We start from the raw sequence: 50,444 nt of genomic DNA on the forward strand, positions 1-50,444 counted from the left end.
GGCAGCGTATTCGTGCCGCGATTGATAACTTCCGCTCACCCGATACCGATATTTTTGCCCAGGCAACCCCTTACGTGTACCAGTTCTACCGTATGTATTTTGATATGGCGGATGAGTATGGCTGGGAACAATACTTGCCGGATATTCCCGAATCTCAGGTGTGGACTCTTGTGGATCCTATCTGGGATCGGTGCACGGTTGCCTGGGATAATAACAATGTGCTGATTGTGGTGGAAGCCGAGACTGAGTGGGATGTTGAGCACGGTATGATGATGGTGCTCCAAAACGGCACGAAACTGGTGAAAGTGGGTATGGCGGTTGAGTCTTACACCAACCCTAACGGCAGTATTTTCTTGCGCGAAGAATAGGATTAGCGGAGGAGCGTAAGAGGGCGCTCATACACGATGTCAAAAGCCTAGGAAATATACCGCGGAAGCTTCCGGAAGGGCTATAAAAAGCTCACTTAAACCCGGCGCTTGCATCTGCTGTACGGGTGTGGTAGACAAACGCGCGAGCATAGTGTATCGTTAATATTTACGCTTTCCCTGACCTTTGTGCCTTCATATAGCGGTGGGCACGGGCTGAAGGTGACGTTAAACCGTTCGACATCTACTAGCTTTGCACACCGTTTTCGGGGTCTTCATCATGATGTCTTACGGCTCTGTCGCCGGGAGGCAGATTGCTAACAGACATGTCTGTGGAAGGATCCCCATTTTGGTCGCTTCGAGCACCTCTAACCATGACGCCGCTAACGGTGCGGAAAACAATTCCGACCGTCGTATCTCATTCGCAAAAATTAGTGAACCGCTCAAGGTTCCCAACCTGCTGGCTATCCAGACCGACAGCTTCGACCGCCTCGTGGGTAACGAGCGCTGGGCAAAGCGTCTGGAAAATGCTCAGGCAACAGGTGACACCTCCGTACCTGAGAAATCCGGTCTTGCCGAAATCTTCGAGGAGATTTCCCCGATTCGTGATTTCCAGGAAACCATGCAGCTGTCCTTCTCGGATCCGGAATTCTCCGATCCCAAGTACACCATGGAAGAGTGCAAGGACCGTGACGCAACCTATGCGGCACCCCTGTACGTTAAAGCTGAATTCATGAACCTGACCACCGGTGAGGTTAAGCAGCAGACCCTCTTCATGGGCGACTTCCCGCTCATGACCGAATCCGGTACCTTCGTCATTAACGGTACCGAGCGTGTGGTCGTTTCCCAGCTGGTGCGTTCACCCGGTGCATACTTCGAGAAGGCACCCGACCGCACCTCCGATAAGGACATCTACTCAGCACGCGTTATTCCTTCGCGCGGTGCATGGTTTGAGCTTGAAATAGACAAGCGCGATCAGGTTGGTGTGCGCCTGGACCGCAAGCGTAAGCAGTCTGTGACCGTGCTGTTGAAGGCTCTGGGATGGACCGAGGCAAAGATTCTTGCCGAGTTCGGGAACTATGATTCTATTCGTGCAACCCTAGAGAAGGACTCCGTCTCAACCCGCGACGAGGCTCTGCTCGATATCTACCGTAAGCTCCGCCCGGGCGAGCCCCCAACGGTAGAGGCTGCACAGGCGTTGCTCGACAACATGTACTTCACCCCGCGCCGCTATGATCTGGCGAAGGTTGGCCGTTACAAGGTGAACCGTAAGCTCGGTGTAGATGTTCCTCTTGATTCCCCCGAGGCATCGGTGCTCAGCCAGGACGACATCGCTCAGATGATTCACTACCTTTGCGCCCTGCATGCTCAGGAGAGCAGCATCCCCGGTAAGCGTGACGGCAAGGAAATTTCCGTTAAGATCGATATCGACGATATTGACCACTTCGGTAACCGCCGCATCCGCACTGTGGGCGAGTTGATTGAGAACCAGATTCGCACCGGTCTTTCCCGCATGGAGCGTGTGGTGCGTGAGCGTATGACCACTCAGGACGTTGATTCCATCACCCCGCAGTCCTTGGTGAACATCCGTCCCGTGGTTGCAGCGATTAAAGAGTTCTTCGGTACTTCGCAGCTTTCGCAGTTCATGGATCAGAACAACCCGCTGGCTGGGCTAACCCACAAGCGTCGTCTTTCGGCGCTGGGCCCCGGCGGTCTTTCCCGCGACCGCGCGGGCATGGAAGTGCGCGACGTGCACCCCTCGCACTACGGTCGTATGTGCCCCATCGAAACCCCTGAAGGTCCGAACATTGGTCTGATCGGTTCGTTGGCAACCTACGGGCGTATCAACTCTTACGGCTTTATCGAGACCCCCTACCGCGTGGTTGAAGATGGTAAGGTCACCGACAAGGTGCGTTACCTGACTGCCGACGACGAGAAGAGCGTTATTATTGCGCAGGCAAACGCCCCGCTGACTAACGAGCGTACCTTTGCTGAAGACGAGGTTCTCTGCCGTGCAGGCGATGGTTCTGGCGAGGCCGTGCTGGTTGCCCCTGGCGCTGTGCAGTACATGGACGTTTCCCCGCGTCAGATGGTGTCTGTGGCAACCGCTCTAATTCCCTACCTTGAGCACGATGACGCAAACCGTGCGTTGATGGGCGCTAACATGCAGCGCCAGGCTGTGCCGCTGTTGGAGTCCGAGGCTCCTGTCGTTGGTACCGGTATGGAGAAGTACGCTGCGCTTGACTCCGGCGATTCCGTGCTGGCGAAGAAAGCTGGTGTGGTGTCAGAGGTATCGGCCGATCTGGTGTTGGTCCGCAACGATGACGGCACCACCAGCTCGTACCCGATCATGAAGTTCTCCCGCTCGAACCCGGGCAACTGCTACAACCAGCGTGTTGTGGTGAAGGCCGGTCAGCGTGTGGAGGAGCGTGACGTTATCGCGGACGGCCCTTCGACCGACGGCGGCGAGCTCGCTCTGGGTAAGAACCTGCTCGTGGCATACATGCCCTGGGAAGGTCTGAACTATGAGGATGCTATTATCCTCTCCCAGCGCATGGTTTCCGAAGACGTGCTGACTTCGATTCACATCGAAGAGCACGAAATCGACGCTCGTGACACCAAGCTGGGTCCCGAAGAAATTACCCGCGATATTCCCAACGTTTCTGAGGAAGTTCTCTCTGCACTGGATGACCGCGGTATTATCCACATTGGTGCCGAGGTTGAGGCTGGCGACATCCTGGTCGGTAAGGTAACCCCCAAGGGCGAGACCGAGCTGACCCCCGAAGAGCGCCTGCTGCGCGCAATCTTCGGCGAGAAGTCCCGCGAAGTTCGTGATACTTCTCTGAAGGTTCCCCACGGTGAATCCGGTACCGTGATCGGCGTTCGCATCTTCGACCGCGAAAGCGATGATGAAGACGATCTGCCCCCGGGTGTTAACAAGCTTGTGCGCGTGTACGTTGCGCAGAAGCGTAAGATTACCGACGGCGACAAGCTCGCAGGTCGCCACGGTAACAAGGGCGTTATTTCCAAGATCCTGCCGGTCGAAGACATGCCCTTCTTGGAAGACGGTACTCCCGTTGATGTCATTCTGAACCCGTTGGGCGTCCCCGGTCGTATGAACATCGGCCAGGTGCTTGAGGTTCACACCGGCTGGCTCGCTAAGCAGGGTTGGAAGATTGAGGGTGACCCGGCGTGGCTGAAGAATATGCCGAACTTCCCGAAGGAATCCGGGTCTACCCGTCTGGCGACCCCCGTGTTCGACGGCGCTCATGAGGACGAGCTCTTCGACTTGATGGATCACGCGAACCCGAACCGTGACGGCGATCGTCTGATTACTCGCTCCGGTAAGGCACGTCTGATTGACGGTCGTTCGGGTGAGCCGTTCCCTGACCCGATTTCGGTGGGTTACCAGTACATCCTGAAGCTGCACCACCTGGTGGACGACAAGATTCACGCTCGTTCCACCGGTCCTTACTCAATGATTACCCAGCAGCCGTTGGGCGGTAAGGCACAATTCGGTGGTCAGCGCTTCGGTGAGATGGAAGTGTGGGCGCTGGAAGCATACGGCGCCGCCTACACCCTGCAGGAAATCTTGACCGTCAAGTCTGACGATGTGGCCGGTCGTGTGAAGGTTTATGAGGCGATCGTCAAGGGCGAGAATATCCCCGAGCCGGGCATCCCCGAATCCTTCAAGGTTCTTATTAAAGAAATGCAGTCACTGTGCCTGAACGTCGAGGTACTTTCTACCGACGGGAAGACCATTGAAATGAGCGACTCGGAGGAAGAAGGCTTCCGGGCAGCAGAAGATATGGGCGTGAGCCTAACCCACGAGGAGCCCAGCTCCGTGGATGAGCTCTAATCACAGCCCCTCCTTCGAGGGCAGGGAGTAGTCACGCATGATTTTCGCCCCGCCCATCAACCCCAAGTCTTCGAAACTACAGAAAGAGATTAGGACCGATATGTCCAACGAATCTTCGCTTGGTTTGATGCGAATTGGTCTTGCCACCGCCGACGATATCCGTCGTTGGTCCTACGGCGAGGTCAAGAAACCCGAGACCATCAACTACCGTACCCTGAAGCCGGAGAAGGAAGGCCTCTTCGACGAGCGCATCTTTGGTCCCACCAAGGATTGGGAGTGCTACTGCGGTAAATACAAGCGCGTGCGCTTCAAGGGTATTGTGTGTGAGCGCTGCGGCGTCGAAGTGACCCGCTCTAAAGTGCGCCGTGAGCGCATGGGCCACATTGAACTGGCTGCACCCGTCACCCACATCTGGTACTTCAAGGGCGTTCCATCACGCCTGGGCTACCTGCTTGATTTGGCACCGAAAGACCTGGAAAAGGTCATCTACTTCGCCGCCTACATGATCACGAGCGTGGACGAGGAGGCTCGTCACGAGGATCTGCCGAACCTGCAGGCGGCACACGACCGTGAAAAGCGTGAGCTGGAGTCTCAGCGTGACGCCGATATTGCCGCTATTTCCCGCGAAGTTGAGCAGGAACTAGCTCGTATTGAGGCCGAGGGCGGCAAGAAGACAGCCGAAAAGCGTAAGCTGCGCGATAATGCCGAGCGTCAGATGGCTTCTGTTCGCAAGCGCGCTGATCGTGAAATTGAGCACCTGGAGAAGGTCTGGGATCGCTTTAAGAACCTGAAGGTTGCTGACCTTGAGGGTGATGAGGCGCTCTACCGCTCCATGATCGATAAGTACGGTCTGTACTTTGAGGGTGCAATGGGTGCTGAGGCTATCAAGAAGCGCCTGGAAACCTTCGATCTAGAGGCCGAAGCTGATGCTCTGAAAGAGGTCATTCAAACCGGTAAGGGTCAGAAGAAGACCCGCGCGCTCAAGCGTCTGAAGGTTGTAAACGCCTTCCTGACCACTAATAACTCCCCGCTGGGTATGGTGCTGGATGTTGTTCCGGTTATTCCGCCGGAGCTGCGCCCGATGGTTCAGCTCGATGGTGGTCGCTTTGCGACTTCCGATCTGAATGACCTGTACCGTCGTGTGATCAACCGTAACAACCGCCTCAAGCGCCTGCTGGAGCTGGGCGCCCCCGAGATCATTGTGAATAACGAAAAGCGTATGCTGCAGGAAGCTGTGGATTCGCTCTTCGATAACGGTCGTCGTGGTCGCCCCGTGACCGGCCCCGGTAACCGCCCGCTGAAGTCGCTCTCCGATATGCTCAAGGGTAAGCAGGGTCGTTTCCGCCAGAACCTTCTCGGTAAGCGCGTGGACTACTCCGGTCGTTCCGTAATCGTGGTTGGTCCGCAGCTGGAAATGCATCAGTGCGGTCTGCCGAAGCAGATGGCGTTGGAGCTCTTCAAGCCCTTCGTCATGAAGCGCCTGGTGGACCTTTCGCACGCGCAGAACATTAAGAGTGCTAAGCGTATGGTTGAGCGTTTCCGCCCTCAGGTTTGGGATGTTCTCGAAGAGATCATTACCGAGCATCCTGTGCTGCTGAACCGTGCACCTACCTTGCACCGTCTGGGTATTCAGGCGTTCGAGCCGAAGCTGGTTGAGGGTAAGGCTATTCAGCTGCATCCGCTCGTATGCTCCGCGTTCAACGCTGACTTCGACGGCGACCAGATGGCGGTTCATCTGCCGCTCTCGCCCGAGGCTCAGGCTGAGGCACGCATTTTGATGCTCTCCTCGAACAACATCTTGAAGCCTTCGGACGGTCGTCCGGTAGCTGTTCCTTCGCAGGATATGATCATTGGCTTGTACCACTTGACCACCACACGCGAAGGTGAGAAGAACGAGGGCCACGCATTCTCATCGATCGCTGAAGCTCTGATGGCGATGGATCGTCACGATATTGAGCTGTACACCAAGATTAAGGTGCGCCTCTCTGGTGACGAGTTTGTAGCGCCCGAGGGTTGGGAAGCCCCTGAGGGTTACACGCCTGGCGATCCGATTCTGCTGGAGTGCACCGTCGGTCAGATTCTGTTCAACCAGACTTTGCCGAAGGATTACCCGTGGTTCTCTGGCATTGCAGATAAGAAGGGGTTGGGCAAGCTCATTAACGACCTTGCTGAGAAGTACCCGATGGATATCGTGGCGCGTACCCTGGATAACCTCAAGAACGCTGGCTTCTACTGGGCATCGCGTTCGGGCGTGACCGTCGCCGTTTCTGATATCGCGACCCCGGCGACTAAGCCCGCGATTATGGAACGCTATGAGAAGCAGGCCTCCGCGATTGAAGATGAGTTTGATGTTGGTATGATTGGCGACGACGAGCGCCGTGAGGAACTCATCAAGATTTGGACCGAGGCTACCGATACGGTCGCTGAGGCTATGCGCGAGAATCTGAGCGACAACGGTGGTCTGAATACCATCTACCGTATGGTGACCTCTGGCGCACGTGGTAACTGGATGCAGGTTCGTCAGATTGCGGGTATCCGCGGTCTGGTGTCTAACCCGAAGGGCGAGATTATGCCCCGTCCGATTAAGTCCTCCTACCGTGAAGGGCTGTCGGTGTTGGAGTACTTCATCGCAACTCACGGTGCTCGTAAAGGTCTTGCCGATACCGCGCTGCGTACCGCTAACTCGGGTTACCTGACCCGCCGTCTGGTGGATGTTTCGCAGGATGTGATCGTGCGTGAACACGACTGCGGTACTCGCCGTGGTCTGGTGCTTCCGCTGATCGATGCTGACGGCAACCTCCACCCGGATGTTGAGACTTCTATCCACGGTCGTACTTTGGCAATTGATGTCAAGGACCCTGATGGTAACGTCATCGCATCCGCTGGTGAGGATGTTTCGGACGTACTGATCGAGAAGCTGTTCAAGGCTGGTGTGAAGGAACTGCGTGTTCGTTCTGTGCTGACTTGCGAGTCCAGCATCGGCGTATGTGCCCTGTGCTACGGACGCTCGATGGCATCGAACGTTCTGGTTGATATTGGCGAGGCTGTGGGTATTATTGCGGCTCAGTCCATTGGTGAGCCCGGTACTCAGCTGACTATGCGTACCTTCCACACCGGTGGTGTTGCATCGGCTGACGATATTACCCAGGGTCTGCCCCGTATTCAGGAGCTCTTCGAGGCTCGTACCCCTAAGGGCGTGGCACCGATTTCTGAGGTTTCCGGCCGTGTGACCATTGAGGATACCGAAAAGTCGTACAAGATCGTCGTTACCCCGGATGATGGTTCCGAACCGCAGTCTTACACGGTTCTTCGCCGTGCGGCTTCGAAGCTGCAGACTGGCGACCACGTTCAGGTGGGCGATCAGCTGGCTGCTGGTGCGGTTGATCCGAAGGAGGTTCTGCGTATTCGCGGTCCTCGTGAGGCGCAGAAGCACCTGGTGAGCGAGGTTCAGGGCGTGTATAAGTCTCAGGGTGTAGAGATCCACGATAAGCACGTTGAGGTTATTGTGCGTCAGATGCTCCGCCGCGTGACCGTCATTGAGTCTGGCGATACCGAGCTGCTGCCCGGTGAACTTGTGGACAACATTGTGTTCCAGAAGGCTAACCGCAAGGCGCTCGTCGAGGGCAAGAAACCTGCCGCTGGTCGTCCCGAGATGATGGGTATTACCAAGGCGTCGCTGGCCACCGAGTCCTGGCTGTCTGCCGCATCCTTCCAGGAGACCACTCGTGTTCTCACCCAGGCTGCGATGGAGGCTAAGACCGATCCGCTGCTTGGTCTGAAGGAGAACGTCATCATCGGTAAGCTGGTTCCCGCCGGTACCGGTTTGGCTCGCTACAACGATATTGAGGTTGAGCCCAGCCAGAAGGCGCGTGAGGAGCAGATGCAGGCGTTCGATGGCTTCGGCTACCAGAGCGCGTTTACCCAGCTGGGTGAAGATCCGTACCCCTACGCCAACAGCGGCTACATGGCTGTTCCCTTGGACGAGTACGGCCGCGGTCTTGAGTAAGAATCACATGTGGGGTTCGTAAAGACTCGATCATGAATCGGGCCTAGTAGCCTAGATGATGGAGGCGGTTTCGGGAAGTTCCCGAGACCGCCTCCTGACGTTAGCTAGGGGAGAGGAGCATCCTATCCCAGTATTAAGTGATGAATACCATAATATATTTACTATGCTGGGCGGTGTTCTCTCCGAGTTCAGCTAGATTAACAGGATTTTAACCTGTATAGTCTTTATCCGAAGTACCTAGCCTCGGCGTGGAATTCACCACCGTGATTCCTTGTGATAGTTAATCGTGAGGTCTTGGGTCAACGAATCAATGGCAGTATGGATACCGTCCTTTGGTGTTGCCTGTGCGCTGACACCTAAATGCCATTTTTAAGTGTGCCCAAAAACTTTTTCATCAGAAATAAGTTTAAACTCGCTGAGAGCAAGAACCCGTGTGTCTAGATGGGCTGCGGGCTTCTGTAACCGAGAGCATTTTGTGGCAACACAAAATGCCAGTAAGTTCCCAAGGACTTGAAGACAGATAAGTCCACATAGTAACGGAGAAAACGTGCCTACTATTCAGCAGCTGGTCCGTAAGGGCCGGACTCCCAAGGTCGTTAAGACCAAGGCGCCCGCACTGAAGGGCAACCCTATGAAGCGTGGCGTGTGCACCCGTGTGTACACCACCACCCCGAAGAAGCCGAACTCGGCACTGCGTAAAGTCGCTCGTGTCAAGCTCAACGGTGGTATCGAGGTTACCGCATACATTCCCGGTGAGGGTCACAACCTGCAGGAGCACTCGATTGTGCTCGTTCGCGGTGGTCGTGTGAAGGACCTCCCCGGTGTTCGTTACAAGATCGTTCGTGGCGCTCTGGATACCCAGGGTGTTAAGGGTCGCGGCCAGGCTCGCTCCCGCTACGGCGCTAAGAAGGAGAAGAAGTAATGCCTCGTAAGGGTCCCGCTCCCAAGCGTCCCCTCGTAAACGATCCTGTTTACGGTTCTGCACTGGTTACCCAGCTCATTAACAAGGTTCTGTTGGACGGCAAGAAGTCCGTGGCAGAGCGCATCGTATACGGTGCTCTTGAGGGTGTTGAGAAGAAGACCGGTTCTGACCCGGTCGTCACCCTAAAGAAGGCTATGGACAACATCAAGCCCTCGCTTGAGGTTCGTTCCCGCCGTGTTGGTGGTGCAACCTACCAGGTGCCGGTCGAGGTTCGCCCCGGCCGTTCCACTGCTCTAGCTCTTCGCTGGTTGGTTGGCTTCTCGAAGCAGCGCCGCGAAAAGACTATGACTGAGCGTCTGATGAACGAGATCCTGGATGCCTCCAACGGTCTCGGCGCCGCTGTCAAGCGCCGCGAGGACACTCACAAGATGGCCGAGTCCAACAAGGCCTTCGCACACTACCGTTGGTAATTCTCTGTTCATAGCTTGTCGAGGTTATGGAGCCTGGCAGGCTTTCGGAGTATCTCATTTAGGGAGAAAAACGTGGCACTTGATGTGTACACTGACCTGAACAAGGTCCGCAACATCGGTATTATGGCGCATATTGACGCCGGTAAGACCACTACTACTGAGCGCATCCTGTTCTACACCGGTATTAACCACAAAATCGGTGAGACTCACGATGGTGCGTCAACTATGGACTGGATGGCTCAGGAGCAGGAGCGAGGTATTACTATTACCTCCGCAGCTACTACCTGCTTCTGGAAAGGCAACCAGATCAATATTATCGACACCCCCGGTCACGTTGACTTCACCGTTGAGGTGGAGCGTTCGCTGCGCGTGCTTGACGGCGCTGTAGCGGTATTTGACGGTAAGGAAGGTGTTGAGCCTCAGTCTGAGACCGTGTGGCGTCAGGCTGATAAGTACGACGTTCCCCGCATCTGCTTCGTTAACAAGATGGACAAGATGGGTGCGGACTTCTACTTCACCGTTCAGACTATTATTGATCGTCTGGGCGCTAAGCCGATCGTTATTCAGCTACCCATTGGTGCTGAGAGCGATTTCGTTGGCGTGGTTGACCTGCTCGAAATGAAGGCATACGTATGGCCCGGCGACTCTAAGGGCGACGTGACCATGGGGGCAGAGTACGAGACTCGGGAGATCCCTGCTGACCTGCAGGCTAAGGCTGAAGAGTACCGCGCAGAGCTGATCGAGGCTGTAGCTGAGTCCAGCGAGGAACTTATGGAGAAGTACCTCGAAGGTGAAGAGCTCACGATTGATGAGCTCAAGGCTGGTATTCGCCAGCTGACCATCAACGGCGAGGCATTCCCCGTGCTCTGCGGTTCCGCATTCAAGAACCGTGGTGTTCAGCCCATGCTGGATGCTGTGATCGAGTACCTGCCTTCCCCGCTGGATGTTCCCGACGTTGAGGGCTCTAGCCCTTCGAATGAGGAAGAGAAGCTTACCCGTAAGGCATCTTCGGATGAGCCTTTTGCGGCTCTGGCTTTCAAGGTTGCAGCTCACCCGTTCTATGGTCAGCTCACCTATACCCGCGTGTACTCTGGGCACGCGGCTCAGGGTCAGCAGGTTCTTAACTCGACTAAGGGTAAGAAGGAACGTCTCGGTAAGCTCTTCCAGATGCACTCCAACAAGGAGAACCCGGTTGAGGAAATTACCGCAGGTCACATTTATGCGGCGATCGGTCTGAAGGATACGACTACCGGTGATACTCTGTGCGATCCTGCAAACCCGATCGTGCTTGAGTCGATGACCTTCCCCGCTCCCGTGATCTTCGTGGCTATTGAGCCTAAGACCAAGGGCGACCAGGAGAAGATGTCGACCGCAATTCAGAAGCTCTCCGCTGAGGATCCCACCTTCACCGTGTCGCTGAACGAAGAGACCGGTCAGACCGAGATCGGCGGTATGGGTGAGCTTCACTTGGACATCATTGTTGACCGTATGAAGCGTGAGTTCAAGGTTGAGGCTAACGTTGGTAAGCCTCAGGTTGCATACCGCGAGACTATCAAGAAGACCGTTGAGAAGGTCGACTACACCCACAAGAAGCAGACCGGTGGTTCCGGTCAGTTCGCGAAGGTGCAGGTTTCCTTCGAGCCGCTGCCTCTGGATGGCGAGGAACTGTATGAGTTTGAGGATAAGGTGACCGGTGGTCGCGTGCCTCGCGAGTACATTCCTTCTGTTGACGCTGGTATTCAGGACGCTATGAAGTTTGGTGTTCTGGCTGGTTACCCGATGGTCGGCGTGAAAGCGACCCTGATCGACGGTGCCTACCACGATGTCGACTCCTCTGAAATGGCGTTCAAGATCGCTGGTTCTATGGTCTTCAAGGAAGGCGCTAAGCGCGCTAATCCTGTCCTGCTGGAACCGCTGATGGACGTTGAGGTGCGTACCCCCGAAGAGTACATGGGCGACGTTATTGGCGACCTGAACTCTCGTCGTGGTCACGTGCGTTCCATGGAGGATGCATCCGGCGTCAAGATCGTCAAGGCTCTCGTACCGTTGACCGAGATGTTCGGCTACATTGGCGACCTGCGTGGTAAGACCCAGGGTCGTGCAGTGTTCTCGATGGCATTCGACAGCTACGGCGAGGTTCCCAAGAACGTCGCTGACGAGATCATTCAGAAGAGCCGCGGCGAGTAATTTCCCGTCTCTTCTCTGAGGGTCGCGGGTTGAGATGCCCGTGACCCCTCACTAAAATTTTTAAATAAAAATCCACCATTGAAGGCATGGACAGTTTCATCTCTGCCGCGTAATCCGCTATTCTAGACGCTAGACCGTTTTTTGCGGGTTGCGCCGGAGCGAAGATCCGGGTGCATGTTTTCAATACGTTCTAGGAGGAACACTCTTGGCTAAGGCTAAGTTCGAGCGCTCCAAGCCTCACGTTAACGTCGGTACCATTGGTCACGTTGACCACGGTAAGACCACCCTGACCGCTGCTATCTCCAAGGTTCTGGCTGACAAGTACCCGGACCTGAACGAACAGCGCGACTTCGGTATGATCGACAGCGCTCCTGAGGAGCGCCAGCGCGGTATTACCATTAACATCGCTCACATTGAGTACCAGACTGAGAAGCGTCACTACGCACACGTTGACGCTCCCGGTCACGCTGACTACGTCAAGAACATGATTACCGGTGCTGCACAGATGGACGGCGCAATCCTCGTGGTTGCTGCTACCGACGGTCCCATGGCGCAGACCCGTGAGCACGTGCTGCTCGCTCGCCAGGTTGGCGTTCCCACCCTGCTGGTGGCACTGAACAAGGCTGACATGGTTGATGACGAAGAGCTTCTCGACCTCGTCGAGATGGAGGTTCGTGACCTCCTCTCCTCGCAGGAGTTCGACGGTGATGACGCTCCCGTGATCCGCGTGTCTGCTCTGAAGGCTCTCGAAGGTGACCCCGAGTGGGTTGCTAAGGTCGAGGAGCTTATGGAAGCAGTTGACACCTACATTCCGGATCCGGTTCGTGAGACCGACAAGCCCTTCCTTATGCCCATTGAGGACGTCTTCACCATTACCGGTCGCGGTACCGTTGTGACCGGTCGTGCAGAGCGCGGTACCCTGAAGATCAACTCTGAGGTTGAGATCGTTGGTATCCGCCCCATCCAGAAGACCACCGTGACCGGTATCGAGATGTTCCACAAGCAGCTCGACGAAGCATGGGCAGGCGAGAACTGTGGTCTGCTTCTGCGTGGTCTCAAGCGTGACGATGTTGAGCGTGGTCAGGTTGTTGTGGAGCCGGGTTCCATCACCCCCCACACCGAGTTCGAGGCAAACGTCTACATCCTCTCCAAGGATGAGGGCGGCCGTCACAACCCGTTCTACTCGAACTACCGTCCTCAGTTCTACTTCCGTACCACTGACGTGACCGGTGTTATTAAGCTGCCCGAGGGCACCGAGATGGTTATGCCCGGTGACAACACCGAGATGACCGTTGAGCTGATCCAGCCCATCGCTATGGAAGAGGGCCTCGGCTTCGCTATCCGTGAGGGTGGCCGCACCGTTGGTTCGGGCCGCGTTACCAAGATCATCAAGTAATTGCCGTAGCAACGACAATTCGCTGATGATGCGTTGAACAGTTTGATCTTTCAACGCTAGCGATTTTAGAAGTCCCCCTGCATCATTGAATGCAGGGGGACTTCTACGTTTAACACTCCGCAGTCCTGGAGAGAGGGTGCTTCTATGAGCGATAGTTTATGTTTGGCATCTAACCCCAGTGGCAGTACACCCCCTGACCATAAGCACGGCTGGGGAGGGCGTGCCAGGGTGGATTGGGCACCTTCTTTTAGCGTGTCCTGCTTGGGCAGGCTTTTCTAGAACACGCTAAAAGGCAACGGGGTAAATAGTCCGGGATTGCATTACTTCACCTTACCCGTGCCTCCCTTATCCTCTCCATAAAAAGAGCCTTGATAGTGAATGAAGCGAAGTTTCCAATGCTTTATTCACTATCAAGGCTCTTTTGTAGGAGCTAGAACATCTGTAATATTTTAGGCTTGACTATTTCCGTTCGGGTTGTTGTGCTGTTGTGAGTATCCAGGATACTGTGCCTGACCATTGGGCTGGTTATAGCCTTGGTAAGGTTGCTGCCCTGCCCATGGAGCCTGTCCGTAAGGTGCGGATGCGCCATTCGGAGGAACGAATCCGGCAGGCGCGCCCTGATACGGGTTCTGCGGAAGAATGGGAGCCTGCTTATCCGCTGAAGGCCCCTGATCGCGAGCCAGCAAACGCCATACAACACCAGCAATGAGAAGTACCGAGATAATCATAAGCGTGAGCGGGTTGAGCCCGTTAAGTAGAAGCGCAAGATCTACCGTAACAAGAGCCGCGCTGACAAATACCCAGATACGGTCAAGAACAACGCTGACGAGTGCAGTCAGGAGAATGCCCAAGAGCATGATGACCGCACCTTGCTGAAGGTAACCAGTGCCCCATGCCATGATGGTGAGGAGCCCCTGTAATCCTATAGCCGTGTAGATCAACGCCGCAGAGATACCCTGCTGAGCGGGGCGTTTCTCGATGAGGTTTCGGAGTATCTTAGAAGCCACGACAGCAAGCAGAATGAGGATCGCAGCTTCCAGCAGGCTCTGGAAGAACCCTGTCACCGAGAAATCCAGAAGGATTCGTGTAGTAAATGCCACCGGTGCGGCAACGATGGCTGTTGGCAGCATGCGTTTAGTGCTGACGGAGGCAAAGCTCAAAGCTGTAAGACCCCACAGCAGAGCGCTCTGTACCGTATCTTCGGAAGCAATCGAAGCAAGAGTCCAGAAGGCGATAGCTATGATCGCCGGAATCATCAAAAAGGTGTTGTGCGGGCCGTAGAATCGGGTGCTGTCATTGCGCTGAGAAACCAAATAGTTTTTCGAGGATCGGGTAGGCCCGTGGAGCGGAAGTTGAATAACCTTTGCTGAGTTCTCCAACTGCACGTTGAGAGGCTGAAGCGAATCATACTTGCCGGGGATCTCGCGCTTCAGCAGGGTTGTTAGACCGTAGAGGACCGCACCGCATAGGGTAGCGGCAAGACCCTGGTAGATAACATATTCAGAGAACCGTGCATGATTGAGGTTCAGCATATGATTGGTAACGGTATAACCTGTCAAAAGCAACGCGATAGAGGCGCATACTCGGAGCATAGCCAGGTTTGCTGCTTCCCCGAGCCCCCACAGCACTAGAACAGCAAGGGGGCAGAAGATGGCGGTGAACAGAGCGTTGTCTGAGTACACAAAGGGAGCAATGAAACCGGGCAGGCACGCTGTGTAGAAGATAATGTAAAACACAGTTCGTTCGCGTGGCTGGCGGCGAGTCGTGTACAGAATTCCACTCAGCAGACCTTGAATAAGGAGCAGCCCAGAGGCAGTGAGGAACACCTGATCAGAGGCAATGCTATTGGAAGCCCACAGCACAATGACTGACCACAGCATCGGGAACCTAGACGTCATAAACATAATATGACGTTCCGAGGTTTCTTGAGGAATAATGTAAGACATTCCAAACATATAGATGCTGGTCAGAACCAAAACCCCGACTGCCCACCAGTCCCCAGTGGGGAAGAGGTAGTTCATCGATGTTGCTGCAACGCCTAAACCGCATAACGTGAGATAGATGCAGATGAGAGGCACAATCTTTTGATCTTTATACGCACTCGATGCTCGGAGCGTCAAGAAGCCAAGAGCCAGAACCGCGAGAAGAGCGACAACATAGAGCGAGGTATCAAGGGGTGGGTCAACAACCTCGCGGGGAGTCCACGTGAAGATCGAACGCAGCAGAAAGAATACAACTGCCATGACAAGGTACACCAGAATTTCCCGGAAGGCTGTCAGAGAACGTTTCTGGGGTAGCATCTCGTAACGGAGCGCGGCGAACAACCCAAGAGCGGTAATGGTGAGAGCACCTGCTAGGAGGATACCTCGTACGCCCCATCCGAGCTGAAGCGTAAAGAGCAGGTGCATGGTACCTAGGAAGAGGAATATCTTCGTTGTACTCGATACAAGGAGCTGAGGCAGCTGAAGCTTGCGGGCGGTAAGCATGAGAATGCCCGCTGTTACGAAGTACAGGTAGAAAGCGGATTCGTGCTGGCCTAGCAACATCAGGCTTAACCCACTGCTTATTCCAGCGATCAGGTATACGTACTCCTGAGCGGGGAGGTATTTACGGTATGCAGTAATAATACCCACGCAAAGCACAGCAAATACCCATGCACGCGGAAAGGTAACACCGTCTAGATGTACAAGCAGCATAAATTCTAGCCCAGTTGGGAAAGAATTTATATTGGTCAGAAGTGCATGTGGCATTTCGATAAAAGTGACGAATGCAGCAAAAATAATGCTTATATAGGTATCAATCCGAACATCCCAGCGCATGATGGGATGCTTAGGTAGATTCGCCTTCATTTCACGCTGCATAAGGGGGTACCCTACCAAGACTGCGAGAAGGTGCAGCGCATATAGGCCCATAAGGACTATTGTGACGGTAATAGGCCTCTCTAAACCCCAGCCGAAACTGATCAGGGCGATGAATGGGTAGAGGCGAGCCTGAATGTAGTAGTCAAGCTTGCGTTCCAGAGCGGTAAAGACGAAAGCATGAGCCGACATAACGGAGAAGACTATGCCCATATCAGAGCTACTCATCTGCGGTATAAAGAAGAGCACCACGATCGCTGTGACGGGAACGAAAATACGGGAGGATTCTAAAAGACCCTCACGCAAACCAATAGGTACAAGGCGCGAATTCAGGCGTATGAGCAGGCCCAGGATAATGGCGAGTACTGTGAGCGCGACGAAGTACCACACAAAGGGGAGAGCAGCCACGTTCGTGGCGGCAAGCGCATCCGAGACGAAGAATGAAATAAGAACATAAGCCATCACCCTGTTGCGCATAAAAGAGCAGGCCAGAATAATTGCGGCTGTACCTATGAGTGAGACCAGCAGCCAGATGAGGCTTCCATCATTCCAAAGCCCCAGAACATAGGTTGCGATACCGGTAAGAGGTAAAAGTGCTAAACCTGTGGCGGTGAATGAGTAGGATGCGATGCGCAAACGTGCCACGGTTTTGTAGGTAATAAGACCTGCGCTGTAGAAAAGTAAACTACCTAATCCTAGACCAGCTACACGAAGAATAACGCTGGTCCTATCCTGCGAGGTGATCGAAGTGATGAACAGCGCCGCAGAACCGATGAGGAGCAATGAGCCCAAGTAAAGCAGAACATTAAGGAAAAGGTCTTCGGCACGGCGGCGTGTCAAAGAACGGGTGGTCTGCTGGGGAGCCTGCATCGTTGCCTGTGATGGATCAGAATACCACGTTGTTTGTGGGTTTTGGCCCTGCCAAGGCATCTGTGCCTGAGGGTATGAATACCCGGCTGGTGTCTGAGGAGACTGCCCTGAACCCTGTGGCTGAGTGCCGGAGGGGAATTCGTGGTTGGGGGTAGACATGATATTTACTCCTTTAATGATTTACCTATTTTCACCATAGACGAATGCGGAGCATAGATTCTTTGATTTGATGCTTTATTCGGCATAGAGGTTTCTGGAAAAAGAATGAGAGAATCCTGAATGTGAAATAACCGCATTTTTAAGGAGTAATTCTGGTTTTCGAGATTTCCTCTTGATAAATTCTCTGGACACTCAAACGATATGAAAAAATAAAATAATGAACCTCAGCATGAGAGTCAGGCAGGACTGCGAAGCAAAGGCATGTATCCTTGCCAGTAATTGTGTTTTTAACAACAACCTTTGAATCTGCTTGCGTGAGATGGTGAGTTTTGAGAGAATGGACGACGTTGTAAAAGCGTTTATCTGTTCTAGATAAGCCCACATATGACCCGGTCCGAGGAATGAAGGGACGAGTCTGTCTTACGGCAGGCGACACGCCCGAGTTCGGGGGTCGGTGCCCATGCGGGGTGAGGAACCCGGTTTCACCGGATTCAGTCCGTGGTGGGCGGCGCACGTGATGAATATATCGCGTTCCTTAAGCGCCATGATAAGGGGCACAAGCTCCGATACAGGGAATACATCAAGAAAGAGAGTCCGACAGATGGCGGGACAGAAAATCCGCATCCGTCTGAAGTCCTATGATCACGAGGTCATTGATTCTTCGGCACGGAAAATCGTCGAAACGGTAAAGGGTGCAGGCGCAACTGTGGTTGGCCCCGTGCCGTTGCCGACCGAGAAGAACGTATACTGCGTTATTCGTTCTCCCCATAAGTACAAGGACAGCCGCGAGCACTTCGAGATGCGTACGCACAAGCGTCTGATCGACGTTGTTGATCCGACCCCTAAGGCTGTTGATGCCCTCATGCGTCTTGACCTGCCGGCAGACGTGAACATCGAGATCAAGCTGTAGAGGATCGCATCTCATGACTAACAAATTCGAGCGCCAGGTGAAGGGTCTGCTGGGTACTAAACTTGGCATGACTCAGGTCTGGGACGAGGACGGCAAAGTTGTGCCGGTGACCGTCGTCAAGGCCGATTCTAACGTTATTACTCAGATCCGTAACCAGGAAACTGACGGCTACCACGCTGTGCAGATCGGTTTCGGTTCCATCGATTCTCGCAAGGTTACCAAGCCTCTGGCTGGTCACTTCGAGAAGGTCGGTGTTACTCCCCGTCGTCACCTCGTCGAACTGCGCACCGCAGACGCTGCTGAGTATTCCCTCGGTCAGGAATTGACCGTTGAGATGTTCGAGCCCGGTCAGAAGGTAGACGTCGTTGGCAAGACCAAGGGTAAGGGTTTCGCAGGTGTTATGAAGCGTCACGGCTTCAAGGGTGTTGGCGCATCGCACGGTCAGCACAAGAACCACCGTAAGCCCGGTTCCATTGGTGGTGCATCCTATCCCGCACGCGTGTTCAAGGGTATGAGCATGGCTGGCCGTATGGGCGCAGCTCGTCACACCACTTTGAACCTGACTATCCAGGGTGTGGACGCAGAGAACAATGTCCTGCTGATCAAGGGTGCAATCCCCGGTCCTAAGGGCGGCGTTGTTCTGGTTCGTACCGCTGTGAAGGGAGCCTAGTACATCATGGCTGTCAAAACCCTTAAGGTAGATCTGCCCGCAGAGATTTTCGACGCGCAGGCATCCGTACCCCTGCTGCACCAGGTTGTCGTTGCACAGCTTGCTGCCGCACGTCAGGGTACCCACAAAACCAAGAACCGTGGTGAAGTTTCCGGTGCAGGCCGCAAGCCCTTCAAACAGAAGGGTACCGGTAATGCACGTCAGGGCTCCATCCGCGCTCCGCATATGACCGGTGGTGGCGTGGTGCACGGTCCGACCCCGCGTAACTACGCACAGCGCACCCCCAAGAAGATGATCGCCGCAGCACTGCGTGGCGCTCTCTCTGACCGCGCTCGTCACGACCGCATCCACGTGGTGGAGAACTTCATCTCTGGTGAGACTCCCTCAACTAAGGCTGCTAAGGCTGCATTCGCAGAGCTTACCGATCGCAAGAATGTTCTGTTCGTTATCGATCGTGCAGAGGATGTGCTGGCACTGTCCGCACGTAACCTGCAGAAAGTTCACGTGCTCTACGCAGATCAGCTCAACACCTACGATGTGCTGGTTTCGGATGACGTAGTCTTCACCAAGGCGGCATACGACGCATTCGTAGCTGCTAATCAGAAGAAGGAGGGCGCTAAGTAATGAGCGTTTCCACCAAGTCTGTGTACGACGTAATTATCGCTCCTGTTGTTTCTGAAAAGAGCTATGGACAGATCGACGAAGACAAATACACTTTCGAGGTCGCTCCGGACTCAAATAAGCTTGAAATCAAGCAGGCTATCGAAACAATCTGGGACGTCAAGGTTGCTTCCATCAATACTATGAACCGTAAGGGCAAGCGGAAGCGCACCCGTTTCGGTTGGGGCTCTCGTAAGGACACCAAGCGTGCCATCGTGACCCTCAAGGAAGGCCGTATCGACATCTTCGGCGGTCCGCAGGCATAAGGCTTGCGGAGACCACTTTAACGAAGGAAAGAAATATCTCACATGGGTATTCGTAAGTATAAGCCGACGACCCCGGGTCGCCGCGGTTCGAGCGTTGCTGATTTCGTTGAAATCACCCGCTCCACCCCGGAAAAGTCCCTGCTTCGTCCGCTTCACAAGACCGGCGGCCGTAACAACACCGGTCGTATCACCACTCGTCATAAGGGTGGCGGACACAAGCGTCAGTACCGTCTGATCGACTTCCGCCGTCACGATAAAGACGGGGTGAATGCACGCGTTGCGCACATCGAGTACGATCCAAACCGTACCGCACGCATCGCACTTCTGCACTACTTCGATGGTTCTAAGCGCTACATTATCGCTCCGAACAGGCTCTCTCAGGGCGACATCGTCGAGTCTGGCCCTTCAGCCGACATCAAGCCCGGCAACAACCTGCCCCTGCGTAACATCCCCGTAGGTACCGTGCTCCACTGTGTTGAGCTCCGTCCCGGTGGTGGCGCAAAGCTGGCACGTTCCGCTGGTGCTTCGGTTCAGCTGGTTGCTAAGGAAGGCAAGTACGGTCAGCTCCGTCTGCCCTCCGGCGAAATCCGTAACGTGGATGTTCGCTGCCGTGCAACCGTGGGCGAGGTTGGCAACGCAGAGCAGTCCAACATCAACTGGGGTAAGGCAGGCCGCAACCGCTGGAAGGGCATCCGTCCGACCGTTCGCGGTGTGGTTATGAACCCGGTTGACCACCCGCATGGTGGTGGTGAGGGTAAGACCTCCGGTGGTCGTCACCCGGTTAACCCCAATGGTAAGCCCGAGGGTCGTACTCGTCGTCCCAATAAGGAAAGCGACAAGCTCATCGTTCGTCGCCGTCGTACTGGCAAGAAGCGCTAAGGAGCCTGACACATGCCTCGTAGTTTGAAGAAGGGCCCTTTCGTTGATCAGCACCTCTACCTGAAGGTAGCGGCTCAGAACGAGAAGGGCACCAAGAATGTTATTAAGACTTGGTCCCGTCGCTCGATGATTATTCCCGATATGCTCGGGCACACCATCGCAGTGTACGACGGACGCAAGCACGTACCGGTATTCATTACCGAGTCGATGGTTGGGCACAAGCTCGGCGAGTTTGCACCCACCCGCACTTTCCGCAGCCATGTGAAGGACGACCGTAAGGGTAAGCGTCGCTAATCGGATAATCCGATCAGTTACGTTTCCTTTTCGGCATAAGACGAAAGAGAGATAGGCAATGGAAGCCAAGGCATCAGCGCGTTTTGTTCGCGTTACGCCTATGAAGGCCCGCCGTGTCGTCAACCTGATCCGTGGTAAGCAAGCGGAAGAGGCTCTGGCGATTCTGAAATTCGCACCCCAGGGTGCTTCAGAACCGGTATATAAAATCGTTGCTTCGGCAGTAGCAAACGCTCGCCAGAAGGCGACCCAGGAAGGTCTGCCGTTCCGCGAGGAAGAGCTGTTCATCAGCGAAGCATTCGTGAATGAAGGTCCGACCATGAAGCGCATTCAGCCCCGCGCGCAGGGTCGTGCATACCGTATCAATAAGCGCACCAGCCACATCACCGTGGTAGTTGCTACCCCGGAGAAGGAGGAGGACCGCTAAATGGGTCAGAAAATTCACCCGAACGGTTTCCGACTGGGCATTACCACCGAGCACGTCTCCAAGTGGTTCGCTGATTCTAACAAGCCCGGCGAGCGTTACGCAGACTTCGTTCGTGAAGATGTGAAGATCCGCGAGCTTTTGGCAAAGAACCTGGATCGTGCGGGCGTTGCAAAGGTTGAGATTGAGCGTACCCGTGACCGTGTGCGTGTGGATATCCACACCGCTCGTCCCGGTATCGTCATCGGCCGCCGTGGCGCTGAAGCAGACCGCATCCGTGGCGAGCTTGAGAAACTGACCGGCAAGCAGATTCAGCTGAACATTCTTGAGGTTTCTAACCCCGATCTGTCAGCTCAGCTGGTTGCTCAGAGCATTGCAGAACAGCTTGCAGCGCGTGTTGCATTCCGCCGTGCTATGAAGAAGGCAATCCAGTCCGCACAGCGTGCAGGCGCAAAGGGTATTCGTATCCAGTGCTCCGGTCGCTTGGGTGGCGCTGAAATGTCCCGTTCCGAGTTCTACCGTGAAGGTCGTGTGCCCCTGCACACCCTGCGTGCGAACATCGATTACGGTTTCTTCGAAGCCAAGACTACCTTCGGTCGTATTGGTGTGAAGGTCTGGATCTACAAGGGCGACTTGACCGACAAGGAACTGGCAGCTCAGCAGGCAGCCAACAACCGTCGCGGCAACCGCCGTGATGGTGATCGCCGCCGCTCCGGTGGCCGTGGTCCCCGTCGTGAACGCCGCAACGAGAATGCTTCGGCAAACACCGAAGCCAAGACTGCAGAGAACGGTGAGGCATAAATGCTTATTCCCCGTCGAGTAAAGTTCCGTAAGCAGCACCACCCCAAGCGTCATGGTCTCGCAAAGGGCGGCACCGAGGTTAGCTTCGGTGAATGGGGCATTCAGGCTCTTTCGCCCGCATATGTGACCAACCGTCAGATTGAGGCTGCACGTATTGCAATGACCCGTCACATCAAGCGTGGCGGTAAGGTCTGGATCAACATTTACCCGGACCGTCCGTTGACCAAGAAGCCTGCCGAAACTCGTATGGGTTCCGGTAAGGGTTCACCCGAGTGGTGGGTCGCTAATGTTAAGCCCGGTCGAGTCATGTTTGAGATCGCCGGTGTATCCGAAGAGGTGGCTCGCGAGGCGCTGCGCCTGGCAATCCACAAACTCCCGATGAAGGCACGTGTTGTGCGTCGCGAAGGTGGTGAATAAGCGAGATGGCAGTTGGATCCAAGGATCTGAGCATCGATAAGCTCGCAGAGCTCTCCAACGAAGAGCTGGCTGCAAAGCTGAGCGAATCGAAGAAGGAACTCTTCAACATCCGTTTCCAGGAAGTCACCGGTCAGGCTAACGCTGGTCGTCGCCGCACCATCAAGCGTGATATCGCACGTATCTACACCGTGCTGCGTGAGCGCGAGCTCGGTATTCGTCCCGCAACCGAAGGTGAGTCCAAGTGAGTGAAGTAAAGAACGAAGAGCGCGGCTACCGTAAGTCCCGCCGCGGCTACGTTGTCTCCGACAAGATGGACAAGACCGTTGTCGTCGAGGTCGAGGATCGCGTGAAGCACGCACTCTACGGCAAGGTTATGCGCCGTAGCTCTAAGATCAAGGCACACGACGAGCAGAATGTCTGCGGTGTTGGTGACTATGTTCTGTTGGCAGAGACCCGTCCGCTGTCCGCTACCAAGCGTTGGCGTGTCGTGGAGATCCTAGAGAAAGCTAAGTAAGCACCTGGGACTCTGCTTGAGCACTATATGAGGTAGGGCCTCTTCCCCATAATTCCGTGGGGGAGAGGCCCTACCTCTATGTTCTATACGTCTCTTATATGAAAGATGTACAGATGATGAAACGAAATATGTTCACAGTACTTTATGAAAACTTTACTTTTTGAATATGGTTGAAAATCCGCTCTAGTATTGCTTACTATCTAAGGTACGCTTACTAAGTAAAACCTATATTTGACGTGGTTTCGCTGATTAGTGAGCCTCTAGGGCGTTATGCCCTCCGACACACTGCATACTGAGGAACACAGACATGACTCCTTCATCTAATCACGGCGTATCTCGACCCACGCAGAGAGCACTAGCATCTGCTGGAACCGTATCGCTTGTGGTGGCATCGTTAAGCGCGATACCTGCATCGTTTGCTAATGAGCAACAGCCCGCTCCCCACGACACCAGTTCTGGTTGCCGTAATATTGCGATCACCGCTGATCGATACCAGGGGCTTCCGGGCGAATATCAGCTGGCATATTCCAACTACACCCGGAACCTTTATACAACATTCTCAAATGGACGTCCGCCCGTTTACACCGGCGGCGTTGGGGTGTGGACAACCTACGGCGAAATCCCAACCCTCGATGAAGTTATGCTGCCGGGAACCGTAGATTTTGTACCCAGCGGGCAGACCGAAGCGACAAGTAAGCAGCTTGCTTCTCCTGACGGTATTGCGATTGATGATGCACACGGCACCATCTGGGTAACCCAGACTCGTACCAACTCGGTAACCGTGTACGATCTGTACACCAAGAAGGAACTGTGGACCAGCTACGATGCGCAGAATCCGGAAAACGGGGCTGTATCGCGTCCTCGTGAGGTTAAGGTTGATGCGAAGTCAGGGAAAGCATTCGTATCTGGTTCTGGCGGCGTTACTGTGTTTGACCTGAAGAGCCACCAGGTTATTCAGAAGATTAACTTTACTAGGTCCGATGGCTCTGCTGATACGGGTATGAATATGGAGCTGGATTCCGAAGGCGGTCGCCTCTACGTACCTTCGCTGAATTCGGGAACGTTGAAGGTTATTAATACCGAAACTCTCGCCGTAGAGCAGACTATCGAGCTGCATAAAGAAGTGGCGGACGCGCAGCTGCGTCCCTCCGACGTAACGATTGATAAGTCTCTGGGTGAAATCTATGTGTCGTCCCAGGGGGATATGGACCGTGAGACGAAAGTTTCTAAGGGAAACTCCGGTGTCACGGTTTACGATTTGAAGACGGGCGAATATAAGAAGAGCATTAACTTCGGGAAGCAGACGCTTGCGGTTACTGCCGACGAAGAGCATGACGTGGTTTACGCTACCGATTTTGCCACCGGAAAGATTGGAGTTATTGACGGCCGTACTGGTTCCATCACGCATGAAGTGAGCACGGGTGCAGAAGGTGGAGCTAACGACGTTCTCGTAACCCCCGAAGGCGAAGTCTACGCGGTTGTCAGAGACAAGTTTGCCGATAACGTGACGACCGGGTACACGCTGGATCCCACCACGGGTAAATTTAAAGAGGCGGCAAGCACTGAACCCAAGGGTGAGAACGGGGCAGATACTCCGATCGTGGTAAATTCCCTTGTCAAGATTACTCCGACGTTTACTCCTGTTCCAAACATCCCTCAGTGTGATCCCGTGCAGACTCAGCAGGTTGTCGCCACGACTTCAACAGCAGGCGTTGTATATCCTAGGGGCACCAGCACTGCTCCCTCACAAACCTCTAATGGTGATACCCCCGTTTTCTCGGATGTTCCTGAAGGGTATCCCTTTTACGCCGATATTCAGTGGTTGGCGCATCAGCGGCTTTCTTTTGGGTGGGCTGATGGTACCTATCACCCCCAGCAGCCGGTAGATCGTGGGGCTATGGCAGCATATTTTTACCGCATGGCGGGCTCTCCTGAGGTAGCACTTCCTGAGACCTCACCTTTTAAAGATGTCGATTCGTCACATCCTTTCTATAAAGAGATTGTGTGGATGTCTCAACAGGGCATTACAACCGGATATGAGGATGGATCCTACCGTCCCAATGCATCGGTAAATCGTGGAGCGATGGCGGCTTTCTTCTTCCGTTATGCGAAGGTGACAAACTATGAGGCACCGCAGACTCCTCAGTTCAAGGATGTCGATCGCAATAATCCGTTCTACCGCGAGATTTCCTGGTTTAAAGACCAGCACATCACGACTGGCTGGGGTGACGGCACTTTCCGTCCGAACGAGCCTATCCAGCGTGCTGCGATGGCAGCTTTCATCCACCGATTCGCCGTCAAATAAATAAGAGGCGACACAAGCGAATACGTGGTTACTGAGGCGGTGCTTACCCCATGGTCGTGGGGTGGGCGCCGTCTTGTTACTGTTATTTGGAGTACTTGAGATGGATTCATTGCTTAAGTGAATGTGGGCATGAGAAAACCATGATCTTGAGTGAGTACCGCTGCTATTTTGCCTAAATAGTAGAGAATAACGCCGCGACCTTCGACGGTGGCGGCGTTATTTGACAGTTAAAAGCGGTTCGGCTCCTGCAGACGGACTAGCAAGGAATATGGGACCCAAGAAATCTGTCTGATAAGAGCCGAACCTGTAAAATGACGCAAGCGTCTTAACCATTATGATGCAAACTGTTAGATTTTGCATCATGTTCGCGAGTAAAAGAGAAAAAATCTTGTTAATTCATGAAGTTATCTACCTTTATATCCGTAATGTGTCTAATATGCAGGTACACGAGTCTTAAGCGTCATGAGCCAGTTTCATTCAGGAAGTACAGAGCTGCGGGTGTTTTATAGATTATGTTGCGTTATGGTGCTGGTAGGAACTTACCTAAGGGGAACCTGAAGAGTCTGACAATGATACTCCCGATGCGACGGTTAGGGTGACCGCAAGGCGGTGCCATTCAGTGGATACCCCCGCGCTGTCTTCTAATAACCTGAGAATGTATGCATTGAAGCCCGATATAATGCGCTATGCCTCACGATAAATCCTTTGAAATATCAGGAAAATTCCGGTAAAGTTTTAAGACTGTGTGGCTATACCCAGATATAGTCTCATAACCACGGGTTTCTCGTGCCAGTGCATAATGCCGCTATAACGGGTGGATACGCCCGCTTACGCGGGTCCAAATGTTCCTGGCATGGGTTACCCCAGGCGTTTCCGCTAACCCGCGCATCCTTATGATGCTGTGGGCCCGGGGCGTCAATCAATCCCGTAAAAATGTTCCGCAAGGCTGGCTCGCGCCTGAAGGCGAGTCGGAACCGGCGAGACGACAGGAGAAATATGATTCAGCAGGAGTCGCGACTGAAGGTCGCCGATAACACTGGTGCGAAGGAAATCCTGACCATCCGTGTGCTTGGTGGTTCCTCGCGTCGCTACGCAGGCATCGGCGATATTATCGTCGCAACCGTCAAGGATGCAATTCCTGGCGGCACTGTTAAAAAGGGTGACGTTGTGAAAGCAGTCGTCGTCCGTACCAAGAAGGCAACCCGTCGCGCAGACGGATCCTACATCAAGTTCGACGAGAACTCAGCAGTTATTCTGAAGAACACTGATGGTGATCCCCGTGGTACCCGTATCTTTGGTCCCGTTGGTCGTGAACTTCGCGATAAGAAGTTCATGAAGATTGTTTCGCTGGCTCCGGAGGTGCTCTAACTTATGGCTAAGATCAAGTCCGGCGACCTGGTTCAGGTTATTTCCGGTGCAGACAAGGGTAAGCAGGGCAAAGTTCTGAAGGTTATCCCTAAGGAAAACCGCGTGATTGTTGAGGGCGTTAAGGTCGTCACCAAGCACACCAAGGCAAACCCCGTAACCGGCGCAGCAGGCGGTATTCAGAAGGTGGAGGCACCGATTCACGTTTCGAACGTGGCAATCGTTGATCCTGAGACCGAGAAGCCGACCCGTGTTGGTTTCCGCGAAGAGACTGTAGAGCGTAATGGCAAGCAGCGTACCGTTCGCGTGCGCGTTGCTAAGCGTTCGGGGAAGGATATCTAATGAGCGAGACCAAGATTACCCCCCGCTTTAAGACCAAGTACGCTGAGGTTGTCGTCCCCGCGCTGCAGGAAGAGTTCAAATACCAGAACGTCATGCAGACCCCGAAGTTCGTTAAGGTCGTTGTAAACATGGGTGTTGGCGAGGCAGCTCGCGATGCAAAGCTCATGGACGGCGCTATCCGCGATCTCACCGCTATTACCGGTCAGAAGCCGGTTGTAACCCGTGCCAAGAAATCCATCGCACAGTTCAAACTGCGTGAAGGCATGCCAATCGGCGCACACGTTACCCTGCGTGGCGACCGCATGTGGGAGTTCCTGGACCGCCTGGTTACCCTGGCTCTGCCCCGTATCCGCGATTTCCGCGGTCTTTCCGATCGCCAGTTCGACGGTAACGGCAACTACACCTTCGGCCTCACCGAGCAGTCCATGTTCCACGAAATCGATCAGGATTCGATCGACCGCGTGCGTGGTATGGATATCACTGTGGTGACCAGCGCCAAGACCGACGATGAAGGCCGTGCCATGCTTAAGGCACTGGGCTTCCCGTTCAAGACCAACTAACGACTACGTTGCAGGTCCAGAGTCTGTTACCGCAGATTAGGGAAACCGCAACGAGGAAGGGCTACAGCCCAAAATGACTATGACTGATCCGGTCGCAGATATGCTGACCCGTTTGCGCAACGCAAACTCCGCATACCACGACACCGTATCTATGCCCTACTCGAAGCTCAAGGCTCGCATCGCCGAGATCCTGAAGGCTGAGGGCTACATTGCCGATGTTAAGGAAGAGGAAGCAAAGGTTGGCAAGACCCTGACCCTCGTTCTTAAGTACGGTCCGTCCCGCGAGCGTTCCATCGCTGGCGTGCGTCGTATTTCCAAGCCGGGCCTGCGTACATACGCAAAGTCCACGAACCTGCCTCGGGTTCTGGGTGGTCTCGGTACCGCTATTCTGTCCACCTCCTCGGGTCTGCTCACTGATAAGCAGGCTGCGAAGAAGGGTGTGGGCGGCGAAGTTCTCGCCTACATCTGGTAGTCGGTTAGAAGAGAAAGGAAGAGAAGAATGTCACGTATTGGACGTCTCCCCATCTCGGTTCCAGCCGGCGTTGAGGTAAAGGTCGATGGCAACCTGGTGACCGTTAAAGGTTCCAAGGGTGAGCTAAGCCACCAGGTGGCTTCCCCCATTACTGTTGCTCTAAACGACAATGAAATCGCGGTATCGCGCCCGAACGACGAGCGTGTTTCTCGCTCGCTGCATGGTCTGACTCGTACCCTGATTCAGAACATGATTATCGGTGTGACCAACGGCTATGAGAAGAAGCTGGAAATTGTTGGTACCGGTTACCGTGTGACCGCGAAGGGTAACGACCTGGAATTCGCTCTAGGTTACTCCCACCCGATTAGCGTTTCTGCACCCGAAGGTGTTTCCTTCGCCGTGGAAGGCGCTAACAAGCTGACCATTTCGGGTATCGATAAGCAGCTCGTCGGTCAGGTTGCAGCAAACATTCGTGGTCTGCGTAAGCCCGATCCCTATAAGGGCAAGGGTGTTCGCTACGCAGGTGAGCACATCCGCCGCAAGGTCGGAAAGGCTGGTAAGTAAACATGGCTATCAAGTCGAAGGCATCGCAGCGTGCACGCCGTCACGCTCGCATCCGCAAGTATGTTTCGGGTACCGCTGCGCGTCCGCGCCTGTGCGTCACCCGTTCGAGCCGTCACATGTTCGTTCAGGTTATCGACGATGTCAAGGGCGTGACCCTGGCCTCCGCCTCCACTATGGAAGCAGAGCTTCGTGCCGCAACCGATCTGGACAAGACCGCTAAAGCAAAGCGCGTTGGTGAGCTTATAGCAGAGCGCGCTAAGGCAGCCGGTATTGAAACTGTCGTGTTTGACCGCGGCGGCAACAAATACCACGGTCGTGTTGCAGCAGTTGCTGATGGCGCACGTGAAGGAGGTCTGGCACTCTAATGAGCGAACAGAACGTAAAGGAAACTCAGGTGAGCGAAGCAGTAGCAGCTGAAACCGCTGAGACTTCCAAGCAGCGCGAAGAGCGCCGCAACAGCCGCGGCGAGCGTCGCGGTCGCGGTGATCGTAAGAACCGCGCACGCGAGGAGGAAAAAGATAAGTACATCGAGCGCGTGGTAACCATCAACCGTGTGTCCAAGGTCGTTAAGGGCGGTCGTCGCTTCAGCTTCACCGCTCTGGTAGTTGTCGGTGACGGCAACGGTATGGTCGGCGTTGGCTACGGCAAGGCTAAGGAAGTTCCAGCAGCTATTGCCAAGGGTGTTGAGGAAGCTAAGAAGAACTTCTTCCGTGTACCTCGCATCGAGAACCGCACCATTCCCCACCGCGTACAGGGTGAGGAAGCAGCAGGCGTTGTGATGCTCCGCCCGGCAACCGCTGGTACCGGTGTGATCGCTGGTGGTCCGGTGCGTGCAGTGCTCGAAGCAGCAGGTATCCATGATGTGCTGTCGAAGTCTCTCGGTTCCTCGAACCAGATCAACATTGTTCACGCAACCGTTGCAGCACTCAAGCAACTGGAAGAGCCTCTGGCAGTTGCAGCCCGTCGTGGTCTGCCCAACGATGAGGTTATCCCCAGCTACCTGCGCAACACCAAGTCCGATAAGGCAGGTGCGTAATGGCTAAGCGTATTCAGCCCAGCGACGCAAAGCTGGAAATTACCCAGGTTAAATCCTATGTTGGTCAGAAGCAGAATATGCGCGACACCCTACGTTCCCTCGGTCTGAAGCGCCCGGGCAACAAGGTAGTGCGCACTGCCGACCCCGTCACCGTTGGCATGGTTAACACCGTTGCTCACCTGGTGAAGGTTGAGGAGGTCAAGTAAGATGGCAGACGCTATCAAGATTCACGATCTGCGCCCGGCACCGGGTGCCCACAAGGCAAAGACCCGCGTAGGCCGCGGTGAAGGCTCCAAGGGTAAGACCGCAGGTCGCGGTACCAAAGGTACCAAGGCTCGTTACCAGGTTCGTCCAGGCTTCGAGGGCGGTCAACTTCCGTTGCACATGCGCCTGCCGAAGCTGCGCGGATTCAAGAACCCGTTCCGTACCGAGTACCAGGTTGTTAACCTGAAGCGCATTCAGGAACTGTTCCCCGAAGGTGGCGAGGTCACCGTCGAGGCCCTAGTCGCTAAGGGCGCCGTTCGTAAGAACGAGCTTGTGAAGGTTCTGGGCGACGGCGACATCACCGTTAAGGTGAACGTTGTGGTTGATAAGGCTTCTGCATCCGCAATCTCTAAGATTGAGGCGGCAGGCGGTTCTGTAACCGTTAAGTAGTCTTCAGACTCACTAGATGGCTCCCGCACATGAGGCGGGGGCCATCTTCTTTGAGCAGCAAGAGTCTGCATTAAAGCTTTTATGATGTATTTAACGTCTCAGAAATTCTAGAAAATTCATCTTAAATAACGCTCACAGAATACAAAATACACATATCTCGCGCCGTGGTTATCGACAACACCGGTGAACAGGCTAGACTGGAAGGTATGTGTTTAGCGTGTTCCTAACATCTGTGTTAGCGAATACATACCCCAAGATCTTCAGGAGGACATGTGCTTAGCGCGTTCGGGCGAGTCATTAAGACCGCCGACCTGCGACGTAAGCTGCTGTTTACCCTAGGCATGATTGTGCTGTACCGTATGGGCACCTTCATTCCCGCCCCTGGTATTTCCTACGGCACGGTTCAGCAGTGTCTTAACGCCAACCAAACTCACGGTGGCGCCTACGACATCATCAACCTGTTCAGCGGTGGTGCACTCCTACAGCTTTCTATCTTCGCGCTGGGTGTGATGCCCTACATTACGGCAAGCATTATTATTCAGCTGTTGCGCGTGGTCATTCCTCGTTTCCAAGAGCTGCACGATGAAGGGGCTCAGGGACAGGCCAAACTCACTCAATACACCCGTTATCTCACTATCGCTCTTGCGCTTCTCAACGCTACCACGATTGTGTCTATGGCACGCTCTGGCGTGCTTCTGGGGAACTGCCCCGGTATTATCCCGCAAGACGATGTGCTGCACATCCTGGTTATTATCATTACTCTGTGTGCCGGTACCGGCGTCATCATGTGGATGGGAGAGCAAATTACTGAGCGCGGCGTGGGCAATGGCATGTCTTTGCTTATCTTCACCTCAATTGCTTCCTCATTCCCGAATGCTCTGGGCTCAATCCTGGAACAGCAGGGTCCGTTCGTCTTCTGGTCCGTGTGCCTTGTGGGCCTTGCCGTGATGCTTGCTGTGGTCTACGTGGAGCAGTCTGTACGCCGCGTTCCCGTGCAATACGCTAAACGCATGATTGGTCGCCGTACTATTGGCGGTACCAGCACCTATATTCCGCTCAAAGTCAATATGGCGGGCGTTATTCCCATCATCTTTGCCTCCTCACTGCTGACTTTGCCTGGTATTATCGCGCAGTTCAATACACCACAGGGCGGTGCAGCACCCCCCGAATGGGTGAACTGGGTAAATACTTACCTTACGAGGGGCGATCATCCGCTGTACATCGCTCTGTACTTCCTGCTGATTCTTGGATTCACGTATTTCTATGTTGCGGTGACTTTCGATCCGGTCGAGGTTGCAGACAATATGAAGAAATATGGCGGCTTTATTCCGGGTGTTCGCGCGGGTAAGCCCACTGAACGTTACCTCAGCTATGTGCTAACCCGCATTACACTGCCGGGTTCGCTTTACCTCGCTGTGGTTTCCATGATTCCGCTTGTTGCGTTGGTTCTCTTCAACGCAAACCAGAACTTCCCGTTCGGCGGTGCATCGCTGCTGATCGTGGTGGGTGTTGGTCTTGATACTCTCAAGCAGGTCAGCGCCCAGCTTCAACAACGAAACTATGAAGGATTGCTTCGATGAACCGTCTTCTGATCATAGGCCCTCCCGGTGCCGGTAAAGGCACTCAGGCCGTCAAGATTGCTGAGGAGCTGAAGATTCCCGCGATTTCGACCGGCGATATTTTCCGGAAGAACATTAAGGAAGAGACCGAGCTCGGTAAGGAAGCGAAGTCGTATATTGACTCCGGCAACCTCGTGCCCGATTCTGTTACGAACAATATGGTGCGTGCTCGCCTTGACGAAGCCGATGCGGCACACGGTTTCCTTCTCGACGGATACCCCCGCAACATCGCTCAGGTTCACGAGCTTGATGCTATCCTTGCGGATAAAAACCAGCAGATTGATCGTGTACTTTTGCTCGTTGCAGATAATGATGAGCTTGTTGCCCGACTGCTCAACCGAGCTGCCGAGCAGGGGCGCACCGACGATAATGAAGAGGTCATTCGCCATCGCTTGAAGGTGTATGAAGAAGAAACCGCACCGCTGATCGCGATTTATCGTGAACGCGGTATCGTCAAAGAGGTTAACGGTTTAGGCGAGATTGCCGACGTGACCGAACGTATTCTTAAAGCCCTATCTTAGGGATATACATTATAAGCTGCGCCTCCGTCATCGTGCGGGGGCGCAGCTGCATGAACGCACTGCCGCAGTAATGGTGATACGGCAATGCTCTTAGGACTCAGAACGAGAAGGAACCCTATGGCACGTGTAGAGGTCAAAACTAATACCGAATTACACCACATGTCGCGCGCAGGCATTATAACCAGCCGTGCGTTGGATGAGGCAGTTGCGGCTGCAAAGCCCGGAGTGAGTACCGCAGAGCTCAATAAAGTTTTCGAGCGCAGTCTAGAAGAACAAGGCGGAACCTCGAACTTTTATGGTTATTATGACTACCCTGCAAGTATCTGCACCTCTGTGAATCATGAGGTGGTACATGGCATACCCGGTGACTGTATCCTTCAAGACGGCGATATTATCTCCATTGATGGAGGCGCCTATATTATTGACCCGGCTACTAAGAAGCAGTGGCACGGCGATTCTGCACGAACTGTATTGGTTGGAAATACTTCACAGGCCCGCCGAGACCTATCCGATATAACCCGGGAAGCCCTCTGGCACGGTATCGCAGCACTGGCACACGCAAAGAAAATCGGCGAGGTTGGGATTGCAATCGAAGAATTCGTGCGCAGCGAAACCGGGAATACATACGGTATCATCGAAGACTATGTAGGCCACGGCATCGGTACCCACATGCATATGGCGCCCGACGTGCTGAACTACGCCGCCCGTGATCTCGGCCCAAAAATTAAACCTGGCATGGCATTTGCAATCGAACCCATGCTTGTAACGGGGAATACCGATACCACCGTACTTGAGGATGACTGGACAGTCATTACAACCGATGGATCGGATGCCTGCCAATGGGAGCACTCGGTTGCCGTGCATCGAGATGGCCTGTGGGTTCTAACCGCAGAAGATGGGGGAGCCTCTGAACTGGCACGCTTCGGCATTATCCCCGTACCGATTCCTAAGTAGCATCTGCCCATTTTGGGGTGTGCATCCTTGACAATCATCGAGCATCTATAACGCCCGAAGGAAAAATATGAGCGAAACTCTGACAGGCTGCGCCGCAGCTTCAACCGATTCCACGTCGCGCTCCACCAAAGTACCCGTGGAGATTTCAAGCGTGCGCCCTGAACCGGGAAAAATTGCGCTCAAAGCACCCCGGCGAACAAAACCGCCCAAGCATATTGCCGATTTTGATATGGCAGGGCGCCGTGAATTCCTCAAGGAACTGGGATACCAGCCCTTCCGTGCATCGCAGCTCTCAAAGCACTATTTCGAACGACTGGTTAACGATCCGGCGCAGATGACAGACCTGCCTGCTCAGGATCGTGACGAGATAGTATCCCGTGCAATGCCGCAGCTGCTAACTCCCGTGCGAACCCTAGAAGCTGACGGCGGGGATACCCTCAAAGTCGTACATCGTCTTTTCGATGGGGCGCTTATTGAATCGGTCATTATGCGGTATGACAACCGCGTCACCATGTGTATTTCCTCGCAGGCTGGATGCGGTATGAACTGCCCCTTTTGTGCCACCGGGCAGCAGGGGCTCACCCGCAATCTCTCGACCGCAGAAATCGTGGAGCAAGTAGTTGCTGGGGCACGATATCTGAAACAGATGAAGGGTCTTGACAAGGCCGATGGAGGGTCGGAAGATACCCGCCCGCTACGCGTCTCCAATATTGTATTTATGGGAATGGGCGAGGCGCTCGCAAACTATAAATCAACGATGGGCGCGGTGCACCGTCTGATCGATCCCGCTCCCGAGGGACTGGGTATCTCCGCGCGCGGACTTACGATGTCTACCGTGGGTTTGGTGCCCGGTATCCGCAAGTTTGAGCTGGAGAAACTGCCGATTACGCTTGCCCTATCGCTGCACGCGCCGGATGATGAACTGCGCGATGAGCTTATTCCCATCAACCAGCGGTGGAAGGTTGATGAGACTCTGGATGCCGCATACGATTATTACCGCACGACCGGGCGGCGCATCTCAATTGAATATGCGCTTATTCGCGATATTAACGACCAGGGATGGCGCGCCGATTTGCTGGGGAAAAAGCTCGCGCAGCGCGGTCGCGGATGGGTGCATGTAAACCCTATTCCGTTGAATCCGACTCCTGGCTCAAAATGGACAGCATCGCGTAAGGGCGTGGAGCAGAATTTTGTGGAGCGTCTGCGGGCACACGGTATCCCAACGACAATTCGCGATACTCGCGGTTCTGATATTGATGGTGCATGTGGCCAGCTCGCTGCCAAAGAAGAAGAGTAGGGGCGCCTCATACCGGATAATAGTCCTTATTCTGCAGTTGTTTAAAAGGCAACTATGTCGTATAGTTGATAGTTGGCTGTTTGTACCAGCGTTAAGTGCGCCCTTTTGCAGGTGTAAAACGCTCTTCACCAGTGTGTGAAGATATACAGCATCAGAAGATAGAACTGTTCAGAGCGTAAACTCTGGGCACCGACGTTAGCGGAGGATATGGCAAAGAAAGACGGCGTCATCGAGATCGAGGGCTCTGTGGTTGAGGCTTTGCCCAATGCGATGTTCCGTGTTGAGCTAGACAATGGTCACAAGGTTCTCGCGCACATCTCGGGTAAGATGCGTCAGCACTACATTCGAATCCTGCCTGAGGATCGCGTGGTAGTGGAACTGAGCCCCTACGACCTGTCCCGTGGTCGTATCGTCTACCGTTATAAGTAAAACCCGATCATTAAACGTCGCTTCGGCGGCGTTTAAGTCGTGTTCATAGGGATAAATAGTTCTTCTGGTTGCCCAGTAAGAACCTCTTATCTCGCCAGTTATCAAGTTGCAATCAAAAGGAATGCGATGAAGGTCAAGCCGAGCGTTAAGCCGATCTGCGATAAGTGCAAAGTGATTCGCCGTCATGGCGTAGTCATGGTGATCTGCGAAAACCCGCGCCACAAACAGCGCCAGGGCTAAGCCCACGGTAGCTGCGTAACACCGCCTGCGGGCGGAATCGTCATAGGCACCGCTCCGCATTGTTTATCGAGTGATAAAGGATGCGGATACCTCCGGACTCAGAGGCCGGGGACCGGGCAAATACCCGGGCAGTGATGCTACAGACCTCTGGAAACCAACAAGGAGAAGCCAGTATGGCACGTCTCGCTGGAGTTGATATTCCCCGCGAAAAGCGCGTGGAAGTTGCTCTCACTTACATTTACGGCGTGGGCAAGACCCGTGCTCACGAAACCCTTGCTGCTACCGGCGTGAACCCTGACACTCGCGTCAAGGATCTCACCGACCAGGAGCTTGTGGCACTTCGTGACTTCATCGAAGGCAACTACAAGGTTGAAGGTGATCTTCGCCGCGAGGTTGCAGCCGATATTCGCCGCAAGGTTGAAATCGGCAGCTACCAGGGTCTGCGTCACCGTCGCGGCCTGCCGGTTCACGGTCAGCGCACCAAGACCAACGCACGCACCCGTAAGGGCCCGAAGCGTACCGTCGCAGGTAAGAAGAAGTAAGCAACGTTGCTCTGTCGAACTATCAGTATCGACCAACGTATTAGAAAACCTTTGTAGGAGAATCAATAATGCCTCCCAAGACTCGCGCCGCGGCTGCTCGCAAGACCCGCCGCAAGGTCAGCAAGAACATCGTTGCTGGTCAGGCTCACATCAAGTCGACCTTCAACAACACTATCGTCTCCATTACCGATCCCACCGGTGCAGTAATCTCGTGGTCCTCTGCAGGTGATATGGGCTTCAAGGGCTCTCGTAAGTCCACTCCCTACGCCGCACAGTTGGCTGCTGAGACTGCCGCAAACCGTGCTAAGGAACACGGCGTCCGTAAGGTTGATGTTTTCGTAAAGGGCCCCGGTTCTGGCCGTGAGACCGCAATCCGCTCTCTGCAGGCAGCAGGCCTAGAGGTTGGTTCGATTCAGGACGTAACCCCTGTCGCTCACAACGGTTGCCGTCCACCGAAGCGCCGCCGCGTCTAATTAGGCGAATACCTAATCCCTCTGCGGCTGTCGTCTTCACAGATAACACCAAAGAGTCCAGACACCCGTCTGCTTCCTAAAATCTGTTTTCCCAAACTTGTGGGCTCATATAGCGGAGCTCACCGAAAGGAAACAAAGTGCTTATTGCACAGCGCCCCACTCTGACTGAAGAGGTCGTAGCGCCGAACCGTTCGCGCTTCACCATCGAACCCCTTGAGCCGGGATTCGGCTACACCATGGGTAACTCCCTCCGTCGCACCCTGCTGTCCTCCATTCCCGGCGCCGCTGTTACCAGCGTTCGTATCGACGGTGTTCTGCACGAGTTCAGCACTGTTCCCGGAGTCACCGAGGATGTCACCGAGATTATCTTGAACGTCAAGAAGCTCTCGATTTCTTCGGAAAATGACGAGCCCGTAGTTGCATACCTGCGTAAGCAGGGCGAGGGTGAACTTACTGCAGCCGACATTGAAGTACCTGCCGGTGTTGAGATTCACAACCCGGAACTGCACATCGCAACCCTCAATGCGAAGGCAAACTTCAATGCCGAACTGATTATTGAGCGCGGTCGCGGTTATGTGTCTGCAGCTCAGAACAAGACCGGTGATGCAGAGATCGGCCGTATTCCGGTTGATTCTATTTACTCCCCGGTTCTGAAGGTTACCTTCAGCGTTAACGCAACCCGTGTTGAACAGCGCACCGACTTCGACAGCCTGACTTTGGACGTCGAAACCAAGGAAGCCATTGCACCGCGCGATGCCGTCGCATCCGCAGGCAGCACCCTGGTTGAGCTCTTCGGACTTGCACGTGAGCTCAACGTTGCTGCCGAGGGTATCGAGGTTGGTCCGTCGCCTGCCGACGAGTCCATGGCTGCCGATTTGGCTCTGCCGATTGAGGACCTTAACATGTCCGTTCGATCCTACAACTGCCTCAAGCGCGAGGGTATCCACACCGTGGGCGAGCTCGTGACTCGTAGCGAGGCGGATCTGATGGATATTCGTAACTTCGGTGCTAAATCCATTGATGAGGTCAAGGCTAAGCTGGATGAGCTTGGTCTGGCTCTCAAGGATTCCCCTCCGGGCTTTGAACCCGTTGCTCGTGCATACGATGACGAAGACGGTTCCGGCGAATAAATTTCGATCGAATAGTTCACCCGGTTGTTCCGGGATCAGTAAACGTGGTTCCTAAGTCCCGTTGTTGGGGCGGTGGAACGTAAATCATGGAGAAATAACTATGCCTACTCCCACTAAGGGTCCCCGCCTCGGCGGTTCCCCGACCCATGAGCGCCTAATGCTCAATAACCTGTCGGCGCAGCTCTTCCAGCACAAGCGCATCACCACCACCTTGACTAAGGCAAAGCGTATGCGCCCGGTGGCTGAACGTTTCATCACCTTCGGTAAGAAGGGCGATTTGGCGGCTCGCCGTCGCGTGCTGCGATCCATTACCGACAAGTCCGTAGTACACGAGCTTTTTACTGTAATCGCACCGGCAATGGCCGAGCGTCCCGGTGGCTACACTCGCATCACCAAGATCGGTAACCGTAAGGGCGATAACGCACCTATGGCTGTTATCGAAATCGTGATGGAGCCTGTAGAAACCAAGGGGGCTGTTGCAGAAGCTACCAAGGTTACTGAGAAGGCTGCCGAGGCTCCTAAGGCTGAAGCAAAGAAGGCAAAAGCTGAAAAGGCTGAACCTAAGGAAGAAGCTAAGCCCGCTAAGCCTGAAGGTACCGAGGGTCTGCCTGCAGGCGCACACGCTCCGTTAGAATCTGGTGAGGCTCCCGAAGGCTTTGAGGTCAAGGGTAACGCTGACTCGATGAAGTACCACGTGCCCGGCTCCCGCTGGTATGCAAACACCATCGCCGAAATCTGGTTTGACTCCGCTGAGTCGGCTGAGGCGGCAGGTTACGCACCCGCCGGTGGTGCAGCAGCTCAGAAAGTTTCTGCTGAGTAAGTACAGCTAACGCGTTAGCTTATTGTCAAAATCCGTCGTCTAGGTTCATAGGCGACGGATTTTGCGTGTTTCAGACGTACATTCTTGGGCAATTCACCAGGTATTGTTGAAGGGCGAAAGGGGAAAGCTACTGTGTCTGATCACTTACAAGAGCCTGTTCCTCAGGCATCACGGATCAACCTGGACTCGCAGCCATCATCTGGCGATGGGGACGTGCTGGGCACGCAGCGGGTACGTATCGACTGCGCCTATGACGGCACGTGGTTTAGCGGGTGGGCAAGGCAGCCTAATCTGGTAACTGTGCAGGGTGTATTAGAGGATGCGCTGGAGCTGGTGCTTCGCACACATCACCGAGTGACGGTCGCCGGTCGTACCGATGCCGGAGTACATGCGCAGGCGCAAACTATCCACCTTGATATTGCCACCGAAACCTGGCAGAAACTTACCGGGCGTGACGGGCTGGCAGATCCAGCTGAGTCGCTCAAACGTAAGGTTTCTGGTGCTCTGAAACGAACCCTGGCGCAGGCAGAACATACGCTAGGAATCCCTGAGCGCATGCGCGGGCTTCTTCAAGGATCTCTTGTGCTTCACCAGATACAGCCCGTGCCGCAGGACTTTGATGCGCGGTTTTCAGCGACCGGCAGGCGGTATACGTACCGCATCCTGGATGGACAGGGGAGTAGCCCCGATCCGCTGCGCCGCGCGTATGCCTGGTGCATTCCCGAAAGCCTAGACCTTGAAGATCTTAACAAGGCAGCTCATGAACTTACGGGGCTACATGATTTTCTCTCGTTCTGTAAGCCGCGTGAGGGAGCTACGACGATTCGTGAACTCCGCCGTATATACCTAACACGCCATGATGACGGAGTTATTGAAGCGACAGTTGAGGCAGACGCTTTTTGTCACCATATGGTGCGCTCGCTTATAGGGGCACTAGTTCTCTACGGCACCGGAAAACGGACCCAAACATGGCTGCGGGAACGCCTAGAAAACCCGCAGCGGGATGCCTCACTCATTATGGCACCCCCGCATGGATTAGCTCTTGCACACATTGATTATCCAGCGCCTGAAGAGTACGGTCTGCAGGCACGAGCTACTCGGGCAATGCGGTAGAGCAACATTTTTAACGGGGAATCCGCGCCATTTAAGGGTTTTGGTGTGGATTAAGCACCTAAATTGCTGTATAGTTTTGCTAGTTGTGCGTGTTCTGCCCGAGCACGCTCTCGGCACTGTCTAGTTGCAGGACGTCAAGGTGTCGCAGAGTACGGGTCAGAACGGGCGAGCATTCGGTCCTCACCCGGATTCGTCATGCACGTAGTAATAGGCGTGATACCCAACTAAGCGCCGAATGTACATTTCGAGACAAAGGCCAATATTTTGCGCACTTATACTCCTAAGCCCGGCGAAGTTGAGCGCCAGTGGCACATCATTGATGCCACCGATGTGGTGCTCGGTCGCCTCGCAAGCCAGACCGCTATCCTGCTGCGCGGTAAGCACAAGCCGACTTTTACCCCTAACGTGGACACCGGCGATTTCGTGATCATCGTGAATGCCGAGAAGGTCGCTCTGACCGGTGCAAAGCTTGAGCAGAAGCGTGCATACCGCCACTCGGGTTACCCTGGCGGTCTGAAGTCCGTCAATTATGCAGAGCTTCTTGAAACCAACCCTGTTCGTGCGGTTGAGAAGGCTGTGAAGGGCATGCTGCCCAAGAACAAGCTAGCTGCACAGCAGATCAAGAAGCTGAAGGTCTACGCTGGTCCCGAGCACCCGCACGCGGCACAGCAGCCCAAGACCTACGAATTCAACCAGGTCGCCCAGTAATTCGGGCCTACGAAGAAACTATTAGGAGAAATCGTGGCTCAGAACGAAGAGCAGATCGTAGTCGAGGAAGAGCTCACTAGCTACACCTCGGAATCCGCAGCCCCCGTAGCGGCGGCTGCACAGACAAGCCGTCCGGCACTGACTGTTGCAGGTGCTGCAGTCGGTCGTCGTAAGGAAGCAGTGGCACGTGTTCGCGTGGTTCCCGGTTCCGGTAATTGGACCATTAACGGCCGTAGCCTAGATAGCTACTTCCCCAATAAATTGCACCAGCAGGATGTGAACCAGCCGTTCAAGATCCTAGAACTTGAAGGTGCTTACGATGTGATTGCACGCATCAGCGGTGGTGGTCCCTCCGGTCAGGCAGGCGCGCTGCGCCTTGGTATCGCTCGTGCCCTCAACGAGATTGATCGTGAGAACAATCGTCCCGCGCTGAAGAAGGCAGGCTTCTTGACTCGCGACGCACGTGTTATCGAGCGTAAGAAGGCCGGTCTCAAGAAGGCACGCAAGGCTTCGCAGTTCTCCAAGCGTTAATCGCTGGTTCTGCTGCACAAAGCCCCCGCGCTTCCCAAAGAAGCGCGGGGGCTTTGTGCATTATAAGGGGTTTACCTGCATAAGGTTGCGATAACTGTTACATTTGTCACTCATTCTCACTCTCGGTACAGTTAAAGTGTCAAAGCAGACACGAACGGAAAGAGAATTCATGACAGAAAAGAACCTTCAGCCCGCAACGGAGCAGGTCGAGAGCACCGTACCCGAAACCGCTCCTCAGTCTTCCGATGTTGCAGATCCAGCCGTATCAGAGAAAAAGCACGCGATTAAAGAAGCTCTCAAACCCCAAGTTCGTCGCACCTCGGTGGTTGAAGACTATGCGGCAGAACTGGATGAAATGGCATCTCTCACCCATGCTCTGAGCGGAAATAAGAAAAGCTCAAGGGGCGATGCCTGGAAGATTGGCTACCCCTACGATGAAAAACTCGGTCGTAAAGCATACGAAAAAGAAAAACGCGCACTGCAGATTGAGCTTCTGAAGCTCCAGCTATGGGCAAAATCGACCGGGCAGAAAATCCTCATTATTTTTGAGGGACGCGATGCTGCGGGTAAGGGTGGTTCCATCAAACGCTTTACGGAACACCTGAACCCCCGTGGGGCTCGCGTGGTGGCTCTTGAAAAGCCAACCGATATTGAACAGACTCAGTGGTATTTCCAGCGCTATATCAAGCACTTACCCTCTGGTGGCGAGATCGTCATGATGGACCGTTCCTGGTACAACCGCGCCGGGGTTGAGCGTGTGATGGGCTATTGCACGCAGGCCCAGTACTTCGAGTTTATGCGCGAAGTACCTGACCTGGAGCGTATGCTCGTGAACTCGGGCATTAAGCTCATTAAGTTCTGGTTCTCAGTCACCAAGCAGGAGCAGCTGGCACGCTTTACCTCACGCCGCACTGATCCTGTTCGTCAGTGGAAGCTATCACCTACTGACCTAGCTTCGCTCGATAAGTGGGATGATTACACTGCTGCGAAAGAAGCCATGTTCTTCTACACCCATACCGGCGATGCTCCGTGGACCGTTATTAAGTCAAATGATAAGAAGCGTGCTCGTTTGGAAGCCATGCGTTACGTGCTTTCACAATTCGACTACACCTCAAAAGACCGTGAAGTCGTGGGAACTTGCGATCCTTTGATTGTACGTTCTGCAACGGATGTTTTTGAAGAAGAAGGCGGCAGTGACCCTGAAGGTTTCCCTGTCATCCAATAAATAAAACTTTTGGTTAGTTTATTCAATAAACCTGCTAAGAAAATAACTAAGAACCGCCCCTGCCTACCAAAGCGGGGGCGGTTCCGGCGTAAGATAGTAAGGTGACTGAACGACTTTTTGGAACTGACGGCGTGCGCGGCCTCGCGAATGAGATTATCACTCCGGCACTCGCTCTTGAGCTCGCGCAGGCAGCCGCCCTTGTACTTGGACATGAGCAGGTCGCCGAAGGCACCCGCCCTCGCGCCGTAATCGCTAACGATTCACGCGCATCCGCAGATTTTATTGTCTCTGCCATGAAAGCCGGATTTACCAGCGCTGGTGTGGATGTGTTGGACGCGGGAATCGTCCCCACTCCGGCCGCCGCCTACTTGGTTGCTTACACGGATGCAGACTTTGGTGTGATGATCTCAGCATCGCATAACCCCGCCGCCGATAACGGTATTAAATTCTTGGCGCGTGGTGGACAAAAGCTTGAAGACGCCACCGAAGATGCCATTGAGCGCGTGTACCGGGAAAAGAACTTTAGATACCCTACCGGGGGCGAGGTCGGCACTATCCGCGCCCTGGAGAACGGTACTGAGGCATACGTGAAGCACCTAGTTTCCACGCTAGAAGACGAGAAGCCCCTCACGGGTCTTAAGATTGTGCTGGACTGTGCAAATGGTGCGGCTTATGCAGCCTCTCCTGCGGCCTTCACCCGGCTAGGGGCTGAGGTTATCGCGCTCGCTGCTGAACCGAACGGCACCAATATCAACGATGGCGTAGGTTCTACGCATCCGCAGTCCCTTCAAGCTGCCGTCGTTGAACACGGCGCAACCTTGGGGATTGCACACGATGGTGACTCTGACCGATGTCAGGCAGTTGATGAGCAGGGGAACCTGGTAGACGGCGATCAGATTATGGCTATTCTTGCCTTGGCGGCGCATCGTGCTGGGCACCTGAGCCAGAACACTCTGGTGGCAACCGTGATGAGCAGCCTAGGGCTTGAACTCTATCTGCGTGAGCATGGCATTTCGCTGGTGCGCACCGCCGTGGGAGATCGTTATGTACTCGAAGAGATGCGTGAGCACGGGTATAACCTAGGCGGTGAGCAGTCCGGGCATGTGATTATGAGTGACTATGCGACCACGGGCGACGGTGTGCTCACCGGGATTCAGCTTGCCGCTGAGGTGGCGCGTAGCGGGGAGAAACTTTCTGTGCTAGCCTCACGGATGCAGCCCACCCCGCAGCGTTTGATTAACGTGAAGGGCGTAGATCGTGCCGGCGTTTCAACCAATGCTGCGCTGAATACTGCTGTGGCCGATGCCGAGAAAGGGCTGGGGGAGAGCGGGCGTGTTCTTCTGCGTGCTTCTGGAACCGAACCGCTGGTACGCGTTATGGTTGAGGCCGCTACGCAGGAGCAGGCCGATTCTGTTGCTCAGCATCTTGCGGATGTGGTGGCGAAAGAACTGGCTCTCTAGTCTTACAAGCTTTCTAGAAAATTGATGCGTATCGTTGGCGAAATAGAAATATTTCGCCAACGATACGCATTTTGTTTATAGCGCAGGTTCAGCTCATATCGGCAGATTTATTCGAGTTGAAAAATACCGTGGGGCACATCCAAAATCGGATGCGCCCCACGGCTTTTGTTGAATGACTAGTTATGTTTGAATCGGAGTGATCCGTAGATTACTTCTTAGCGAGGGAATCGCGGATTTCCTTGAGAAGAGTAAGCTCAGTTTCTTCTATTTCTTCAACCCTGTTGCGGGTAACCCTTTCGTTGAGCTTTTGAACTGGAAGAACAACGGCGAAGTACACGGCAGCCGCAATAAGCAGGAAGTTTACGACAGCGGTCAGAAAGACACCGATTTTAATCTGGCCGAAGACGAGGAAAGAATCAAAGTTCGGAAACTGGAAGAGCATGGAAATTGCGGGCATGAGCACCGACTGAACCAGTGCAGTCACAACTGCGGTGAACGCAGTACCCATGATGATACCGACTGCAAGGTCGATAACGTTGCCACGAATCAAGAAATCTTTAAAACCTTTAAGCATGTACCCAGGGTATCGTGTTTCCCAGCAAATTTTCAGGGAAAACCAACAAAAACCCTTCCAAATAAAGTGTTTTTCTTCACAAGTACACCATATATCAATCTTTAAAGGTTGATTTTAGATATTTGTTTCTGTGGGTTAGAACCCCGTCTAAAGACTAGTTAGGGGGTAGGCCATTGATAAACCCATAAGGGCTGGCTGAACCCTACCCAAGATAATCTGGTGCCGCACCGGTGCCAAAAAACTCCTCCAAAGTCTTTGCTCCGGATGCTCGATACTCCTGAGTCAGACCAACACCTAAATAACGGTAATGCCAGGGTTCAAAGATATAGCCCGTCACATGCTGCTGGTTCTTTGGGAAACGCAGGATAAACCCGAAGTCGGGGGCGTTTTTCGCCAACCATTGACCCGCACGAGTATCTTGATAGCATTCTTGCAGCAGGCATCCTTCGGGGGAACCAAAATCGATAGCCAGTCCGGTCTGATGTTCCGAATATCCGGGTCGTGCGGAGAGCGTATCTGCGGTCTTCTGCCCATTAACCTGAACCCAATGCTGGTAGGTCTGTTTCTGTGCCGCGAAGGAACGATAAGCGCTGCTGACCGTGAGGGTTACCCCATCCCGTGCTGCCGCATCCATCATGGACTGTGCCGCCGCAGCCGCCTCAGCACGTAACTGCTGTCCATAAAACGGCACCAAATCCTGCGGGGCCCAATCTTGCGGTGAGAATGGGCGAGTTTTATTGACGATGCACCGTAACGATTCCGGGTGCGACTCGACCGATGTGTGCTCAGCAGGTTTTTTGCTCTCGGGCGCGGAAGGTTCTTCTGTAGTGCCGCCTTCTGGTTGCGACTTCTGGTCTTTGGGTTGTGAAGACTCTGAGGCCGTGGCCTCTGGGTTAGCTTTTTCAGACGGTTTCGTCTCTGGGGTTTTCTCGTTTGCCGTCGGGGACGCACTAGGTTTTATCGTAGGGTTCGATGGGGTGGAACTCTTCGTAACCTTCGGGGTGGCGGTAGGTGAAGATGACACACTTGCTGGAGAAGTCGTGCCTGTCGCGCTTGGTGTAGTGGAAGCAGTAGCTGATGTATTCCCGCTAGTCTGAGGTTCCTGAGAGCCGCATGCAGACAAGACCCAAGACCCAGATGCTGCAGAGGCTGCAGTCAGCAGCGCTCGGCGTGAAAAAACTGATGTACCCATCGGGAACCTCCTTGGGAAACTGGTCTTTATTCTGGAATATGTCAACGGCAATGCGCTAATTTTTGCGCAAGAGAACCTGCGCCACCTTATGGTCGGAACCTTTCTGCAAGATCAGGTGCGCGCGCGCGCGAGTAGGAAGAACGTTCTGTACGAGGTTAGGCTCGTTGACGGTTTTCCAGATACCGGTGGCAAGCTCAATCGCTTGGGCATCGCTTAAACCAGCATAGCGCTTAAAATAAGAATCTGGGTTCGTGAATGCGGAGGAGCGCAGGGTGAGGAACCGGTTAACGTACCATCGTTGAATATCTTCGGTATTCGCATCGACGTAGATGGAGAAATCGAAAAAGTCACTGAGTGTCAGGTCTGAGGTTTCGGGGCCTTCAGTGCCAGCAGGAGCGAGTACGTTAAGTCCCTCAAGAATCAGCACGTCAGGGGTTGTGACCTCAATCTGTTCATCGGGAAGAATGTCATAGTACAGATGCGAGTATTTGGGGGCTCTGACCACGGGGACTCCCGATTTTATATCGGAGACGAATTGCAGTAGTGCCCGCCTGTCGTATGATTCGGGAAAGCCTTTGCGGTGCATAATGCCGCGGCGTTGTAACTCAGCATTTGGGTACAGAAAACCGTCGGTGGTGACGAGCTGAACCTTCGGGGTTGAGGGCCAGCGCCTCAGGAGTGCCTGCAGCAGGCGTGCCGTCGTCGATTTGCCGACCGCTACGGACCCGGCTACACCGATAATAAAGGGAACTCGTCGGTGGGATGCCTGAAGGAAGTCATTCGTCATGTGGTTGAGTGAGGATGCCGCATTGACGTATAGATTCAAAAGTCGGGAGATCGGCAAATAGATCTGACGCACCTCGTCGAAGTCTACCGGTTCTCCTAAGCCGCGGAGCGCTTCGAGTTCCTCTTCGCTGAGGGGTACCGAAATTTCGGTCGCTAGCCGCGACCATCGTGAGCGTTCCAGCTCGACAAAACGCGAGCTGGCGGCAGAAAAATTTGAGGAGCTCATTCCCCTAAGTGTACGAATTTTGCGCGTCAGATGCGAACAAGGCGTGGCATCCTTTAGGTTAAGAATGCACAAAGGCTGGGGCTATACCTTGAAAGAAATGCCTTTTGACTAGGGGTTATTCTGCCCACAGGTGTAAAGGGCGCCGGGTTAGCTGCCCTGGGGCGTGAATAAGATAAACTTGAGCTATGTGTGGAATTGTAGGATATGTAGGTCTGGACGCAGCTCCGGACGGTAATAAATTCGACCACGATGCATACAAAGTGGTCATTGAAGGTCTGCGCCGCCAGGAGTACCGCGGCTATGACTCGGCCGGTGTTGCGCTCGTATGCCCTGACGGCATCGAATTCCGCAAGAAGGCGGGCAAACTTATCAACCTAGAACATGAGGTCGAGGATGCGCCGCTCACCGAATCACAGATTGGTATTGGCCATACCCGTTGGGCTACCCACGGTGGCCCCACCGATAATAACGCGCATCCGCACGTGGTCGATCACGGCCGTCTAGCGGTTGTGCACAACGGTATTATTGAGAACTTCGCCGAGCTACGCGCCGAACTGCTCGCCGAAGGGGTCGAGTTTCAGTCTCAGACCGATACCGAGGTAGCTGCGGCACTTATCGCAAGTATCTATAACAAACTGGGTACTAAAGACCTGACCGAGGCTGTGCGTGAAGCATCAAACCGTATGGAAGGTGCTTTCACGATTCTTGCGGTTCACGCAGCCCACCCTGACCGTGTGGTGGCAACCCGCCGCAACTCTCCGCTGGTGATTGGACTGGGAGAGAACGAGAATTTCTTAGGATCCGACGTTTCGGCGTTTATCGACCACACCAAAGAAGCCGTAGAGATGGGGCAGGATCAGATTGTCACCATCACCGGTACTGACTATTCCATTATTGATTTTGCGGGCAACCCCGCCGAAGGCAAGCCCTTCCACATCGAATGGGATGCTGCAGCGGCGGAAAAGGGCGGCTACAACTCGTTCATGGAGAAGGAAATCCACGAACAGCCCACCGCTGTTGAGCAGACCCTCATGGGACGTATGGATGAAAAAGGCAACCTCGTTCTGGACGAGCTCAACATCGATGATTCCGTGCTGCGCTCGATCGATAAGATCATCGTGGTGGCCTGCGGTACCGCAGCATACGCGGGTCAGGTTGCGCGCTACGCTATCGAGCACTGGTGCCGTATCCCCACCGAGGTCGAGCTTGCCCACGAGTTCCGCTACCGCGACCCAATCGTGAACGAGAAGACCCTGATTGTGGCTCTCTCGCAGTCCGGCGAGACTATGGATACCCTCATGGCGGTGCGTCACGCCCGCGAGCAGGGCGCTAAGGTCATCTCCATCTGCAACACCCACGGTTCGACTCTGCCGCGTGAATCCGATGCGGCGCTGTACACCCACGCTGGTCCCGAGATTGCGGTCGCATCTACCAAGGCGTTCCTGGCGCAGATTACTGCAGCATATCTGCTGGGTCTGTATCTTGCGCAGCTTCGCGGCAACAAGTACAAGGATGAAATCTCTGCTATTCTCGGTGAGCTGCAGAAAATGCCCGCCAAGATCCAGAAGGTTATCGACAACGATACCCTCGTGAAAGAACTTGGTGCCGAGATGAAAGATACCTCTTCGGTGATCTTCCTAGGGCGCCACGTTGGGTTCCCTGTTGCCCTTGAAGGCGCGCTTAAACTCAAAGAGATCAGCTACATCCACGCCGAAGGCTTCGCCGCCGGCGAGCTGAAGCACGGTCCTATCGCCCTGATCGAAGAGGGTCAGCCCGTTATCATCATTGTGCCTTCCGCACACGGGCGTGAATCTCTGCATGGCAAGGTTGTTTCCAATATTCAGGAGGTGCGCGCTCGCGGCGCCTTCACCATTGTCATCGCCGAAGAGGGCGATGAGGCTGTCAAGGAATATGCGGATCGTCTGATCACCGTTCCTGCCGCGCCTTCTCTGCTGCAGCCTTTGCTTGCCACCGTGCCGCTGCAGATTTTCGCGTGCGCACTTGCTGAAGCGAAAGGACTGGACGTTGACCAGCCCCGTAACCTCGCCAAGTCGGTGACCGTGGAGTAATCCTCATCCCGCATATGCGTTCGCGTGGGCGGTGTCGTTACCCTTCAGGGGACGGCACCGCCCACGCCTCGTTAACCCGCACTACAGTGCGAGGCTGAGGAAGTTTCATGATGTGTTAACATTGTTCGCTGTGCTGTCTTCCCTGCATCAACCTCGCTAAACTTAAAACAAAACTCGCATTTTGGCAGGAAAGGCGAAAAATGATTATCGGAATCGGCGTAGATACCGTCAACATTGAGCGCTTTGAACGAATCGTCACCGAAACACCAGCTTTTGTGCGCAGGGTATTCACACCGAATGAGCGCACTCGTAATATCCGTTCTCAAGCCGTACGTTTTGCCGCCAAAGAAGCGGTCGCCAAAGTCTTAGGGGCACCCGATGGGCTCAACTGGCAAGATTGCGAAGTCGCCAGCAGCGAGAGTGGGCAGCCATACCTGATTCTTACGGGAACGATCGCCGAACGTGCCCGTACCCTCGGCATCAACCGTCTGCACCTGAGCCTAACCCACGATGAACCCGTAGCCGTTGCCATCGCCACGGCGGAATATCTGAGCGCTACAGAGCTTGCCCATCTGAAAAGGTTTGATCCTGAAAGCTACAGTATGACGGTTCTCACCGAAGACCCCACCGACTAGCCCCTGCCGCATCGACGCGAGCATTTGATCAGGAGGAGTTATGAAGCTCGTCTACACGGGTACACAAATTCGCAACGCCGAACGTCCTTACCTTGAGGCACCGGACTACGACGGGTATTTGATGCAGCGCGCGGCGGATGCGCTCGCCGCCGAAGCTCACGATATGCTTGCTGATGCGGGGCAGCACAGCCAGTATACGCGCATCCTCTTATTGGTTGGGCCGGGAAATAACGGCGCGGATACCGTGTATGCAGGCACCCGGCTGCATCAGCAGGGGTACCGCATTGAGGCCGTTCTCTTCGACCCAACCGGTAATAACCTGGAGCTGCTCGCCCGCGAAAGCGGTGAAGGAACCCGCGTGCTTGACACCGCCCAAAGTCTGCGCGATATTGCCTCCTACTCCCTGATTATTGACGGTATTTTGGGAACCGGCGCGAAGGGAGCAGCACGTGGGGAAGCGGGGGAGTACCTGGCTAAACTCCGTGCCGTGCAGATGGACGGTAAATTACCCCCAGTGCTCGCCTGTGATGCCCCGACCGGGCTCGATAGCGAACGCGGCACCCTGCACGAACCCTCACTCGCGGCTGCGCGAACGGTCACGTTTATTGGGCGTAAACTACCGGCAGGAACCCATATTGCGGAGCACTGCGGAACTATTAAACTCTACGATTTAGGGGTTCCCGAAGCTCTCAAGGGGTATAAGCCGATGCTGCGCGTTATGGAACGTGAGGACTATCGGGATCTGCTCGAAAAGCCTTCGGTATTCTCACATAAGTACAATCGCGGTGTGCTTGGTATGCTCACGGGAAGTCGCGATTATCCCGGTGCTGCCCTGATGAGTGTGCGTGCTGCCCTCAATACCGGGGTGGGGATGGTGCGTTTCAATGGGAAAGACGATACCCTGCGCACTCTCATGCTCGGGCAAAACCCGGAAACGGTGTGTTTCACAGGACCTCCCGCCCACGAGCATGTGCACGCCTGGGCTGGCGGCAGCGGCACCGGTCCCGAAACCCTGGATCATAACAGGTACCTGCTCAATGCCCCTGAACCTGCAATTCTGGATGCTGGTGCAGTAGACCTTGCCGCAGATTATTTAATGGCGGGGCACAGTCTAGGCGAACATAAAATCCTGACTCCGCATGCGGGGGAACTGGAACGTTTTCTGCGGCGCATTCATGAGCATTCGCCGCAGCGTTGGGAAGAAATGCTTGACGGTGCTCTCGTACCCAGCCGGGAAGACATTAACGCCGAGCCTTTCCGGTGGGTTCGTGCCGCATGCGAGCTCAGCGGCGCAACCGTGATGCTTAAGGGCTCGACGACGCTTATCGCCGCCCCCGTGGGTGCCACCTATAGCGTGCACGGGGCTACCGGGTGGCTTGCTACCGCCGGAAGCGGCGACACCCTCACCGGTATTCTGGGGGCTCTTTTGGCTCAATATATGGCGGCTGCGCAGGAACGTCATGAGCAGGTCGAGGGATGCACGTATGCAAGTCTTGCGGCGCTGGCGGTTTACCTGCATAATCGTGCAGCGCTGGCATCATTGGATGGGTATAAGGGCCCGGTTCCTCCCAGCCGAGTGGCCGCGTATTTACCGCAGGCGATCGCGGAACTTCTTGATGAGAAAGCCGTTCTCGACGATTAAAACCTGAACGAGATACATAGTATGGTGGGGGGGGGG

Annotated in this window: 50 protein-coding genes (1 of these 50 only partly in view); 46 read left to right on the forward strand and 4 right to left on the reverse strand. The window is 54.5% G+C overall.

The annotated features are described in order from the left end of the window. From HMPREF2609_RS00695 to tuf, 7 genes are all read left to right on the forward strand, one after another. On the forward strand, window positions 1–368 hold the 3' portion of the coding sequence (locus tag HMPREF2609_RS00695) for a DUF6985 domain-containing protein (protein ID WP_246822600.1). 151 nt of this gene lie to the left of the window's left edge; the window shows 368 of its 519 coding nt (coding positions 152–519); its start codon lies off the left edge, out of view; its stop codon occupies window positions 366–368. Window positions 369–714: 346 nt separating this feature from the next. Next, the gene (rpoB, locus tag HMPREF2609_RS00700; protein WP_070534488.1) at window positions 715–4,224 is read left to right on the forward strand and encodes a DNA-directed RNA polymerase subunit beta; all 3,510 of its coding nucleotides are present in this window, start codon (window positions 715–717) and stop codon (window positions 4,222–4,224) included. A 100-nt stretch (window positions 4,225–4,324) separates the two neighbouring features. Next, window positions 4,325–8,230: a DNA-directed RNA polymerase subunit beta' gene (locus HMPREF2609_RS00705; RefSeq protein WP_070534523.1), complete on the forward strand. Its 3,906-nt coding sequence runs from the start codon at window positions 4,325–4,327 to the stop codon at window positions 8,228–8,230. Between the two features lie 547 nt (window positions 8,231–8,777). Continuing rightward, window positions 8,778–9,152 carry a 30S ribosomal protein S12 gene (gene rpsL / locus HMPREF2609_RS00710; protein ID WP_004005292.1) on the forward strand — a complete coding sequence of 125 codons (375 nt, stop codon included), beginning with the start codon at window positions 8,778–8,780 and terminating at the stop codon, window positions 9,150–9,152. After that, window positions 9,152–9,622 (forward strand): 30S ribosomal protein S7, encoded by a 471-nt coding sequence (gene rpsG / locus HMPREF2609_RS00715; RefSeq protein ID WP_004005291.1) that lies wholly within the window; start codon window positions 9,152–9,154, stop codon window positions 9,620–9,622. The genes rpsL and rpsG overlap by 1 nt, the downstream gene beginning before the upstream one ends. A gap of 72 nt (window positions 9,623–9,694) precedes the next feature. Next, window positions 9,695–11,809: an elongation factor G gene (fusA, locus tag HMPREF2609_RS00720; RefSeq protein WP_070534489.1), complete on the forward strand. Its 2,115-nt coding sequence runs from the start codon at window positions 9,695–9,697 to the stop codon at window positions 11,807–11,809. A gap of 205 nt (window positions 11,810–12,014) precedes the next feature. Next, window positions 12,015–13,205, forward strand: coding sequence for an elongation factor Tu (tuf, locus tag HMPREF2609_RS00725; RefSeq protein WP_004005289.1), 1,191 nt, complete (start codon window positions 12,015–12,017; stop codon window positions 13,203–13,205). Window positions 13,206–13,654: 449 nt separating this feature from the next. On the opposite strand, the gene HMPREF2609_RS00730 is transcribed toward tuf, so the two are convergent. Next, the gene (locus HMPREF2609_RS00730; RefSeq protein ID WP_246825525.1) at window positions 13,655–17,092 is read right to left on the reverse strand and encodes a hypothetical protein; all 3,438 of its coding nucleotides are present in this window, start codon (window positions 17,090–17,092) and stop codon (window positions 13,655–13,657) included. Between the two features lie 601 nt (window positions 17,093–17,693). Here HMPREF2609_RS00730 and rpsJ point away from each other — a divergent pair. The 36 genes from rpsJ to glmM all read left to right on the forward strand — a co-directional run bounded on the left by rpsJ (window position 17,694) and on the right by glmM (window position 43,284). Continuing rightward, window positions 17,694–18,002 carry a 30S ribosomal protein S10 gene (gene rpsJ / locus HMPREF2609_RS00735; protein WP_004005287.1) on the forward strand — a complete coding sequence of 103 codons (309 nt, stop codon included), beginning with the start codon at window positions 17,694–17,696 and terminating at the stop codon, window positions 18,000–18,002. Between the two features lie 13 nt (window positions 18,003–18,015). Then, on the forward strand, window positions 18,016–18,672 hold the full coding sequence (gene rplC, locus HMPREF2609_RS00740; protein WP_070534490.1) for a 50S ribosomal protein L3: 657 nt from the start codon (window positions 18,016–18,018) through the stop codon (window positions 18,670–18,672). Between the two features lie 6 nt (window positions 18,673–18,678). Continuing rightward, entirely contained in the window at window positions 18,679–19,296 is a 618-nt protein-coding gene (gene rplD / locus HMPREF2609_RS00745) for a 50S ribosomal protein L4 (protein WP_004005285.1), read from the forward strand. After that, window positions 19,296–19,598, forward strand: a complete 303-nt coding sequence (rplW, locus tag HMPREF2609_RS00750) for a 50S ribosomal protein L23 (protein ID WP_004005284.1) — start codon at window positions 19,296–19,298, stop codon at window positions 19,596–19,598. The genes rplD and rplW overlap by 1 nt, the downstream gene beginning before the upstream one ends. A 42-nt stretch (window positions 19,599–19,640) precedes the next feature. Further along, a complete protein-coding gene (gene rplB, locus HMPREF2609_RS00755) occupies window positions 19,641–20,477 on the forward strand; it encodes a 50S ribosomal protein L2 (RefSeq protein ID WP_004005283.1) in 837 nt (278 codons plus the stop codon). Window positions 20,478–20,489: 12 nt separating this feature from the next. Beyond that, window positions 20,490–20,771 (forward strand): 30S ribosomal protein S19, encoded by a 282-nt coding sequence (gene rpsS, locus HMPREF2609_RS00760; protein WP_004005282.1) that lies wholly within the window; start codon window positions 20,490–20,492, stop codon window positions 20,769–20,771. 58 nt (window positions 20,772–20,829) lie between these two features. Further along, a complete protein-coding gene (gene rplV / locus HMPREF2609_RS00765; protein ID WP_004005281.1) occupies window positions 20,830–21,195 on the forward strand; it encodes a 50S ribosomal protein L22 in 366 nt (121 codons plus the stop codon). Next, entirely contained in the window at window positions 21,196–21,993 is a 798-nt protein-coding gene (gene rpsC / locus HMPREF2609_RS00770; RefSeq protein WP_004005280.1) for a 30S ribosomal protein S3, read from the forward strand. It abuts the gene before it with no gap. After that, window positions 21,994–22,410 carry a 50S ribosomal protein L16 gene (gene rplP, locus HMPREF2609_RS00775; RefSeq protein WP_004005279.1) on the forward strand — a complete coding sequence of 139 codons (417 nt, stop codon included), beginning with the start codon at window positions 21,994–21,996 and terminating at the stop codon, window positions 22,408–22,410. It begins immediately after the preceding gene. Window positions 22,411–22,415: 5 nt separating this feature from the next. Beyond that, window positions 22,416–22,655 carry a 50S ribosomal protein L29 gene (gene rpmC / locus HMPREF2609_RS00780; RefSeq protein WP_013397613.1) on the forward strand — a complete coding sequence of 80 codons (240 nt, stop codon included), beginning with the start codon at window positions 22,416–22,418 and terminating at the stop codon, window positions 22,653–22,655. After that, window positions 22,652–22,924: a 30S ribosomal protein S17 gene (rpsQ, locus tag HMPREF2609_RS00785; protein WP_004005278.1), complete on the forward strand. Its 273-nt coding sequence runs from the start codon at window positions 22,652–22,654 to the stop codon at window positions 22,922–22,924. Before rpmC ends, rpsQ begins: the two co-directional genes overlap by 4 nt. Before the next feature lie 307 nt (window positions 22,925–23,231). Then, window positions 23,232–25,229: an S-layer homology domain-containing protein gene (locus tag HMPREF2609_RS00790; protein ID WP_070449036.1), complete on the forward strand. Its 1,998-nt coding sequence runs from the start codon at window positions 23,232–23,234 to the stop codon at window positions 25,227–25,229. A 996-nt stretch (window positions 25,230–26,225) separates the two neighbouring features. Further along, window positions 26,226–26,597 carry a 50S ribosomal protein L14 gene (rplN, locus tag HMPREF2609_RS00795; protein WP_004005276.1) on the forward strand — a complete coding sequence of 124 codons (372 nt, stop codon included), beginning with the start codon at window positions 26,226–26,228 and terminating at the stop codon, window positions 26,595–26,597. 3 nt (window positions 26,598–26,600) lie between these two features. Then, window positions 26,601–26,936: a 50S ribosomal protein L24 gene (rplX, locus tag HMPREF2609_RS00800; protein ID WP_004005275.1), complete on the forward strand. Its 336-nt coding sequence runs from the start codon at window positions 26,601–26,603 to the stop codon at window positions 26,934–26,936. Continuing rightward, window positions 26,936–27,496, forward strand: a complete 561-nt coding sequence (rplE, locus tag HMPREF2609_RS00805) for a 50S ribosomal protein L5 (RefSeq protein ID WP_004005274.1) — start codon at window positions 26,936–26,938, stop codon at window positions 27,494–27,496. The genes rplX and rplE overlap by 1 nt, the downstream gene beginning before the upstream one ends. Before the next feature lie 73 nt (window positions 27,497–27,569). Beyond that, window positions 27,570–27,968 (forward strand): 30S ribosomal protein S8, encoded by a 399-nt coding sequence (rpsH, locus tag HMPREF2609_RS00810; protein WP_004005273.1) that lies wholly within the window; start codon window positions 27,570–27,572, stop codon window positions 27,966–27,968. 27 nt (window positions 27,969–27,995) lie between these two features. After that, window positions 27,996–28,532 carry a 50S ribosomal protein L6 gene (rplF, locus tag HMPREF2609_RS00815; protein WP_004005272.1) on the forward strand — a complete coding sequence of 179 codons (537 nt, stop codon included), beginning with the start codon at window positions 27,996–27,998 and terminating at the stop codon, window positions 28,530–28,532. A gap of 2 nt (window positions 28,533–28,534) precedes the next feature. Further along, window positions 28,535–28,897: a 50S ribosomal protein L18 gene (gene rplR / locus HMPREF2609_RS00820; protein ID WP_070534491.1), complete on the forward strand. Its 363-nt coding sequence runs from the start codon at window positions 28,535–28,537 to the stop codon at window positions 28,895–28,897. Window positions 28,898–28,926: 29 nt separating this feature from the next. Then, window positions 28,927–29,568, forward strand: a complete 642-nt coding sequence (gene rpsE / locus HMPREF2609_RS00825) for a 30S ribosomal protein S5 (protein ID WP_179291529.1) — start codon at window positions 28,927–28,929, stop codon at window positions 29,566–29,568. Continuing rightward, on the forward strand, window positions 29,568–29,774 hold the full coding sequence (gene rpmD, locus HMPREF2609_RS00830) for a 50S ribosomal protein L30 (RefSeq protein ID WP_004005265.1): 207 nt from the start codon (window positions 29,568–29,570) through the stop codon (window positions 29,772–29,774). The genes rpsE and rpmD overlap by 1 nt, the downstream gene beginning before the upstream one ends. Window position 29,775: 1 nt before the next feature. Then, window positions 29,776–30,222 carry a 50S ribosomal protein L15 gene (gene rplO / locus HMPREF2609_RS00835; RefSeq protein WP_013397609.1) on the forward strand — a complete coding sequence of 149 codons (447 nt, stop codon included), beginning with the start codon at window positions 29,776–29,778 and terminating at the stop codon, window positions 30,220–30,222. Window positions 30,223–30,494: 272 nt separating this feature from the next. After that, window positions 30,495–31,802 carry a preprotein translocase subunit SecY gene (gene secY, locus HMPREF2609_RS00840; protein WP_013397608.1) on the forward strand — a complete coding sequence of 436 codons (1,308 nt, stop codon included), beginning with the start codon at window positions 30,495–30,497 and terminating at the stop codon, window positions 31,800–31,802. Beyond that, entirely contained in the window at window positions 31,799–32,362 is a 564-nt protein-coding gene (locus HMPREF2609_RS00845; protein ID WP_048779670.1) for an adenylate kinase, read from the forward strand. Before secY ends, HMPREF2609_RS00845 begins: the two co-directional genes overlap by 4 nt. 117 nt (window positions 32,363–32,479) lie before the next feature. Next, a complete protein-coding gene (map, locus tag HMPREF2609_RS00850; protein WP_070449032.1) occupies window positions 32,480–33,316 on the forward strand; it encodes a type I methionyl aminopeptidase in 837 nt (278 codons plus the stop codon). A gap of 67 nt (window positions 33,317–33,383) precedes the next feature. Then, complete coding sequence (gene rlmN / locus HMPREF2609_RS00855; protein WP_004005259.1) at window positions 33,384–34,613, forward strand: 23S rRNA (adenine(2503)-C(2))-methyltransferase RlmN; 1,230 nt, start codon at window positions 33,384–33,386, stop codon at window positions 34,611–34,613. Between the two features lie 207 nt (window positions 34,614–34,820). Beyond that, window positions 34,821–35,042 (forward strand): translation initiation factor IF-1, encoded by a 222-nt coding sequence (gene infA / locus HMPREF2609_RS00860; protein ID WP_005505018.1) that lies wholly within the window; start codon window positions 34,821–34,823, stop codon window positions 35,040–35,042. Between the two features lie 126 nt (window positions 35,043–35,168). Further along, the gene (rpmJ, locus tag HMPREF2609_RS00865; RefSeq protein WP_004005257.1) at window positions 35,169–35,282 is read left to right on the forward strand and encodes a 50S ribosomal protein L36; all 114 of its coding nucleotides are present in this window, start codon (window positions 35,169–35,171) and stop codon (window positions 35,280–35,282) included. Between the two features lie 173 nt (window positions 35,283–35,455). Beyond that, the gene (rpsM, locus tag HMPREF2609_RS00870) at window positions 35,456–35,824 is read left to right on the forward strand and encodes a 30S ribosomal protein S13 (protein ID WP_005505026.1); all 369 of its coding nucleotides are present in this window, start codon (window positions 35,456–35,458) and stop codon (window positions 35,822–35,824) included. Between the two features lie 68 nt (window positions 35,825–35,892). Then, window positions 35,893–36,297 carry a 30S ribosomal protein S11 gene (gene rpsK, locus HMPREF2609_RS00875; protein WP_004005255.1) on the forward strand — a complete coding sequence of 135 codons (405 nt, stop codon included), beginning with the start codon at window positions 35,893–35,895 and terminating at the stop codon, window positions 36,295–36,297. Window positions 36,298–36,434: 137 nt separating this feature from the next. After that, a complete protein-coding gene (locus HMPREF2609_RS00880) occupies window positions 36,435–37,427 on the forward strand; it encodes a DNA-directed RNA polymerase subunit alpha (RefSeq protein WP_070534493.1) in 993 nt (330 codons plus the stop codon). Window positions 37,428–37,527: 100 nt separating this feature from the next. Beyond that, complete coding sequence (rplQ, locus tag HMPREF2609_RS00885; protein WP_048751168.1) at window positions 37,528–38,247, forward strand: 50S ribosomal protein L17, sunset domain variant; 720 nt, start codon at window positions 37,528–37,530, stop codon at window positions 38,245–38,247. Between the two features lie 216 nt (window positions 38,248–38,463). Then, entirely contained in the window at window positions 38,464–39,360 is an 897-nt protein-coding gene (gene truA, locus HMPREF2609_RS00890; protein WP_210391443.1) for a tRNA pseudouridine(38-40) synthase TruA, read from the forward strand. A gap of 264 nt (window positions 39,361–39,624) precedes the next feature. After that, window positions 39,625–40,068: a 50S ribosomal protein L13 gene (gene rplM, locus HMPREF2609_RS00895; RefSeq protein ID WP_004005251.1), complete on the forward strand. Its 444-nt coding sequence runs from the start codon at window positions 39,625–39,627 to the stop codon at window positions 40,066–40,068. 33 nt (window positions 40,069–40,101) lie between these two features. Next, entirely contained in the window at window positions 40,102–40,599 is a 498-nt protein-coding gene (gene rpsI, locus HMPREF2609_RS00900) for a 30S ribosomal protein S9 (protein WP_004005250.1), read from the forward strand. A gap of 169 nt (window positions 40,600–40,768) precedes the next feature. Further along, window positions 40,769–41,824 (forward strand): polyphosphate kinase 2, encoded by a 1,056-nt coding sequence (ppk2, locus tag HMPREF2609_RS00905; RefSeq protein ID WP_013397602.1) that lies wholly within the window; start codon window positions 40,769–40,771, stop codon window positions 41,822–41,824. Between the two features lie 101 nt (window positions 41,825–41,925). Then, window positions 41,926–43,284: a phosphoglucosamine mutase gene (glmM, locus tag HMPREF2609_RS00910; RefSeq protein ID WP_070534495.1), complete on the forward strand. Its 1,359-nt coding sequence runs from the start codon at window positions 41,926–41,928 to the stop codon at window positions 43,282–43,284. A gap of 208 nt (window positions 43,285–43,492) precedes the next feature. Here glmM and mscL read toward each other — a convergent pair whose 3' ends face one another. From mscL to coaA, 3 genes are all read right to left on the reverse strand, one after another. After that, window positions 43,493–43,858 carry a large conductance mechanosensitive channel protein MscL gene (gene mscL / locus HMPREF2609_RS00915; protein ID WP_070534496.1) on the reverse strand — a complete coding sequence of 122 codons (366 nt, stop codon included), beginning with the start codon at window positions 43,856–43,858 and terminating at the stop codon, window positions 43,493–43,495. A gap of 202 nt (window positions 43,859–44,060) precedes the next feature. Then, window positions 44,061–45,050: a D-alanyl-D-alanine carboxypeptidase family protein gene (locus HMPREF2609_RS11055; RefSeq protein ID WP_246825526.1), complete on the reverse strand. Its 990-nt coding sequence runs from the start codon at window positions 45,048–45,050 to the stop codon at window positions 44,061–44,063. 55 nt (window positions 45,051–45,105) lie between these two features. Then, complete coding sequence (coaA, locus tag HMPREF2609_RS00930; RefSeq protein WP_070534498.1) at window positions 45,106–46,062, reverse strand: type I pantothenate kinase; 957 nt, start codon at window positions 46,060–46,062, stop codon at window positions 45,106–45,108. A 185-nt stretch (window positions 46,063–46,247) separates the two neighbouring features. Between coaA and glmS the strand changes: the two genes are divergently transcribed. The 3 genes from glmS (at window position 46,248) to HMPREF2609_RS00945 (ending at window position 50,408) form a co-directional block, all read left to right on the forward strand. Next, window positions 46,248–48,131 carry a glutamine--fructose-6-phosphate transaminase (isomerizing) gene (gene glmS / locus HMPREF2609_RS00935; protein WP_070534499.1) on the forward strand — a complete coding sequence of 628 codons (1,884 nt, stop codon included), beginning with the start codon at window positions 46,248–46,250 and terminating at the stop codon, window positions 48,129–48,131. Window positions 48,132–48,331: 200 nt separating this feature from the next. Then, window positions 48,332–48,766, forward strand: a complete 435-nt coding sequence (locus HMPREF2609_RS00940) for a holo-ACP synthase (RefSeq protein ID WP_048751175.1) — start codon at window positions 48,332–48,334, stop codon at window positions 48,764–48,766. Between the two features lie 40 nt (window positions 48,767–48,806). Beyond that, window positions 48,807–50,408, forward strand: a complete 1,602-nt coding sequence (locus HMPREF2609_RS00945; protein ID WP_070534500.1) for a bifunctional ADP-dependent NAD(P)H-hydrate dehydratase/NAD(P)H-hydrate epimerase — start codon at window positions 48,807–48,809, stop codon at window positions 50,406–50,408. The last annotated feature ends 36 nt before the right edge of the window (window positions 50,409–50,444 follow it).

Source organism: Rothia sp. HMSC058E10, assembly GCF_001809415.1.
GTDB lineage: Bacteria > Actinomycetota > Actinomycetes > Actinomycetales > Micrococcaceae > Rothia > Rothia dentocariosa.

What these genes read in the sequence shown, in the direction of transcription:
- HMPREF2609_RS00705 (WP_070534523.1), top strand. Translation starts at nt 4,325, where the DNA reads ATGTCCAACGAATCTTCGCTTGGTTTGATGCGAATTGGTCTTGCCACC.
- rpsG (WP_004005291.1), top strand. Translation starts at nt 9,152, where the DNA reads ATGCCTCGTAAGGGTCCCGCTCCCAAGCGTCCCCTCGTAAACGATCCT.
- HMPREF2609_RS00730 (WP_246825525.1), bottom strand. Translation starts at nt 17,092, where the DNA reads ATGTCTACCCCCAACCACGAATTCCCCTCCGGCACTCAGCCACAGGGT.
- rpsJ (WP_004005287.1), top strand. Translation starts at nt 17,694, where the DNA reads ATGGCGGGACAGAAAATCCGCATCCGTCTGAAGTCCTATGATCACGAG.
- rplC (WP_070534490.1), top strand. Translation starts at nt 18,016, where the DNA reads ATGACTAACAAATTCGAGCGCCAGGTGAAGGGTCTGCTGGGTACTAAA.
- rplD (WP_004005285.1), top strand. Translation starts at nt 18,679, where the DNA reads ATGGCTGTCAAAACCCTTAAGGTAGATCTGCCCGCAGAGATTTTCGAC.
- rplW (WP_004005284.1), top strand. Translation starts at nt 19,296, where the DNA reads ATGAGCGTTTCCACCAAGTCTGTGTACGACGTAATTATCGCTCCTGTT.
- rplB (WP_004005283.1), top strand. Translation starts at nt 19,641, where the DNA reads ATGGGTATTCGTAAGTATAAGCCGACGACCCCGGGTCGCCGCGGTTCG.
- rpsS (WP_004005282.1), top strand. Translation starts at nt 20,490, where the DNA reads ATGCCTCGTAGTTTGAAGAAGGGCCCTTTCGTTGATCAGCACCTCTAC.
- rplV (WP_004005281.1), top strand. Translation starts at nt 20,830, where the DNA reads ATGGAAGCCAAGGCATCAGCGCGTTTTGTTCGCGTTACGCCTATGAAG.
- rpsC (WP_004005280.1), top strand. Translation starts at nt 21,196, where the DNA reads ATGGGTCAGAAAATTCACCCGAACGGTTTCCGACTGGGCATTACCACC.
- rplP (WP_004005279.1), top strand. Translation starts at nt 21,994, where the DNA reads ATGCTTATTCCCCGTCGAGTAAAGTTCCGTAAGCAGCACCACCCCAAG.
- rpmC (WP_013397613.1), top strand. Translation starts at nt 22,416, where the DNA reads ATGGCAGTTGGATCCAAGGATCTGAGCATCGATAAGCTCGCAGAGCTC.
- HMPREF2609_RS00790 (WP_070449036.1), top strand. Translation starts at nt 23,232, where the DNA reads ATGACTCCTTCATCTAATCACGGCGTATCTCGACCCACGCAGAGAGCA.
- rplN (WP_004005276.1), top strand. Translation starts at nt 26,226, where the DNA reads ATGATTCAGCAGGAGTCGCGACTGAAGGTCGCCGATAACACTGGTGCG.
- rplX (WP_004005275.1), top strand. Translation starts at nt 26,601, where the DNA reads ATGGCTAAGATCAAGTCCGGCGACCTGGTTCAGGTTATTTCCGGTGCA.
- rplE (WP_004005274.1), top strand. Translation starts at nt 26,936, where the DNA reads ATGAGCGAGACCAAGATTACCCCCCGCTTTAAGACCAAGTACGCTGAG.
- rpsH (WP_004005273.1), top strand. Translation starts at nt 27,570, where the DNA reads ATGACTATGACTGATCCGGTCGCAGATATGCTGACCCGTTTGCGCAAC.
- rplF (WP_004005272.1), top strand. Translation starts at nt 27,996, where the DNA reads ATGTCACGTATTGGACGTCTCCCCATCTCGGTTCCAGCCGGCGTTGAG.
- rplR (WP_070534491.1), top strand. Translation starts at nt 28,535, where the DNA reads ATGGCTATCAAGTCGAAGGCATCGCAGCGTGCACGCCGTCACGCTCGC.
- rpmD (WP_004005265.1), top strand. Translation starts at nt 29,568, where the DNA reads ATGGCTAAGCGTATTCAGCCCAGCGACGCAAAGCTGGAAATTACCCAG.
- rplO (WP_013397609.1), top strand. Translation starts at nt 29,776, where the DNA reads ATGGCAGACGCTATCAAGATTCACGATCTGCGCCCGGCACCGGGTGCC.
- HMPREF2609_RS00845 (WP_048779670.1), top strand. Translation starts at nt 31,799, where the DNA reads ATGAACCGTCTTCTGATCATAGGCCCTCCCGGTGCCGGTAAAGGCACT.
- map (WP_070449032.1), top strand. Translation starts at nt 32,480, where the DNA reads ATGGCACGTGTAGAGGTCAAAACTAATACCGAATTACACCACATGTCG.
- rlmN (WP_004005259.1), top strand. Translation starts at nt 33,384, where the DNA reads ATGAGCGAAACTCTGACAGGCTGCGCCGCAGCTTCAACCGATTCCACG.
- infA (WP_005505018.1), top strand. Translation starts at nt 34,821, where the DNA reads ATGGCAAAGAAAGACGGCGTCATCGAGATCGAGGGCTCTGTGGTTGAG.
- rpmJ (WP_004005257.1), top strand. Translation starts at nt 35,169, where the DNA reads ATGAAGGTCAAGCCGAGCGTTAAGCCGATCTGCGATAAGTGCAAAGTG.
- rpsM (WP_005505026.1), top strand. Translation starts at nt 35,456, where the DNA reads ATGGCACGTCTCGCTGGAGTTGATATTCCCCGCGAAAAGCGCGTGGAA.
- rpsK (WP_004005255.1), top strand. Translation starts at nt 35,893, where the DNA reads ATGCCTCCCAAGACTCGCGCCGCGGCTGCTCGCAAGACCCGCCGCAAG.
- rplQ (WP_048751168.1), top strand. Translation starts at nt 37,528, where the DNA reads ATGCCTACTCCCACTAAGGGTCCCCGCCTCGGCGGTTCCCCGACCCAT.
- ppk2 (WP_013397602.1), top strand. Translation starts at nt 40,769, where the DNA reads ATGACAGAAAAGAACCTTCAGCCCGCAACGGAGCAGGTCGAGAGCACC.
- mscL (WP_070534496.1), bottom strand. Translation starts at nt 43,858, where the DNA reads ATGCTTAAAGGTTTTAAAGATTTCTTGATTCGTGGCAACGTTATCGAC.
- HMPREF2609_RS11055 (WP_246825526.1), bottom strand. Translation starts at nt 45,050, where the DNA reads ATGGGTACATCAGTTTTTTCACGCCGAGCGCTGCTGACTGCAGCCTCT.
- coaA (WP_070534498.1), bottom strand. Translation starts at nt 46,062, where the DNA reads ATGAGCTCCTCAAATTTTTCTGCCGCCAGCTCGCGTTTTGTCGAGCTG.
- glmS (WP_070534499.1), top strand. Translation starts at nt 46,248, where the DNA reads ATGTGTGGAATTGTAGGATATGTAGGTCTGGACGCAGCTCCGGACGGT.
- HMPREF2609_RS00940 (WP_048751175.1), top strand. Translation starts at nt 48,332, where the DNA reads ATGATTATCGGAATCGGCGTAGATACCGTCAACATTGAGCGCTTTGAA.
- HMPREF2609_RS00945 (WP_070534500.1), top strand. Translation starts at nt 48,807, where the DNA reads ATGAAGCTCGTCTACACGGGTACACAAATTCGCAACGCCGAACGTCCT.